At 31.8% G+C, this 56799-nt stretch carries 69 protein-coding genes and 1 tRNA gene (2 of these 70 running past the window's edge); 9 read left to right on the forward strand and 61 right to left on the reverse strand.

Features of this window, described 5'->3' with window-relative positions; all coding sequences use genetic code 11:
- Positions 1 to 236, forward strand: partial view of a nitroreductase family protein gene (locus AC2I98_RS09260; protein ID WP_486411416.1) — the 3' portion only. The gene continues 337 nt to the left of window position 1, outside the view; only the last 236 of its 573 coding nucleotides appear in the window; its start codon lies off the left edge, out of view; the stop codon is at positions 234 to 236.
- A 121-nt stretch (positions 237 to 357) separates the two neighbouring features.
- Positions 358 to 1182: an alpha/beta hydrolase gene (locus AC2I98_RS09265; protein ID WP_486411417.1), complete on the forward strand. Its 825-nt coding sequence runs from the start codon at positions 358 to 360 to the stop codon at positions 1180 to 1182.
- A 45-nt stretch (positions 1183 to 1227) separates the two neighbouring features.
- Here AC2I98_RS09265 and AC2I98_RS09270 read toward each other — a convergent pair whose 3' ends face one another.
- Positions 1228 to 1755, reverse strand: coding sequence for an SRPBCC family protein (locus tag AC2I98_RS09270; protein WP_486411418.1), 528 nt, complete (start codon positions 1753 to 1755; stop codon positions 1228 to 1230).
- 72 nt (positions 1756 to 1827) lie between these two features.
- Here AC2I98_RS09270 and AC2I98_RS09275 point away from each other — a divergent pair, with 72 nt between their 5' ends.
- Positions 1828 to 2892, forward strand: a complete 1065-nt coding sequence (locus tag AC2I98_RS09275) for a Kelch repeat-containing protein (RefSeq protein WP_486411419.1) — start codon at positions 1828 to 1830, stop codon at positions 2890 to 2892.
- Positions 2893 to 2903: 11 nt separating this feature from the next.
- On the opposite strand, the gene AC2I98_RS09280 is transcribed toward AC2I98_RS09275, so the two are convergent.
- Positions 2904 to 3365, reverse strand: coding sequence for a DinB family protein (locus AC2I98_RS09280; protein ID WP_486411420.1), 462 nt, complete (start codon positions 3363 to 3365; stop codon positions 2904 to 2906).
- A 134-nt stretch (positions 3366 to 3499) separates the two neighbouring features.
- Here AC2I98_RS09280 and AC2I98_RS09285 point away from each other — a divergent pair, with 134 nt between their 5' ends.
- The 3 genes from AC2I98_RS09285 (at position 3500) to AC2I98_RS09295 (ending at position 5784) form a co-directional block, all read left to right on the forward strand.
- Complete coding sequence (locus AC2I98_RS09285) at positions 3500 to 4600, forward strand: Mrp/NBP35 family ATP-binding protein (RefSeq protein ID WP_486411421.1); 1101 nt, start codon at positions 3500 to 3502, stop codon at positions 4598 to 4600.
- Between the two features lie 12 nt (positions 4601 to 4612).
- Complete coding sequence (locus AC2I98_RS09290; RefSeq protein ID WP_486411422.1) at positions 4613 to 4903, forward strand: NifU family protein; 291 nt, start codon at positions 4613 to 4615, stop codon at positions 4901 to 4903.
- Between the two features lie 110 nt (positions 4904 to 5013).
- Positions 5014 to 5784: a DUF3108 domain-containing protein gene (locus AC2I98_RS09295; protein ID WP_486411423.1), complete on the forward strand. Its 771-nt coding sequence runs from the start codon at positions 5014 to 5016 to the stop codon at positions 5782 to 5784.
- Between the two features lie 42 nt (positions 5785 to 5826).
- On the opposite strand, the gene aat is transcribed toward AC2I98_RS09295, so the two are convergent.
- Positions 5827 to 6459: a leucyl/phenylalanyl-tRNA--protein transferase gene (gene aat, locus AC2I98_RS09300; protein WP_486411424.1), complete on the reverse strand. Its 633-nt coding sequence runs from the start codon at positions 6457 to 6459 to the stop codon at positions 5827 to 5829.
- Positions 6460 to 6543: 84 nt separating this feature from the next.
- A complete protein-coding gene (locus tag AC2I98_RS09305; protein WP_019976879.1) occupies positions 6544 to 6915 on the reverse strand; it encodes a DUF3127 domain-containing protein in 372 nt (123 codons plus the stop codon).
- A 117-nt stretch (positions 6916 to 7032) separates the two neighbouring features.
- Between AC2I98_RS09305 and AC2I98_RS09310 the strand changes: the two genes are divergently transcribed.
- Positions 7033 to 7114, forward strand: a tRNA-Leu gene (locus tag AC2I98_RS09310).
- Here the strand turns inward: AC2I98_RS09310 and AC2I98_RS09315 are convergent.
- The 15 genes from AC2I98_RS09315 to AC2I98_RS09385 form a co-directional block, all read right to left on the reverse strand.
- Positions 7066 to 8619 (reverse strand): recombinase family protein, encoded by a 1554-nt coding sequence (locus AC2I98_RS09315; RefSeq protein ID WP_486414070.1) that lies wholly within the window; start codon positions 8617 to 8619, stop codon positions 7066 to 7068. The two genes, AC2I98_RS09310 and AC2I98_RS09315, sit on opposite strands and share 49 nt — an antisense overlap.
- Positions 8620 to 8754: 135 nt before the next feature.
- On the reverse strand, positions 8755 to 9021 hold the full coding sequence (locus AC2I98_RS09320; protein WP_312351277.1) for a hypothetical protein: 267 nt from the start codon (positions 9019 to 9021) through the stop codon (positions 8755 to 8757).
- Positions 9018 to 9377, reverse strand: coding sequence for a hypothetical protein (locus tag AC2I98_RS09325; protein WP_486411425.1), 360 nt, complete (start codon positions 9375 to 9377; stop codon positions 9018 to 9020). Before AC2I98_RS09325 ends, AC2I98_RS09320 begins: the two co-directional genes overlap by 4 nt.
- Positions 9378 to 9488: 111 nt before the next feature.
- A complete protein-coding gene (locus tag AC2I98_RS09330; RefSeq protein WP_486411426.1) occupies positions 9489 to 9779 on the reverse strand; it encodes a hypothetical protein in 291 nt (96 codons plus the stop codon).
- A complete protein-coding gene (locus AC2I98_RS09335) occupies positions 9779 to 12691 on the reverse strand; it encodes a primase-helicase family protein (RefSeq protein ID WP_486411427.1) in 2913 nt (970 codons plus the stop codon). Before AC2I98_RS09335 ends, AC2I98_RS09330 begins: the two co-directional genes overlap by 1 nt.
- Positions 12688 to 13200, reverse strand: a complete 513-nt coding sequence (locus tag AC2I98_RS09340; RefSeq protein ID WP_486411428.1) for a hypothetical protein — start codon at positions 13198 to 13200, stop codon at positions 12688 to 12690. Before AC2I98_RS09340 ends, AC2I98_RS09335 begins: the two co-directional genes overlap by 4 nt.
- On the reverse strand, positions 13190 to 13540 hold the full coding sequence (locus tag AC2I98_RS09345; protein WP_486411429.1) for a hypothetical protein: 351 nt from the start codon (positions 13538 to 13540) through the stop codon (positions 13190 to 13192). The genes AC2I98_RS09340 and AC2I98_RS09345 overlap by 11 nt, the downstream gene beginning before the upstream one ends.
- 10 nt (positions 13541 to 13550) lie before the next feature.
- A complete protein-coding gene (locus AC2I98_RS09350; RefSeq protein WP_486411430.1) occupies positions 13551 to 13811 on the reverse strand; it encodes a hypothetical protein in 261 nt (86 codons plus the stop codon).
- A 79-nt stretch (positions 13812 to 13890) separates the two neighbouring features.
- Positions 13891 to 14178 carry a hypothetical protein gene (locus AC2I98_RS09355; RefSeq protein WP_486411431.1) on the reverse strand — a complete coding sequence of 96 codons (288 nt, stop codon included), beginning with the start codon at positions 14176 to 14178 and terminating at the stop codon, positions 13891 to 13893.
- A gap of 4 nt (positions 14179 to 14182) precedes the next feature.
- Positions 14183 to 14377, reverse strand: a complete 195-nt coding sequence (locus AC2I98_RS09360) for a hypothetical protein (RefSeq protein WP_486411432.1) — start codon at positions 14375 to 14377, stop codon at positions 14183 to 14185.
- A 35-nt stretch (positions 14378 to 14412) separates the two neighbouring features.
- Complete coding sequence (locus tag AC2I98_RS09365) at positions 14413 to 14730, reverse strand: hypothetical protein (protein WP_486411433.1); 318 nt, start codon at positions 14728 to 14730, stop codon at positions 14413 to 14415.
- A complete protein-coding gene (locus AC2I98_RS09370) occupies positions 14730 to 15284 on the reverse strand; it encodes a helix-turn-helix domain-containing protein (protein ID WP_486411434.1) in 555 nt (184 codons plus the stop codon). The genes AC2I98_RS09365 and AC2I98_RS09370 overlap by 1 nt, the downstream gene beginning before the upstream one ends.
- 16 nt (positions 15285 to 15300) lie before the next feature.
- Positions 15301 to 15696: a hypothetical protein gene (locus AC2I98_RS09375; protein WP_486411435.1), complete on the reverse strand. Its 396-nt coding sequence runs from the start codon at positions 15694 to 15696 to the stop codon at positions 15301 to 15303.
- A gap of 2 nt (positions 15697 to 15698) precedes the next feature.
- On the reverse strand, positions 15699 to 15956 hold the full coding sequence (locus AC2I98_RS09380) for a hypothetical protein (RefSeq protein WP_312355622.1): 258 nt from the start codon (positions 15954 to 15956) through the stop codon (positions 15699 to 15701).
- Between the two features lie 25 nt (positions 15957 to 15981).
- Entirely contained in the window at positions 15982 to 16200 is a 219-nt protein-coding gene (locus tag AC2I98_RS09385) for a hypothetical protein (RefSeq protein WP_486411436.1), read from the reverse strand.
- Between the two features lie 92 nt (positions 16201 to 16292).
- Between AC2I98_RS09385 and AC2I98_RS09390 the strand changes: the two genes are divergently transcribed.
- The gene (locus tag AC2I98_RS09390) at positions 16293 to 16730 is read left to right on the forward strand and encodes a hypothetical protein (RefSeq protein ID WP_486411437.1); all 438 of its coding nucleotides are present in this window, start codon (positions 16293 to 16295) and stop codon (positions 16728 to 16730) included.
- Positions 16731 to 16738: 8 nt separating this feature from the next.
- On the opposite strand, the gene AC2I98_RS09395 is transcribed toward AC2I98_RS09390, so the two are convergent.
- From AC2I98_RS09395 to AC2I98_RS09560, 34 genes are all read right to left on the reverse strand, one after another.
- Positions 16739 to 18574 carry a hypothetical protein gene (locus AC2I98_RS09395; protein WP_486411438.1) on the reverse strand — a complete coding sequence of 612 codons (1836 nt, stop codon included), beginning with the start codon at positions 18572 to 18574 and terminating at the stop codon, positions 16739 to 16741.
- Positions 18564 to 20573, reverse strand: coding sequence for a COG1470 family protein (locus AC2I98_RS09400; protein WP_486411439.1), 2010 nt, complete (start codon positions 20571 to 20573; stop codon positions 18564 to 18566). Before AC2I98_RS09400 ends, AC2I98_RS09395 begins: the two co-directional genes overlap by 11 nt.
- 12 nt (positions 20574 to 20585) lie before the next feature.
- The gene (locus tag AC2I98_RS09405) at positions 20586 to 20999 is read right to left on the reverse strand and encodes a hypothetical protein (protein WP_486411440.1); all 414 of its coding nucleotides are present in this window, start codon (positions 20997 to 20999) and stop codon (positions 20586 to 20588) included.
- Positions 20965 to 25140: a phage tail tape measure protein gene (locus AC2I98_RS09410; RefSeq protein WP_486411441.1), complete on the reverse strand. Its 4176-nt coding sequence runs from the start codon at positions 25138 to 25140 to the stop codon at positions 20965 to 20967. Before AC2I98_RS09410 ends, AC2I98_RS09405 begins: the two co-directional genes overlap by 35 nt.
- Positions 25141 to 25434: 294 nt before the next feature.
- A complete protein-coding gene (locus tag AC2I98_RS09415; RefSeq protein ID WP_486411442.1) occupies positions 25435 to 25890 on the reverse strand; it encodes a hypothetical protein in 456 nt (151 codons plus the stop codon).
- A gap of 31 nt (positions 25891 to 25921) precedes the next feature.
- A complete protein-coding gene (locus AC2I98_RS09420; RefSeq protein ID WP_486411443.1) occupies positions 25922 to 26242 on the reverse strand; it encodes a hypothetical protein in 321 nt (106 codons plus the stop codon).
- 3 nt (positions 26243 to 26245) lie between these two features.
- The gene (locus tag AC2I98_RS09425) at positions 26246 to 26464 is read right to left on the reverse strand and encodes a hypothetical protein (protein WP_486411444.1); all 219 of its coding nucleotides are present in this window, start codon (positions 26462 to 26464) and stop codon (positions 26246 to 26248) included.
- 253 nt (positions 26465 to 26717) lie between these two features.
- Positions 26718 to 27440 carry a hypothetical protein gene (locus AC2I98_RS09430; RefSeq protein WP_486411445.1) on the reverse strand — a complete coding sequence of 241 codons (723 nt, stop codon included), beginning with the start codon at positions 27438 to 27440 and terminating at the stop codon, positions 26718 to 26720.
- Positions 27441 to 27571: 131 nt separating this feature from the next.
- Entirely contained in the window at positions 27572 to 28051 is a 480-nt protein-coding gene (locus AC2I98_RS09435) for a hypothetical protein (RefSeq protein WP_486411446.1), read from the reverse strand.
- A 10-nt stretch (positions 28052 to 28061) separates the two neighbouring features.
- The gene (locus AC2I98_RS09440; RefSeq protein ID WP_486411447.1) at positions 28062 to 28847 is read right to left on the reverse strand and encodes a hypothetical protein; all 786 of its coding nucleotides are present in this window, start codon (positions 28845 to 28847) and stop codon (positions 28062 to 28064) included.
- On the reverse strand, positions 28834 to 29388 hold the full coding sequence (locus tag AC2I98_RS09445; protein ID WP_486411448.1) for a hypothetical protein: 555 nt from the start codon (positions 29386 to 29388) through the stop codon (positions 28834 to 28836). The genes AC2I98_RS09440 and AC2I98_RS09445 overlap by 14 nt, the downstream gene beginning before the upstream one ends.
- An 84-nt stretch (positions 29389 to 29472) precedes the next feature.
- Positions 29473 to 30051: a hypothetical protein gene (locus AC2I98_RS09450; protein WP_486411449.1), complete on the reverse strand. Its 579-nt coding sequence runs from the start codon at positions 30049 to 30051 to the stop codon at positions 29473 to 29475.
- Complete coding sequence (locus AC2I98_RS09455) at positions 30044 to 30520, reverse strand: phage holin family protein (protein ID WP_486411450.1); 477 nt, start codon at positions 30518 to 30520, stop codon at positions 30044 to 30046. Before AC2I98_RS09455 ends, AC2I98_RS09450 begins: the two co-directional genes overlap by 8 nt.
- 90 nt (positions 30521 to 30610) lie before the next feature.
- A complete protein-coding gene (locus tag AC2I98_RS09460) occupies positions 30611 to 33313 on the reverse strand; it encodes a hypothetical protein (RefSeq protein WP_486411451.1) in 2703 nt (900 codons plus the stop codon).
- Between the two features lie 3 nt (positions 33314 to 33316).
- Entirely contained in the window at positions 33317 to 33907 is a 591-nt protein-coding gene (locus tag AC2I98_RS09465) for a hypothetical protein (RefSeq protein WP_486411452.1), read from the reverse strand.
- Between the two features lie 53 nt (positions 33908 to 33960).
- Positions 33961 to 34407, reverse strand: a complete 447-nt coding sequence (locus tag AC2I98_RS09470) for a hypothetical protein (protein ID WP_486411453.1) — start codon at positions 34405 to 34407, stop codon at positions 33961 to 33963.
- 30 nt (positions 34408 to 34437) lie between these two features.
- A complete protein-coding gene (locus AC2I98_RS09475; protein ID WP_486411454.1) occupies positions 34438 to 35313 on the reverse strand; it encodes a DUF6712 family protein in 876 nt (291 codons plus the stop codon).
- A 50-nt stretch (positions 35314 to 35363) separates the two neighbouring features.
- Positions 35364 to 36698 (reverse strand): hypothetical protein, encoded by a 1335-nt coding sequence (locus tag AC2I98_RS09480; protein WP_486411455.1) that lies wholly within the window; start codon positions 36696 to 36698, stop codon positions 35364 to 35366.
- A complete protein-coding gene (locus AC2I98_RS09485) occupies positions 36698 to 37018 on the reverse strand; it encodes a hypothetical protein (RefSeq protein ID WP_486411456.1) in 321 nt (106 codons plus the stop codon). The genes AC2I98_RS09480 and AC2I98_RS09485 overlap by 1 nt, the downstream gene beginning before the upstream one ends.
- A 301-nt stretch (positions 37019 to 37319) precedes the next feature.
- Complete coding sequence (locus AC2I98_RS09490) at positions 37320 to 38843, reverse strand: hypothetical protein (RefSeq protein WP_486411457.1); 1524 nt, start codon at positions 38841 to 38843, stop codon at positions 37320 to 37322.
- Positions 38836 to 39420, reverse strand: a complete 585-nt coding sequence (locus AC2I98_RS09495; RefSeq protein ID WP_486411458.1) for a hypothetical protein — start codon at positions 39418 to 39420, stop codon at positions 38836 to 38838. The genes AC2I98_RS09490 and AC2I98_RS09495 overlap by 8 nt, the downstream gene beginning before the upstream one ends.
- Positions 39421 to 39476: 56 nt before the next feature.
- Complete coding sequence (locus AC2I98_RS09500) at positions 39477 to 39680, reverse strand: hypothetical protein (RefSeq protein WP_486411459.1); 204 nt, start codon at positions 39678 to 39680, stop codon at positions 39477 to 39479.
- A gap of 72 nt (positions 39681 to 39752) precedes the next feature.
- Complete coding sequence (locus tag AC2I98_RS09505) at positions 39753 to 41099, reverse strand: DNA modification methylase (protein WP_486411460.1); 1347 nt, start codon at positions 41097 to 41099, stop codon at positions 39753 to 39755.
- 157 nt (positions 41100 to 41256) lie between these two features.
- Positions 41257 to 42300 carry a DNA cytosine methyltransferase gene (locus AC2I98_RS09510; protein ID WP_486411461.1) on the reverse strand — a complete coding sequence of 348 codons (1044 nt, stop codon included), beginning with the start codon at positions 42298 to 42300 and terminating at the stop codon, positions 41257 to 41259.
- Between the two features lie 216 nt (positions 42301 to 42516).
- A complete protein-coding gene (locus AC2I98_RS09515) occupies positions 42517 to 43212 on the reverse strand; it encodes a hypothetical protein (protein ID WP_486411462.1) in 696 nt (231 codons plus the stop codon).
- 67 nt (positions 43213 to 43279) lie between these two features.
- Positions 43280 to 43564, reverse strand: coding sequence for a hypothetical protein (locus tag AC2I98_RS09520; protein ID WP_486411463.1), 285 nt, complete (start codon positions 43562 to 43564; stop codon positions 43280 to 43282).
- 10 nt (positions 43565 to 43574) lie between these two features.
- Positions 43575 to 44147 carry a hypothetical protein gene (locus AC2I98_RS09525; protein WP_486411464.1) on the reverse strand — a complete coding sequence of 191 codons (573 nt, stop codon included), beginning with the start codon at positions 44145 to 44147 and terminating at the stop codon, positions 43575 to 43577.
- Between the two features lie 4 nt (positions 44148 to 44151).
- Entirely contained in the window at positions 44152 to 44634 is a 483-nt protein-coding gene (locus tag AC2I98_RS09530; RefSeq protein WP_486411465.1) for a hypothetical protein, read from the reverse strand.
- Positions 44635 to 44638: 4 nt separating this feature from the next.
- Positions 44639 to 45652, reverse strand: a complete 1014-nt coding sequence (locus tag AC2I98_RS09535; RefSeq protein WP_486411466.1) for a hypothetical protein — start codon at positions 45650 to 45652, stop codon at positions 44639 to 44641.
- 8 nt (positions 45653 to 45660) lie between these two features.
- Positions 45661 to 46080 (reverse strand): hypothetical protein, encoded by a 420-nt coding sequence (locus tag AC2I98_RS09540; RefSeq protein WP_486411467.1) that lies wholly within the window; start codon positions 46078 to 46080, stop codon positions 45661 to 45663.
- 8 nt (positions 46081 to 46088) lie between these two features.
- A complete protein-coding gene (locus tag AC2I98_RS09545) occupies positions 46089 to 46904 on the reverse strand; it encodes a S49 family peptidase (RefSeq protein WP_486411468.1) in 816 nt (271 codons plus the stop codon).
- Between the two features lie 58 nt (positions 46905 to 46962).
- On the reverse strand, positions 46963 to 47205 hold the full coding sequence (locus AC2I98_RS09550; RefSeq protein WP_486411469.1) for a hypothetical protein: 243 nt from the start codon (positions 47203 to 47205) through the stop codon (positions 46963 to 46965).
- A 2-nt stretch (positions 47206 to 47207) separates the two neighbouring features.
- Positions 47208 to 47663: a hypothetical protein gene (locus tag AC2I98_RS09555; RefSeq protein WP_486411470.1), complete on the reverse strand. Its 456-nt coding sequence runs from the start codon at positions 47661 to 47663 to the stop codon at positions 47208 to 47210.
- A gap of 27 nt (positions 47664 to 47690) precedes the next feature.
- Complete coding sequence (locus AC2I98_RS09560) at positions 47691 to 48176, reverse strand: hypothetical protein (protein ID WP_486411471.1); 486 nt, start codon at positions 48174 to 48176, stop codon at positions 47691 to 47693.
- A gap of 913 nt (positions 48177 to 49089) precedes the next feature.
- Between AC2I98_RS09560 and AC2I98_RS09565 the strand changes: the two genes are divergently transcribed.
- On the forward strand, positions 49090 to 49326 hold the full coding sequence (locus AC2I98_RS09565) for a CsbD family protein (protein ID WP_486411472.1): 237 nt from the start codon (positions 49090 to 49092) through the stop codon (positions 49324 to 49326).
- Positions 49327 to 49368: 42 nt separating this feature from the next.
- Here AC2I98_RS09565 and AC2I98_RS09570 read toward each other — a convergent pair whose 3' ends face one another.
- The 8 genes from AC2I98_RS09570 to AC2I98_RS09605 form a co-directional block, all read right to left on the reverse strand.
- Positions 49369 to 50493, reverse strand: a complete 1125-nt coding sequence (locus AC2I98_RS09570) for an N-acetyltransferase (RefSeq protein ID WP_486411473.1) — start codon at positions 50491 to 50493, stop codon at positions 49369 to 49371.
- Between the two features lie 45 nt (positions 50494 to 50538).
- On the reverse strand, positions 50539 to 51060 hold the full coding sequence (locus tag AC2I98_RS09575; protein ID WP_486411474.1) for a DUF4833 domain-containing protein: 522 nt from the start codon (positions 51058 to 51060) through the stop codon (positions 50539 to 50541).
- Between the two features lie 32 nt (positions 51061 to 51092).
- A complete protein-coding gene (locus AC2I98_RS09580) occupies positions 51093 to 51731 on the reverse strand; it encodes a DedA family protein (RefSeq protein ID WP_486411475.1) in 639 nt (212 codons plus the stop codon).
- A 48-nt stretch (positions 51732 to 51779) separates the two neighbouring features.
- Entirely contained in the window at positions 51780 to 52451 is a 672-nt protein-coding gene (locus AC2I98_RS09585; RefSeq protein WP_486411476.1) for a DedA family protein, read from the reverse strand.
- Positions 52452 to 52460: 9 nt separating this feature from the next.
- Positions 52461 to 52826, reverse strand: a complete 366-nt coding sequence (locus tag AC2I98_RS09590; protein WP_486411477.1) for a YraN family protein — start codon at positions 52824 to 52826, stop codon at positions 52461 to 52463.
- A gap of 9 nt (positions 52827 to 52835) precedes the next feature.
- The gene (gene upp / locus AC2I98_RS09595) at positions 52836 to 53471 is read right to left on the reverse strand and encodes a uracil phosphoribosyltransferase (protein WP_286483554.1); all 636 of its coding nucleotides are present in this window, start codon (positions 53469 to 53471) and stop codon (positions 52836 to 52838) included.
- A 4-nt stretch (positions 53472 to 53475) separates the two neighbouring features.
- Positions 53476 to 54414, reverse strand: a complete 939-nt coding sequence (locus AC2I98_RS09600) for a S66 peptidase family protein (protein ID WP_486411478.1) — start codon at positions 54412 to 54414, stop codon at positions 53476 to 53478.
- An 86-nt stretch (positions 54415 to 54500) separates the two neighbouring features.
- On the reverse strand, positions 54501 to 56799 hold the 3' portion of the coding sequence (locus tag AC2I98_RS09605) for a TonB-dependent receptor (protein ID WP_486411479.1). The gene runs 110 nt beyond the window's last position; 2299 of the gene's 2409 nt are visible here — the last part of the coding sequence; its start codon lies off the right edge, out of view; the stop codon is at positions 54501 to 54503.

Raw genomic sequence — 56799 nt, forward strand, 5'->3', positions numbered from 1 at the left:
AAGAATTAGCTGCTACTTCTATGGCTGTTCAAAATATGTGGTTAATGGCAAGTACACTTAATATTGGTGCTTATTGGTCTTCTCCTGCAAATGTAATTGCGAATGTAGATGAATTTACGACAATGGAAGAAGGTGAGAAATGTGTTGGTGTTTTTTACATGGGAAAATTTGATGGAGAAACTCCAGAAGCTGTACGTCAACCAATAGAAGATAAAATAAAGTTTTTAGATTATTAAGAATTTTCTGAATTAAAAAATAAAAAGACTGCTAAAATTTAGCAGTCTTTTTACTGAATAACAATTAATTAATCATAGTTTTTGTATATTTGATTTCACACGTTTTAAAAAATAATCAACTATGAAATCTATTTATAAAATATTTTTTCTGAGTCTTTCATTTCTTTTCGTTTTGAGTTGTAAAACTACTCAACAAAAAGAATACACCGATCCAATTCCAAAACATGATACATTTACGATTCAATCTAAAGAATTAAAAGAAACTCGTACCATTAATGTTTGGACACCTGAGAATTATTCAACTTCCAAAGATTCGCTAATCGTGATCTATATGCCAGATGGTGGAACAAAAGAAGATTTTCCACATATTGCAAATACATTGAATGAATTAATGAACTCAAAAAAAATTCCACCAATGATTCTTGTTGGAATTGAAAATATACAACGTCGCAAAGATTTATCTCCACCAACAGAAAATGAAGAAGATAAAAAAGTAGCACCAATTGTTGGAGGTTCTTCAGAATTTAGACGTTTTATCAATGATGAATTATTTCCTGAAGTTAATAAACGCTATCGCACAACAGATAAAAGAGGAATTATTGGAGAATCATTAGCTGGTTTATTTATTATGGAAACTTTCTTGAAACAACCTAACATGTTTGATTATTACATTGTCATTGATCCTTCTTTATGGTGGAACGATCACAAAATGCTATTGAACGCGAAAAATGATTTAAAAAACTTTCCTACAACAGAAAAAAGATTATGGTTTGCTGGTTCAGGCGCAAGTGATATTTTGCCTTATACAGATGATTTGAAGAATATTTTAACACAAGTAAATCTTCCAAATTTAAAATGGAATTATTCTCCTGAACCAAAAGAAGAGCATTCTACTATTTATAGAGCAACTAAAGAAAAAGCATTAATTTGGACTTTTAACAATTAAAGAAAAATCTCCGAAACGAATTCGTTTCGGAGATTTTTTTATGAGTTACTTTTCACTTAATTCTTTCAACTTTGCTAAACCTGCGCCATACGATTTTTCCATTTGCGAATCCATCATTAGTTTCATCAAATTCATTGGATAATCTAATTCACAATCCATACTCCAAGTGACTTTGGTTGCGTTTCCTTCTTTTGTTAACACAATATCAGAAGTTGCGTCACTTTCGAATGGTTTTTTGAACATCATTTTTGTCGCCACTTTTTTATTCGGGTCTAAAGCTGTTATAACATGACAACCTTCACCAACATCTTCGTTTCCTTCCCAACAATATTCGTCACCAACTTGTCCTTGATTTCCTGAATATGTTAATTTCAGATTTGGATCTAATTTCATCCAAGGATTCCATTCATTAAATTTCTTTGATGAACTAGCTTGTTCGTAAACCTTTTCTATTGGCGCATTAATTACAATAGAAGTTTCGAAATGGTATTGTTTACCCAAAGCAAACATTAAAATTGTAAGCAAGACAAGTAAGCCTACAATAAACAAAAGGATTTTTTTAAGAATTTTCATATCATGTGTTTTGAATAATTATTTGAATACTAATATATTATTTTTTATATTCATTAAAAACATGTCTTTAATATGAACTGCATAAAAACATTATATTTAAGTCTCTTCTTCTTTCTCTTTTTAGGTAGTATAAATTGTCTTGCTCAAGAAAAAATTGAACTTGATGAAGTAAAGATTAATGCAAATAAAAAATTAAATACCTCAATTAAATACGAAAGATTAAAAAACATGCCCGAATCTGGAGTTTACTCTTTTGGAATTACCATAGAAAACGACAAACTATATGTAATGAGTGGAGATGTATCTAATATTGGGATGAGAACAGAATACAAAGGATTTAGTAATAAAATTTACATCTATGATTTAGAAAGAGATTTTTGGAAAACATCAAAAACAAAATCTTCAACCATTGCAAATAATTCTATCATTAGTCACAACGATTTGCTTTATAGTTTTGGAGGAAGAAGATTTGGTAATAATAGAACCAGAGAACTTTTAAATAACAAAATAGATGTTTATGATATAAAAAATGATACGATGATAATTGATGATGTTATGGCTCATCAAGCTGTTAATTTCACCACAGTAAAAGTTGATGACAAAATATTGTTCTTTGGTGGCTCTACAAGAAAATATCATAATGAATCAAAATTTTTCACAAACAAAGTAAGTATGTACAACCTTTCTACTGGATATTGGTATGAAATGGATCCTATGCCAGAAGCAAAAGAAGCGCCAGGAATTTTGGTTGACAATAAAGTTTATTTGATTGGAGGAAATAAAAATCATTCATTAAAATCTATTGATTCCTTCAATCTAAATGATGGAAAATGGACAAAAGAATTTGAACTTCCAATTGCAATGAGTAGACCTTCTTTAGCGCAAAAAGAACATATTATCTACATTTACGAAAATGGCGTATTTTACACATACAATACGTATGATAAAGTTCTTAAAGAATATTCTATCAATAATATTTTCGCACTTAATGGAAAAATTTTTATATACAAAGATTTTATTTACATCCTTGGAGGAATTGCAGATTCTAGCTCTCTTTCGAATCAAATGTACAGATTCAGTTTAAGTGAATTTAACAACACCAAAGTAAGAAGAGAACTAAAATTAAAGAGTAAATAAATCAAACTATTTTAAAAAGGAATATTCTTTTTCATTGCCATCATATATCCCAAATGCATTGCTTCGTGAATGTTATTATACAGAATAGCATCTTCAATAGACTCTAATGTCATTCCGAAACTTGTTTTATACGAACGATAATATGATAATTTCTCCGAACGATAATCTTTAAATAATTGCATAGGAGTACTTTCAAGCATTTCCTTCAATTCTTGCACATCTTCTTCCGTTACTTCCGTATTTCCGATTGTTCCTTTTTTATACTTCTGTATAAACTGAATATCGACCAACATCCTATTATCGGTTAAATAATAATGGATCAATTGCTGTGTTGCTAAAACATGAGCCGCATTCCAAAACAAATTATTTTTATAACCTACAGGTATGTAAAGTAGTTGCTTTAGAGAGTGTTGTTCAAGCTCATCAATAATCTGTTTTCTTATATTCGTCAGATAAATAATATGCTCTTCCATAGTTAGATTTAAAAGTTAAATATACATCAAATTACGTCTATTTATCAAATTATAAAGCAAAACAATTAAAATCACGTTTTTAGATTATTTAAAGTCTTTGATTCTTCGTAATTTTGTATCATTAAATTTAAAAGATGGCTTACACAAGAGATCAAATATATCAAGTATTAGAAGAATTGGGTATTCGCAATTGGATGCGTAACGCTCAAGTGATGGGAAATGATATTATTTTGGATATTGTTTCTCCTTCGCCTGCAATGCACGAACGCAAGCGTTTGGAAATTGCGTTGAAAAATGCATTTAAAGAAAATTTACCTGAAGCAAATCTTAAACTTAACATTTCTGTTGAAGTTGAAGAAAAAAATCCGACCGAAATCAAAGGTTCAGAATTACCAGGTGTTAAAAATATTATCGCAGTTGCATCAGGAAAAGGTGGTGTTGGAAAATCTACTGTTTCATCAAACTTAGCAATTAGTTTAGCAAACATGGGATTCAAAGTTGGTTTATTAGATGCTGATATCTACGGACCTTCTATGCCAATAATGTTCGATTGTCAAGATGCGCGCCCTTATTCTGTAGAAGTTAACGGAAAAACAAAAATAAAACCTGTAGAAGCATACGGAATCAAATTGTTATCAATTGGTTTCTTTGCAGATACAGATCAAGCAATTGTTTGGAGAGGACCTATGGCTGCTAAAGCGCTTAACCAAATGATTCGTGATGCACATTGGGGAGATTTAGATTTCTTATTAATCGATTTACCTCCAGGAACAGGTGACATTCATTTATCAATCGTTCAACAAGTTCCAATCACAGGAGCAGTTGTGGTTTCTACACCTCAAAACATTGCATTAGCTGATGCACGTAAAGGAGTTGGAATGTTCCAAATGGAAGCTATCAACGTTCCGGTATTAGGAATTGTAGAAAATATGGCGTATTTTACACCAGAAGAATTACCAAATAATAAATATTATATTTTTGGACAAAACGGTGCAAAAGATTTAGCAGAGCAAATTGGTGTTCCATTCTTGGGTGAAATTCCGATTGTACAATCAATTCGCGAAGCTGCCGATGTAGGACGTCCAGCAGCAATGCAAGAAGACACTGTCGTTTCAGAAGTTTATAAAACAATTGCACGTAACGCTGTACAAAGTTTAGTAGAACGTAACAGTACATTGCCTCCAACAGAAGCAGTTCGTATTACTACAATGGCAGGTTGTTCAGCAAAAAATTAAAAAAGAAAGATCATGACTCCAGAAGAAAAATATTCAGAAGTTGAAAAGGCCTTAACTGAAATTAGACCATTCTTAAATTCAGATGGAGGCGATATCGAATTAGTATCTGTAGAAGATAATATTGTAAAAGTTCGCCTAACAGGTGCATGTATTGCTTGTTCTGTTAATCAAATGACACTAAAGTCAGGTGTTGAAATGACAATCAAAAAATATGTTCCAGAAATCGTTTCAGTTATCAATGTTTCAGATTTTGAAACTCCTGCTGAAGCTGATCACATCTCTTCAATCAAAGAAGAAAATTAGAATAAGTCATTATTCAACATAAATAAAAACGCCTTTATATCAATTTATAAGGGCGTTTTATTATTTTTGGCAAACAATTTGAAACTTAACCTCAAAACGAAAAAATCAAAATGAAAAAATATATTTTATTTTTTACTTTTATTGTCCTTTCATTCGCATTGCCATTAAACGCACAAAACAATTATAAAGTTGGAGAAAGCCTTAAGTTTAGAGTACATTACTCTGGTTTAAATGCTGGTTTTGCAACTATTGATGTAAAAGAAGCAACTTTGAACGGAAAAAGTCATTATCACATTGTAGGAAAAGGGAATTCTACAGGTGCTGTGCGTGCTTTTTTTAAGGTAGATGATAACTATGAATCGTATATTGACAAAACAGATTTGAAACCTACTAAATTTGTTCGAAACATTGTAGAAGGTGGTTATAAACGTCATCAAATTTATTATTTTGATCATGCCAATAGAAAAGCGAAAGTTGAAAATAAACGAGATGGAACTATGTCAACAGAAACAATTCCGTACGATGCACAAGATTTACTGTCTGCTTTTTACAGCTTGCGCAATGCTGATCATTCTAAATTAAAAACTGGAGATTATTTGAACGAAAATATATTTCTTGGAGACGAAACATTAAAATTTAGATTGAAAGTTTTAGGACGAGAAGTATTAAAAACAAAATTCGGAAAAATTACAGCCATCAAAATTCGTCCGTATGTACAATCAGGTCGTATTTTCAAAGAGTCTGAATCTGTTACTATGTGGATTTCTGATGATGATAATTTAGTTCCACTTAAAATTAAAGCTGGATTATTAGTTGGGTCTTTAAATGCAGATCTAAATGAATATAAAAATTTAAAATACCCAATCAATTTTACAAAGTAAATTGAAAAAAACGAAGTTCGAAATCCGAATTTCGTTTTTTTTTTATTTCTCTAAATATTCCAAAAAAGCATCACTCGGAATTTCCATTGCACCCAAACTCGCTAAATGTTCGGTATAAACTTGACAATCGATCAACTTATATTTCTTATGATATTTTGCAACAAATTGTATAAAACCTGCTTTAGACGCATTACTCACTTTTGCAAACATGCTTTCTCCGCAAAAAACATCGTCCATTTCAATTCCATAAAAACCACCAACTAATTCTTCATTCTGCCAAACTTCTATACTTTTTGCGATTCCCATTTCATGCAAATTGCAATATGCTTCGATCATGTCATTTGTAATCCACGTTCCGTCCTGATCTTTTCTATAGGCTTGTGAACAATTTGTAATCACTTCTCGAAAGGCTTTATTCTCGGTATAGGTAAACGTTTGATCTCGAAAAACTTTTTTCATTGATTTAGAAACGTGTATATTTTCTGGAAACAACACAAACCGATCGTGCGGAAACCACCAAATAATTGGATCATCTTCGTTAAACCAAGGAAAAATTCCTTTCTGATAAGCCAAAATTAGACGTTCTGGCGAAAGATCTCCTCCAATTGCTATCATTCCCTCGCTGTTCACGTCATCGTAATCAGGAAAGATTAAATCAGAACTTAACCAATACATATCGTTTTGTCTATTATTTATTTAAAATTAAAAAAACGTGCCCAATAAAGAACACGTTTAGTATTAATTGATGTTTTGTTTTCCTTAGAATGGTAAATCATCATCATCTCCATTAGAAAAAGTATCTACTGGAGGCGCTGGTGCAAAATTATCGTATCCTTGAGGTGCTTGTGCAGCTGCATTCGCCATGTTCTCAATTCTCCAAGCTTGGATTGTATTGAAATATCTTGCTACTCCTTCTGGATTAATCCACTCGCGACCACGAATGTTGATCGAAACTTTCACTTCATCACCAGGTTTGTAAGCATTCAACACATCTGTCTTATCTTGTGTAAGCTCAATTAAAATATCTTGTGGATATTGTTCTTGCGTTGTAACAACGAATTCTCTTTTCTTGAAACTTGCAGTAATATTTTGAGTTTCAAATACTTTTTTAATTCTTCCTGTAATTTCCATTTTTGTAAAAGCTTTGTACAAATTTAGAATGTAAAAAAAGATTAAAAAAATTTTATTTCTAAATTTTGTTAGAAAGAAAACTTGTGTATATTTGCAATCCAAATCGGTGAGATTTAAGCGGGCGTGGTGGAATTGGTAGACACGCTAGACTTAGGATCTAGTGCCGCAAGGTGTGGGAGTTCGAGTCTCCCCGCCCGTACTTAATGAGGAATTTAACGATTCCTCATTTTTTTTGTCATAAAACAAAAGGTTCTTTCCTTTTAAAATCAAGGCTTTCGAGGTAAACAAAGAATTCAAATAAGGGGTTCGGTAAACCTTACCATCGTACATGAGTTCTCTACCGAACACTATTTCTATAAAGTTCATTTTTTCTTGAGAAGACGCTAAATGAAAGATGTTCTTAACACTATTCAATTGAGTAATAGACGAATTATAATATGTATCAAAATTAGAGTTCGTTTGTTCTATACTTTTTATTTTTGAATCAACACTTAATAAATCCTTTTTCAAAGAATCATGCCATCTCGAATAAGTATCATCGTCAATTTTATCATCTAAAAACTTTTCTTCTAATTTTTCTTTCTTTGAAGTTAATGATGCTTTCTTTTTTCGTAGGATCACAATATCTCCAGCTTCAGATTTTAACTTAGATTTTAATAATTCTTCGACTTTCACTTTTAAATAATCAATTTGGTAGTCCTCGAAACTTAACGTGTCTAAAACTTGATCAAAAAGATTATTCGCCTTATCAACGTTATAAGACTTTCTGTGACCTGTACATTCGTAATACCAATAATATTTATATTTCCCTTTAGATTTACCGCAAGTCATCGGTTTTCCGCACTCAGGACACGTAATAGAACCTTTCAAATAAGCTATATCATTAAATCTATTCACAACTTTGCCAGTTCTAGCAATCAATGCCTGTACTCTATTAAAAGTTTCTTCGGGAATAATTGATTCATGAATACCTGGTAAATAAACAATAGAATTATCCTCCAGTTTAAACTTAATTTCGCCTATGTAAACATGATTGGATAAAATTCTAAAAACAGCATCACGAGCTGTTTGTGTAAAACCTTTAACTTTCGCAAGACGTGTAGTTTCTGCAAATGAATAATTTTCTAAATACATATCATAAATGTATCTAACCATCTTCGCTTGCTCTTCATCGATTAATAAAATTGGCTTTTTTGCATCATCCCTAGCATTTATATAACCATAAGGCGCAACACCCAGGAAACGTCCTTGTTTTTTAGCAGCATCAATACCAAATTTCGTACGTTTACTAATTACTAATCGCTCAACGTGTGCCTGTAAAAGCATTTGAGTACGCATCTGAAAGAAAAATGGACTATCAATTGGAATCCCAATAGGTTCATGAAGTGATATAATTTTTATTTTATATTCTTCCTCTAGCTTCTGAATAACAGACAAAGCTTCTTGTAGATTTCGACTGAAACGATCGTATTTCATCACCACGAAATAATCAATATTTTTATGATTAATTTTCAAGAAATCTTCTAACTTTCTCCAGGCTTTTCTATCAAAATCTTTTGCAGATTGTCCTTCATCAATAAACGTATCAACCAACTCATAATTATTACGATTACAATACTCTGTAATCTGTTCTACTTGTCCAGAAATAGAAAAATGTGATTGATCCTCCCGGCTAATTCTTGCATAACCTACTACCTTTTTCATTTTGATGAGATGTTATTAATGACAATTTTTGCTATCAAATCTAAAAATAATTTTTCACGATCTGATAATTCTCTGACTTGAGTATCAGAATTATTAGATTTTGATGTTGATATTTTTACGATTTTTGACATTGATTTATTTATTCTTTTTTTCTAAATACATTTTAGCATATTGAAATCCTATACATTCGCACCCTTTATTCTCACCTATATTAATATGGCAATTAAATTGCATATCATAAGCTAAGCATTGAAAAGCAGCATCAACATTATGAGGTTCTTTATTTGCTTCAGAATCAAATTTAAAAGCACATGTTTTACACATTTTTCCAATATTTTTTATCTTAGCACCTTCTACAGCATAATTTGATATAGTTTTTCTTTTAAATTCATCCGAACTCATTTCTTTGAAATTCTAATAAATTCAGTTATTTTACTTTTATTATCATCTATCGAAATTTTTTTCATAATTCTATCTTCATACGAATATGCGTTTCGATTGCACCAAATTTTTAAATATCTTTTAAATGTTGTAGAAGGCAAATTGGTTAATAGTGGATGATATTCCTTGCAATCATTTAGTAAATCTTCTTTTTTTACGAAAAATGGAAAAGTCCAAGCTAAAAAATATTGAGCTACCCAACGTTTAAATTCAGGAGGAATAGACTCGATATTTTCTTTTACATCATACTTTATCGCATTATCTGCTAATCCTAATTCTTTGAATTCCTCTGGAGTAATTTCTATTGTAATTTTCATGATTATTTTTTTAAAACTCTACCCTTATAAGTAATAGGGTGTAAAGTGTAATTTTGTAACTATTTAATTTTCAAATATTATTTATCCGTATTTGATAGACGGACTTTGTAATTATTGAAGTTTTAAAGCTTCCTGAACAACTTTATAATGATTTTCTGTTGTATAGTTGTTGACTATTTGATATTGCGCCCTGGACTTGAACTGAACAGAGTAAGAACCGATCGAAGTAAATGTTGGAGGAATATAAGTTTTCATAATCTCCAGCATTGTTGGTAAATCAACTGGATCGGTATCGAAGCCATAACCTAACAATTTTCCACTTTTCATCTCATAGAACAGGTTAACTACTTTATGAGATTTCAGCATTGTCATTTTAACGATATGAAATTTGAAATTTATCATTAGATGTATTCGTTTTCTTTACCTTCTTCCAACTCTTCATCTTCAATAAAAGTCAAACGAATATGTTCGGTCGTTTTCATTTTAGGTTTTGAACCTTCATAAACAACGTTACCGTATTTATCAACCAAAGGAATGTTGACCATAAGACGATCCTCTAATTCATAATTATTAACCTTACACCAGGCATTTAATTTTTTCTTCAGACCTGCAGAAGTTAATTCTGATAAATACTTCGATTTTGATTCCTGAACATTCTTCAAAACTTCATCTTTCACTATTGTTAATCCTGAAATTGTTGGTATATAACGATCGGCCCAATCTTGAAAATGTCTTCCCATTTCTGATATATACGAACGAAGTAAAATATTTCCTCCAGGAGCTTCAATTTTCTCCTCAGTTCTTAAATAAAATGATGTCGCTTGAAAAACAAAATTTAAAAAGTCAAACCATTGTTCCGAATTCCAATCCGTGTAAAGCGTATAACCAAAATCATCTTTCGGTTCGCGTGCTTTTCTATCGTCATTCTTCGCGTGGTAATAATCTGAAAATCCCATAATCAATTGACGACGAGCTGAAGAACCTGAACGATCTCTTAACGAATAATTGGAAGTAAATACAATTTTTGGCGAATTCTGATACGATATTTTGACTTTACTTTCAAACTTAACGTTGACTGTCATTTTGCCTGTAGTTGCAGAATAAAATCGTTTGAAATCAAAATTTCTCTGAACGTCGTCGACGATCATCAAACCTGTGTGAGCGTCAACTCCTTCAAATAGGAATTTATCATCAAAATCTCCTTTTCCATCAACATCATGAACACCCATAAAGTATCTCATCGCTTCAAAAAACAATGATTTACCAGCTCCTCCTTCAGCAACATCATCTTCTAAAACAGCATTATCCAAAGCGAATGGCGACCACGCCTTTGTCGGGTCTTTGAATCTGTGAGCCAAATAACCAAAAGTGAAAATCTTATTTACCAAGTGCTGAACTTGTTCACTATTCTCCTCTTCAGATAAGTAGTCAGACTTAATTTTAAACTTAGATCGTTCGTAGAAATCCTCCTCTTTAAAACCTTTTTCAATGAAAGCAGCACGTTCTTTTTCCCAAAAAACACGGGAAGTTTGAATCAAATAATTCAGATAATCGCAGTCATTCTTCAAAATTTCTATATCATACAAATCTTCTCCAAGCTTTGATATTTTGAAATACGGACTATCAATTTCTAATTTGGATTTGATGTCATAAGCTGAGATATCAGAATCTGCCTCATCTTTTATTAAAGAATCAATCAGCTGAGATTTCAAAACATAATTATCAAATTTGAAGCTTTCTTTCGCACCTTTTGCATCGACTTTAAAACAACGATTTCCAATAAAAAAGAATTGACCTTCTGGTGTATAATTTCTAAAATCTAATGTACGATTGTGCATATTGGCTAAATGACTATCAGTAATCTTCTGAGAAGTAATCATCATATTTAGCAGCGCATGCGGAATTTCTTTAACACCAAGAGAATCTTGTTTTGCTAATAAGAAATTACGAAAATAATCTTTGATCGATTGCGTTGTTTTTAACTCTTCTACTACGTAACCTTGTACGCGAGCAAAATAATAACCGTCTTTCTTAGATGGATCATCAATCCTACAAAATCCATTTAATCGTAAAAAATAAAAGGCATACATGTGATGGAAATTGTATGATACACGCCCTTCTTTACTCACAGAAGTTTCCCAAAATTGAGCTGGCATTGCAAGATTGAGCATTTTCTGAACTTCAAATGTTACTTCTTTTTCGGATTTACTACCTTGTGAACGGATGAAATCTTTAAAATCTTTGTCTGATTTTCTTGTGAAAAACTTATCTAACCAAAGCGTTCTAATTGATAAAAACTCTAAAGCTAACTTTTTACCAACATCTTTTCCAGTAGCATCTGCATCAGGAACCAAAACAACTTGATGAGCATATTTGTGTAATTTTTTGATTAAAAAACGATTAGGATAATCTCTTTCTGAATTAAACCAAATTGGATATTCACCTAAACTCAAAAAATTTAACGCATCACTTCCTCCAGTAGCAATTACAACACGTTCTAATTTAAAATCAACATCAGAATCCTTCACTTCTTCTATATCAATACCTTTCTTTTCGGCATACTTTTCTCGTGCTTTTTCTAACTCTTTTTTATAAAGTTTTTTGACACGATCTAAACCGAAAACAAACGATTTTGATTTTTCTCCTAAATAACGGAAACGATTATCCTTTCCATCTTCGCTCCATCTTTTGGATGCTTTTGGCATATAAATTTTTAACCATTGCTCTTTGTTATCATTTTCATTGATAAATGCTAAGATTGGAAATTTATCCGTTGATCGAAATGTGAAAACTTTTTTCTTTTCTTCACTATAATAACTGTATTCTTCGAGAGAATTAAGTCCAACAGACAAACAATGTGATTCTGTCACATGTGTTCCCAAAATATCCAATTCATAAGCTGTAAAAGACTTTGTGATAAAATGAAAACCTTGACTATTAAGTTCATGTTTAAAATCTTTCTTTTCACATTGACGGAATTCATATTTATAAAATTCGAGTGTTTCTTCTTCGAAAATTTGAACACCTCTTTTATTCTGAAGCTCGCGTCCTATTTCAACGATAGCTTCAGAATAAGACATATTTTTATCTAAGGCATATAATCCGAAACAATCTTCACTTTTTATCGAGCCACCAAAATCAGTCATTCGGTAACGGTCTCCGTATACTTTTATAGAAGCTGAAGCTGTACGCTCTTCAGGGCGAGATTTAAACAGTTTTTTTGGAATTGCATCTGGATAAATGCTCTGTATAATTTCTAAACCTTGATCTGTTAGTTCAAGTATTTTTTCTGCAACTTTTTTTAAATCACTCATGATAATGCTTCGTTATTATTCCATTTTTTAATAAAACAGATGATTTCGTAATAAGAAATAGTATTGGTATTGATGACGTGGAAACATCTCTTAAGAGATTGATTGTTTAATTTAGCTTCAGGTAATTCTGAACGATATTCCAAAATCAATCTCGGAGCAATAAATATAGAGTCAGAAAAAGGTTTTAATTGAACTGGATTTCCAGATGTAAATTTATAAAAACACTCTGGAGACAAACCCGCTCGTATATCTTTAAAATATAAAAAATCAATATCTAATTTATCTTTTGGATGTTGCTTATAAAAACCTTTCGGAAATTTTTTCCAACCTGCCAATGTAGCGTTATGATAATTTTTTCCTTTTAAAAGTTCTTTTATCAATTTCGATTTTCCTGAATTTGGATCTCCGTGAATAATTAAATGTTTTTTCAATAAATTATCCTGGGATTTCGTTATCAATGCATCAGATGGTCTTTCTACCAATACATATATACTTTCGTTACAATTCATGTGTTTGTGTGTTGTTTATCAATTTTACAATTCGGTTATGAACCGAGATCATTTCTAATCCGATCATTCTTTTTCGATACCAGGTTGAAGCTCCAAATCGTTCTTTTAATTTTCTATTCAAGATTTTTTCGCTAACAAATGCTCGATCACTAAAAACTTCTTTTAAAAATTTCTTGTATTCTTTTTCATTATTTCTAATTGAACGAACAGGTAATTTCTCATCTTTTTTTGCAGAAACACCTAACAAAGAATTCGAATTGAGTTTAGTCTTATAATTAGCTAAATTGTCCTGAGATTTAGCTATTATTCTTGTTTTAGAATTGAGTCTTACGGTTGACATAAATTTATTTTTAGTGGTTAAATTCGTCCAGGGCCAAAAGAAAAATACCTATAGCCAAGATTTCTGAGTTATCAGTAGAGTTAAGATTAACTGCATTTTCATTTAAAGTTTTCCATTCCTGGAGCGTTCCACTTGGATGGTTAGTTTTCCATACAGAGAAATGCTCTTCGTGGCGTTTTACTCCTTCTTTTATTTTTTCTTTGAGAAACTCTTTTGAGTCCACGCCTTCGAAAGATTCGCGGACCCGAGTTTTTATTTGTTCTGTTGTCATTACCAATGTTTTTTAAGGATTGATTTATCTGAAGTAATCAATAGAACTCTAAGGATTAGTGTTTTCATTACGACAAATTTTAAATTGGTAAATCATCATCTTTTGGAATATCTACACTATCTGGAGAGATTGGTTTACCTGATGATATTCTAAGATTACCCACATACACCTGATCATCTTTTGTAGCATCTTTAAAATTTAATTGTACCGATGCATCGTTGTTATATTGATCGGGTTCGTCGTTGATCCAAACATTAACATTAAAATAAATTTTCCCATTTTTCCCACGAGAAAAAGCTTTGTGTCCTTTTTTCGCTTGATCGTTTAAATCTGATAAGCAAATACTTCCGTATAATAATTGTGACATAGTTTTATTCTTTTATTGTGTTTCTTAATCGTTCGTTTTCTAATAATTCGGTAATAAATGATTGTTTTATTTGTTCAAACATTATATCTCGGAGAGATGATGTGTCATAAAACAGATGAACTTTAATAGGCAATTCATTTTCTGGTCTACATTCAACTGTTAAACCGTCTTTACCTTCCTTAATTAGAATCGCTTGCATTTCACAGTAAGTGAAAATTTTTACAAATTGACATTTCATTTTTCTTTGATTAACATGATACTTTTTCCATTTTTTCGGAAAATGATAAAACCTCCTGCTTCTGCGAATGGTTTTATTACTACACACAACATTGTATCAAGGCTTCGTTGCTTGTAATACAACATATCTTCGGACAAATCGGTTTGATAAGCATAATCGAGTAATTCTTTCAATTCAACTGAATCATTTATATTTTGATACAGCTTTTCAAAAACTCGAGTCGGTATTCTTGGTAGGTAAATTCCTTTATCTACCAATTTTACTTTGTACGCTTCATTCGTGACATCATCACGGTCAAATACTAAATTTTCCATTATAATTTCGCCCAATTTTCACCACGTTTTATTCGATAAATTTGACCTTGAGATAAATTAAATTCTTTCGCGATATCTCTTACTTTCATCTTACCAGATTGCAAATAGCTTTTAATCTTTTTTGCATCTTTTATTGAAATTTTTGAACCTGGAGGATTCGTACTTCTATCTACGCCTTTCATTTTCGAGAAAGATTGCATATAATGCGCTTTCCATTCTTCTGGCGTTACAACTTTGACGTTATCTGCGTTATTATTTGCTTTGTCAAAATCTATATTGATAAGTCTTTGATTTTCAACATTTTTATCATAGTCATGAAAAGCCATCGCAACCATATCGCGTACATAAATAGCTGTACGTTCTTTTTTAGTGTTTTTCGTCACCCAAATAACAGGATATCCATTATTAAGAGGAGTAACTTTTATTGCGGTTTTCTCAATGCCATTTTGCATCATTTTCATTACTTCGACTTTACCATCTCTGCGAATAAAATATCTGCGTTTATCCGAATCTTCTAAACCGAATTGGCTTAATTTAATTTCTACTTTTTCCATTGCTAAGAATTTTTAATTACAAGTAACCAAATGCTGAAGCTGCTAATTCTCCGATATCAGTTAAATCACCATCATTCTCAACTTCGCCATCCTCATTTTCATAAAACTTTGAAATTTTGTCATCCAAAACATCCCATTTATGTGCTTTTTCAAATGCTTTTTCAATTCCTAAAACAGAAGAAATTGCATTAGATATCTTTATAAGATCTTCTCTATTTACATCCGAATAGGCTTCAGAAGAAAAATGATCAAGTCCAGTTTCTAACTGAATTTGTGAACAATCATTTTGAATTCTAAATTCAAATTCTCCTTGAGAATCTGACGATTTACAAACTGTTTGGTATTGTTCTTTAATTATTTCCATCTGTTGAATTTTTGCTGAACCTAGTTTTTCTTGATTTCTATTTGCCATGATTAAGAGAATTTTTTATCAAACATATTTTTAAATGATTCAATTTGATTTAAACCAGAAACGAACTCTTCTAACCCTCCTTTCTCTTTTGATTTTTCATCAATTGTATTTTTCATAGATACAATTGAACAACATCTGTAAAATTCTTCTTTATTCTCAGGACTTGGATCTAGCTTATAAGCTGATAACTTCTCTTCTAAAGCTTCGATAAACACTTCTTCAGGCATAAAGCTTAACATGCCAATAAAAATTTCTTTCATATAATAATTATTTAAGATTTTTAAATTATTGTTTAGTTTTTGTAACGTCGAAGATTTCATCTTCCGTAAATCCTTCTTGTTTATAAAAAGCGACTTGCTCAGGCAATTTTAACAAAGGACTATTTCTTTTAACCAGTCTAAACAAAGAGTCTTGACGGATTTTCATATGCAAACTCATTCTTAATGAAAAATCATTATCATTAAGAATTCTATCTAAAATTTCATTAGCCAATTCGTATTTCATATTTTTACGGATATATTAAACGGATTAATTATACTGACAAAGCTAAGTAATTGTTTTGTCATAACAAAGTAATTATTTAGAAAAATTTAATCATGAAACCCGAATTAATTAAAAAACGAATTGCAGAATCATTGAATAACGCCTTAAATAGTGGAGTTTATAAGAATAAAAAAGAATTAAGCGACGCTATAAAAACAAACCCAACTTCACTAAATAAATACTTAGCAGGAGAAACTTTTCCACAAGTTGATGGTATTTTTTATATATGTAAAGAATTAAAAATTGCTCCAAATTGGATCATTTTTGGTGACGGAGAAGAAAAAAAGCTCTCTGAAGAAGAACCAAAAGACGAAATGAGTAGTCAATTTATAGAAATGCAAAAAACCTTGATAAAATATAAAGACGACGAAATAAACAGGCTAAAAGAGGAAATTGAAGCGTTAAAAAAATCAAGCGCAACAAGTCCTTATTATGAACGTATTGTTGCAGAACCAATTAAACAACTAACCAAAGAAGATAATAAAAAATAACCGAGGAATTAATCTAATCCCTCGGTTACGAACTCTATACTATATACATTAGAAGTTATCTGATTTTTTGTTACGGTCTTGAACCATTGTCTTTTTCCGTAACAAAATATTTCTGTACGAATATCAATATTTTTAATTTGATTTTTCGAGACGATTTTGGTCCATTGGAAACCTATATTGGTTACACGATTGGTAAACCAAGGCTGTAAAAAACGCGCTATTTCATCACCATGCAAACCTTTTGGATTTGTAGAATGGTTGTATCCTGCTACATTCAATCCATCATAATACACTAACTGAAGAACATTTGCATCATCGGTAATTTTTGCAGTTGTAGTTCCGCGGAAAGTCGCCAACGGAACTGCAAAACCATTGATTGTAATTTCTGATGTATTTTTGTTTTGAAGTCCATTCAATCGATATCCATCTTCATCGAAGAATATAGAATCAAATGTTGCAAGCTCCGTATCAGGAAACTTAATAATAAAAGATTGTTTGTCTGTGAATTTTCGGAGCGGTTTTTCTATTTCAAAATTTCTAAAATCAACAGGATCTTCTCCAGAAGTAATTTTGATAAAATTCATAAATACACGCGGACCATCAAAAATCAAATCATAGTTTCGCCAATTCTTTATCGCTGTTACCAATTCGCCAAACGTCATATCTGGAACTGCACGTTTTAAATCCACACGATTCTTATTGAAAACAAACGGAATTGCATCTCCACTTTCCGAATGAGCTCTAATCGGATTAATCTTTATTTGAGCAACACCTATATTATTTCCTTCAGCATCGAATTCGTTGTTTTTTGCTTTTCCATCAAACTTGAAACCGATTGTCACACCTTCTAAAGCTTCAGCAATACTGACATCAAAAACAATTGTGTTGCCTAATGCCTCCGAAAACTCGAGAACATAACTATCAGGATCATTTGTTTGATAAATTGTTTGTTCGAAATCATTTCGATAAATGGAAAGTTTGTCACCAGTTTCCATTAAAAATCGTCCCAAAATTCTATATCGCCCTGGAGCTGTTATTTTTAGTTTTTTGAAATAGGTCGTTTGATATCCAACCGTAAAGGCTGTATAATCTAAATCGTAAACATTTTCCTTGTATTCCTTCTGATCACCTGTTGTGAAATATTCGCCACCAGAATAAATTGTTCTTTGTCTCAATGTTTCATCATTTAAAACGTCTCCTGAAAGAATAAAACCTGCGTCTTTAAAGCCAATCTCAAGCACATACAACAAATAAGGCAATGGATGAATAATGTTACGATTAGCGACATCTGTATCATTTACAACTTCGTTTCGAGGAAAAATCCAACTCCCGGACTTTTGATAACGATTATTAATAATGCCATCAAAATATTTCCATTCTTCCGAATCTAAATCAAACTGATCCGTGATTAACTTTGGAAAATTATAAATCGTTTCGGGATATTTTTTTTTACAAATTTCTTCAGCGTGCAAATAAATATCTGCAACATCAATTTGCATCAATGGAAGCTCCGAAAGTGATGTATCAAAATTTGGTAAATCTTCAAAACCGCTATCAATCTGACATTTTAGAGAATTACCTTTAATTTCTAAAATCTCTAATTTGCCTTTCATTAATTTACCTTCGAAAACGTGAGTGCCTTCGTGGTAACGTTTCAAACCTTTTGCTAAATGAGAAGAATAATGTCCTAATTTGGATTGAAAATTACGATCCATATTTACATCAAAAGGTAGCGAGTATTTCGTCCAAAAAGAATCCTTAAACCTCGGATTCTCTTCGGTTACGGAAATTTTGCATTCGCTTAAATCAATCTCAAATTCCGATGTTATAAATTTATCTTTCATCTTTCAAAATTTTAAATTCCAACATCATCGATTTGAAACCTTTTTGTGAAGTACCTAAACTGTTCTTTTTCGCTGTAGGAATTGCTCTCACCGTCTTTTCTGGTAATTGAATAATTACAAAATTACTATTGAAAATCGCATCAATCAATTCTACTTCTTCATGTAAAATCCAACCTGTATTGATTGTTAAATTATCTGTTTGTTTCGTTTCAAATTTTTCTTCAGAACCACTCTCAACATTTTCAGAAATAGTATGCTCAAATTCAGTTGGCAACTCGTAATCTGCGGCACAAGAAAACCAATCAAAAACCAAATTATGCGTTTCAAAGAAAATGTTAACTACCTTATCTGAAGCTGGAACAGGAATCAATTTGACTTTTCCTAAATCAGCTACTTCATTGGAAGCATTGAGCACCGATTTATTGAACAAAAACGTACGAACATTATATCCAATTCTTGCTGTTTGACCTATTTTACTTAATAATTTTGAAACGTCAACATTCAATCCAATCATATCTGCAGATATCGCTAATCTTGATTTATTATTTACACTTCGAAGTGGAAAATCTGTAAAAAATGGAAAACACTTTGGCTTATAACCTGGAGCAAAACGAACGTTATCCAATACAAAAGAGTTTACCACATTATCAGCTTCATCAATTTCAGAGAATGTCATTTTAACAACTGCAAATTGATAAGCATCAAAACTATCTTCGAAATATTTTAAACTTCTTTCTTTTGCAAAAAAATCGTTGATTTCTTCTCCTGGATAAAACGTAACTTTATTTTGAAAATATGGTAATTGGTAAACTTGAGATTCGTTGTACATATTATCGTATCCCATGAAAAACATATCCAATTTCATAAAAACTTTGACCGCTAATCGATTTACACGCGTCATAGCAACTTTGTTCTTATCCAATGCAAAATAATAACCTGAGCGGCTAAAATCATTTACAATATGCTCCACGACATCAACTTTAACGAATATATTTTTCTGAACATTACCCGATTTCAGCACAATATTTCCTGAAAACAAACCAACACCCAAAGTTTCTGCATTCTTTGACTCAAAGGTTACTTTTCCATTCGCAAAAACACATGAATTCAAGAAACTTGGAAAGGATTCCATTGTAATTGCCAAACCATTCGGATTGTCAACAGTCACAACTCCTGAAGCTTTTTTATTTTCGGAAAGTAAAAGTGTTAAATCAAAATTATCTTGAGATAAATAAAATTGGGTTGTATCATTGATTACAGCTAATTTTATTGTTACACGTTTTTGTTTTCCGTCCGCCTTTATAATCATCTGTTCACTGTAATTCCCTGCAACAATTGAAGTTTCCGATAACGAAAGAAATAACGAAGTTGTGCTTTGATTGTCTGTTTTTGTAACAGTTAAATTGAAAGGTTGAGATTCCCAACCAACTTGGCTTTTGCTATAAACAATAATTTCTTTATCCCCCGAAAGCACATTATTTGCTAAATTAAATGTCAGATTAAAAACTTCTTTATTCGTTGTAATTGTGGATCCAGAATTATCTGTCTTCAGCATTTCGAGAGCACCTTCTACATTTTCATTTTCGAGTTCAGTTTCAACGCCATTTTTCACGCCAAACGCTTGACATTTGATTGTTATTTGCGTTACTCCAAGCTCCAACAAATCGAGGTTTTGAAAGGAATAGGTCAAATCTGTATTCTCTCCAGGTTGTATGTTCAACTGATTTCCATTTAATTTCGTAGAAGAAACAACCGCCCAATCAACTGGAGAGGAATTCATAAATGAAATATAAAATCTAAAACCTGAATAACTAGGATAAATATATTGAAGCTCTGGAACTTGAATATTTTGGATAAAACTTTTCGGATTATTTGAAACTGAAAGTTTTGGATTTTGAGGATATAACTTCCAGTCAACAATTGGAACTTGTTCACAGATTTCAAAACGATCATTACTTACTGAAGTATAGTGACACTCTTGTTTTGTTCTTATTGGCATTTATAGACTATTTTAAATAAAACAATAATTGATTAAACCTTTGTATTTACCATAGGTTCTAATTGATTTTTCATTGATATTGTGCTGCCATAATTCGACAGCTATATTTGGAAAGAATAAGATGATCCGATTATCATCAATTCGAAAATCTATGTTTAATTTTTGAACATTTGTTTTCAGGAATCGATAGAAAAAAGCATCCGTCACTAACAAATCAACATCTTTTGGTTTATAATTTTCAGGCAGAAATCCGTGCATAACTTTTGCAACGGATCCGCAAACCGAAAGTTTAGATCCAACCGCTCCGAAATTATCTTCTAACAATTGATAAACCGAATCAACATCTTTGTTTATCCGTGAATTTTCAAAAACTTGGAGCTTTTGAAATAAATTATTTTCCTGAAGCTCGTTGTTCAATTTTTTCATAAGATTTTATCATTCTTAATATTTTCTTTCCATTTTCTGCATCTTCGATGATATACGCCATAACACCGTCATCACTTAATTTTTGAAGTAATTCTTTAACATCTGTCAATACAGATATGTATTCGTAATAGGTTGTAGAATTATCTGAATTTTGAGAAGCAACAACTGGAGAACCTCCAGAACCTTCAAAAAAACCTCCTTCTGCAAAACTTGGAACTTGTTTACTTTTACGAATACTCTCTAACCAGTCATACGTACTTGCAAGCCTTGGATGTCTAGTCATCCATCGAGGCGAAACATGCTCAAATTCATGAAGTCTTACATTTCCTGCATAAGGACGTTCACCAGTTGCATCTGGAGAAAGAGAACTTGATCCCGTAAAACCTTCAAAAAAACCTCCTTCTGCAAAACTTGGTTTTTCAGGCAATGGTTGCGCTGCAATTGTAGCAATTTGCAAAGCTCCCAATGCTCCTACTACAATCGACATTGCAATACCTAAAGGACCTCCCAACGCTAACGAATTAGCCACACCTTGCGCTGTAGCTCCAATTGCAGAAAATATTCGTGCAACTTTTTCAGCTTTTGCTTGTTTATACTCAATTTCAGCTTGTTTATTCGCTAACTGAGTATCTAACAACTCAACTCCTTTATGATATTCTTCTTGCGAAATAAATCCTTGATTCAGTTGTTTTAAAAGCTCTTTTTGTTTTTCAGTTTGTTCTTTTTTGAATCGTTTTAAATCTCGTTCACCCAAACTACGTTGCAATTCTCCAAATGAAGCGGCTAAATTTCCCATTGCGGCAAACACTTTCCCAACAGCCGCAACTTTACCTTCAGTAGTATCTAGGTTTTTAAATGTTTCCTCCCAATCCTTAACAGAAAATCCAAGAATATCGACTTTCTCTTTTTTAGATGAAGACTCGTCAACAACTGCTTTATTATCGGTTTGAGTTCCGCCATCAATTGCAGTTTTAACTTGAGTAATTTTATCCTTTAGAAGTTCTAAATCCTCCAAAAGTTTCTTTCTAGCTTCACCATCTGAAATCTGAGAAATAGCCTGAACAAGCATTTCCTTTTGCTTTTCAAATGAAGCCAACTGAGCTGCCAACATTTTACGATCAGCCTCTTCTCGAAGAAATCTTTTTGCATCTTCTAAGGATTTTACATTTTTAAGCTCGTTATCCGTTAATTTTAAATACTGAAGATTTTGCAGTTTTTCTTTTGCTTCTGCTAAAGAATTAATCTCATTTATTTCGTCTTCATCAGCACGACGAGAAGCATTAATTCGAGCGTTTTCCTGATTAATCCAAAGTTCAAAATCTTTTGCATCCCAAATCTCTTTTATCTTACCAAGGTTGAACTGATGGGTTTTCTCCATTTGTTCAATAATCTGATCATTAATAGATTTTAGATTTTGACGCTTTTTATTAGCCACCTCTAATCCAGAGATCGCTTTTTCAAATTCTTGTTTTGCTTCAGGAGATTTTGTTTCAGATTTTGATTTCTCTAAATCTTTAATCTGCTCATTAGATTTATCTATTTCTTCTTGAATATTTTTATTCTGAATTTTTAAATCTTCCTTTTTACGCTCAAAATCGCGCGTTTCATCGTCAATCGCTTTTTGACGAGATTCATTTAATATTTTTTGTTTTTCGTCTTCATACGCTCGTTGAAACTCAAGCATTTTATCATCAGAATCTTTCTTTAATTGCTCTGCTTTTTTAACTTCCTCTTTAGAACTTTTTAAATCCGCTTCGTTTTGACGTTTTAATTTTTCAGCCGCTTTTTCTTCATCAGATTTACCACTACGATTTTTCTTAACATCTGGAACTACAACATTTGTAGGTGTCTTTTTATCATCAGTATATTTTTGAGCTTTTTTGTCGGATTCATTTATCGTATCAATAAAAAACTTATCAGCAGCTTCACGTTCTTTTTTCGTTTTTTCAATTTCGTCTTGAACTTCTTTCAACTCAATCTTAGCGCCTTTTACTTTTAAATCACTGGAAATAACTATAGTTGTCATTTTACCATCACCTCCATCAACTCTTCTAACTTCCTCTTTGTTCGGATCAGCTTCTGCTTTTTTTAATGCTTTTTTCTTAGCCTCTAATTTTTCTTGAAATTTTCTATCCTCTTCTAATCGTTCACCTTCTCTTTTTTCAATAACACTACGAGCAGCAGAAGCCCTAGCAGAAGCTATAATTGCATCACGAAGATTTTTGTAACTATCTTCAGCCTTTCCATTCATTATAATTTCATCAGAAATATTTTGGAAATAAGATGGATATTCTTCTTTTAATTTTCTTACAGCCTCGGTACGCTCTTCTGTAGATTTTTTTACATCAGTTGCTGTGCTATAAAGAATTTTCAAATTAGATATTTCAGAAGCTACATTGCGCTCTGCATCTTTCATAGCATCATTTAACTCCTTCTGATTTTTAACCGCTATATTAACTTCCTTAGAAAACGCTTTGTACGCAACAACAGCAGTAGCTACTAATGTAAATAACACGCCCCAAGGTGAAGCTTTAGCTACAGTATTAAATGCAATTGTTGCCGCCGTTATTCTTTGAGTATTTAGAGTAACAATTCCAAGAACTACATTATACGCTAATAAACCAATACGTTTAATCAGTAATCCTGCGGCTTGAGCCTTATCTGCAATAACATTTAACCATGTAACTTTTGTCAAATTACCTGTTGAAATAGTAGCTATCAATACACTTGTATTATAACCAAGAATAGCAGTCCCAACAACTTTCAGGATATTTCCTAGAAAGGATAATCTATCTTTAAAACCACTAATTTCTTCACCTGCATCCTTAGTTACACCAGTTATCCATCCTAAAATATTAACCAACCATTCAAAATGATTGATAATATTCGTTGACGTAAACATATCGTTAAATTCATTCTTTATTTTCTCAAGAATAGCCGGTGCATTATTATTTTTTTGATTAAACTCATCTTGTAGAGATGTCATTTTATCCATTTCTTCACCAGCTGTTTTCATTGCTTTTCGGAAATCATCCGTTCTATTAGCAGCAGCTCCAACAGCTTTTTGAACTTCTAATGAATTTAATTTTAATGATTCTAATATTTTTGAAGTTTCAACTGCATCAAGACCTTTCATACCTTGAGCAAATCGTAAGAAAAACTCTTCAGGTTTTGTATTGATTAACTCCTTTGCTTCCTTAACCGACATATTCATCGAATAAGCAAAAGCTTCAATATTTTGTCCAGCTGTCGACATAAAATTTGCAAACCCTGAAGAAGCGATTTGAGAATCAATTCCAGATTCTTCGAAAGCAGCTCCTAATCCTAAAACTTTATCGATTGCAGGACGCAAAGCTTCTGGTAAAGTTCCAACTCGCAAAGCAAATTGAGCAATATTTCCTTCAGATGCAGTTCCTTGAGCAGCCAACGTATTTAGTGCAGATCCTACACGATTTATAGCTTCAGCATATGTCATTGATTTAGTATCCTCAAAAAGCCCTTTAATCTTACCAAGTTGATCAACAACACCTTCTAAACCTCCCTCGAAACTGTCTCCTAATGCCACATAAGCTTTATCAACTTCCTGTACAAAATCTTTCATTTGTTCGGTTGGAACCCCAAGACGTCCACCAACTTCTGCAATTTTAAGACGTGAAAGCTTTGATGTTCTTGTGTCCATTTCATCAAAAGCATCCCAAAGCTCTTTTACTTCCGCTAAGGACATCCCCGATGTTTTCTGAACATCAGTCATTGCATCGGCTACTTTTAATAACTGATCAACAGTCATTCGACCTTTATCAATAACAATATCAAAAAATCTCGATGCTAAATCAGCTGTAAAAACCTGACGGAAAGTGTCTCCTAAACTCAATAAATTTCGACGTAGGAAACTTATTTTTGGAGCTGCTGAATCAATAGATCGAGTAACTGCGTTTATCTCATTTCGAACTTCTTCAAAACGAGCACGTGCTAATCTAACTTCTGCGGCTTTATCAATAAATTCTTGTGTCCCTGGAGTAAGTTTCTTTAATTCGGACTCAAGTTTTCTTGTAATCTTAGATACATTTGAAAATGTATTTTCAACTTGACTTCCATTAATATATAGTACACCTGTAGTTGTTATTCTAGTACCTGATGCCATACTGCATTAAAATTTGACGCAATATGCTTTTTGCCTACAACAAGCTAAAGGACATAAAAAAAGCTACCTAAAAAGGTAGCTTTAAAAATTTATTTCTTTCTGAAAAATATGAGAAAAACAAAATAACATAGTATTAAAAAAGAGATGAAATAACTAAACTCAAAACCAATAGAGAAAGTTTCACCGATAAATGAAGTAATAAATATAAAAATATACGAAATCAATGGAAAAGCATATACTACGATTCCTATAACAATTAAAGAGTATATTAAATTTTTCATAAACACAAGATAACTAATTTTCTAAAATTTTCTTTACTTCAAAAAGTAATTCTTCAGAACGAATTTTAGTAACATTTTCCATCACAAAATCGACTACACCAGAATTTTCTATTGCTGAATTAATGAAAGGCTGTGCTTTCACTTTCATAACATGAGATTTAAAACCATACGTTATATTATTTGGTTTAGTTCTTACCCTTGTCCCTCCAGCTCTTATTCCATCAACACCAAAATGTTGTACAAATCCATGACGAGCCATTTTGATTGCCAAACTTCTCATGTAAAAAACTTGATTATTATTTCTTTTTAATCCGTATTTTTTAACACTAGCTTTCGCTGTTGCATCTTTTAAAGACACTTCATTATTATCTCGATTAATATGATTTTGAAAACCCGAAGTTTTTTGACGCAAAGAAGCTTCTAACATTTGCTCGGCTTTATCCGCTATCTCTTTTTCTGTTTTGTACATAAAATTAGAATTATGCTAAAAATTTTAGCAATTATAAAATCTCGTATAAGTTCCAGATCAATATACGCCCAACTTCGACATCATCGTATTCTGCTTTTATTCCTTTCTTTTTATCGGCTTGTACGATACAAACTCTTTCCATTAAAATCTTTTGTTTTTGCTGAAATCCTAATTCAGTCAAAATGTCAAATACATCGTGTTCATCAATTGGATGTTCAGGAATCACACCACGAAACCAATTCCACATCTGTTTTGTTGTCGCTTCGTAAACAGGTAATACTTCTCCGAAAATACTTGTTGGCTCATAATATTTTGCCAAAACTGTTTTCATTGTTTCTTTATAATCGTGCATAAGTTAATTCGTTACGCAAAAATTAGAATACTTTAAATTATATAAAAAGACCATTTTATTGTAAGCTCTTTTAAAATCTGATCCATAAGCAAATGAAGTTCTCCCAGTGGATGGAGAGTTGAAAGATACATAACATGCACCGTCTTGTGTACGTGATGTTGTTAGAGCTCCTTTGTTTTCTTTTAAGAAGTTTGTTCCGTTTGATTTTGTTAAGTTTCGCATATTTATTTGTTTTTAAATTCCCATAAAAACACGAATGAAAAAGAAAACCTTGACTTTCGTGTAAAGTTGCGAAACTTAACAAACCCCAAGGGAAATGTACACTACTTGCCAAGGCAATATGATAAAATAATATTTATAAAAGTTGGAAATTTTAAGACTTCCCTTGTCTGTTTATTAAGTTTCGCATAGCAAATATATGTAAAATAACTTTTATTAAACAAAAAATACGGAAGAATTTTCCGTATTTTTAATTTTATTTTTTCAGTTTATCAAATAGTTCTAAAGCTAATCGAATAGATTTTTTAGTTTTATCAGACATAACAAAATCATTTACACTATCTCCCGAAAGCCTAACATCTACTTTATCAGTATTTATTATCTCTCTCAAAGCCTCTAACATTTCAACATCACAAACAACATCAGACGTTTCATTAACATATCCATTACCGACATATCTTTTTGTTTCACCAGCCTTATATTCAAGTTTTTTCCCATTATAAAGAATTATAACTTTATCAAAAAATATCCAACCAGCTCCATGATGCTCCATCACTAAATGATACTTCATTGAACTTTCTTTAACTGATAAATAGGCATATTTTGAAGTACCCGAAACTTTTGGAGTATAAAAAGTTATACTTCTAAATTTATCATCTTCAATTCTATATTCTTTCAAATCTTCTTTTGATAAATCAGATTGTTTTTTTGCTAAAACAATATTATTGTCTTTTGCAATTTTATCGATTGCCGCATAATTATTTAAAACAGCTACTACAGAATCAGCAGATTTCTTAATTTTTTCATTTTTAGAAATCGCACCCAAAACCATTATATCAACAATAGCTTTTGCTTTTTCATTGGGTTTTGTTTTTGCGGTTGTAATTAAATCTTTAAGCTTTTGATACTCATTAATACTGTCCTGCGCACTAACAACAACAGTAAATAACAATACTGTAAAAAATAAAAATTTCTTCATAGTTTATAATTTCTATAAAAGTAAATAAAACCACAATAGTAAGAATACGGTTTTACGTAAAAAGCAGAGAAGGACATTAATGCCCTTCTCTAAAAGTTTGTTTCCGTAAAAAACAATAACACAAAAAACCGTTAACAAACTTTGTCTATATCTTTCCAATCCATTGGATCAACTCTTAATAATTGTTTATTTCGTAGATTAAAAAACACTTCAACACCAAAATCTGAAGCTGAAAGCTCAACTGGAGAAATCTCTATCGAATCTTTTATCAAAGAATTATACAGGAAATGTTCCTCGTTGTGATTATCATACTTTACACGCGACATCACTTTAATAGCTATTTGTTCTGCAATATCAATTGTATTATATTGTGCTTCAAAATCATCATTATTCACTTTCGTGAACATAATCGCAAAACCAATTTGGCGCACTGCAATTGTATTTTCTTCAGGCCCATCGAAACCTAATTTATATTTGAAAAGCGTTAAATTCGGAGAAGCTAACTCGTTCGTATAAGCCGCAGTTCTATTTGCCCATTCGCGCTGAAAGAATCCTACAAAATCATTCAAAAAATTTGATTGTTCAACCAAATTTTCGAAATAATCTTTCATTTTTTTATAACTATTTGCCTCCATTTGCTGCTGCATTTTTTGCTTTGTGATATAAAATACTTTCTGACAGTACACCCAAGAACTCATAAATACGAACTTGATCGGCATCTTGTTTTTTCCCTAAAGGCTGAAGTTCATCCATTGCCATACCTACAATAATTTTATCGAAAGGCACAAACACCTGTTCTGTATTCTTGAAAATTGGTTTCAATTTTTCCTCTTCAGATTCTTCAGAAGCTTTTGGAAAAACAATTGGAAATTTATCTTCGATGTACATTCTCGTGAATAAAAAAGCAAGCGCAATCGCCTCCATTTGTTTGTGTGGTATTTTATCAGTAATTCGAGAAACATCTATCAAATCTAATTCGTCAAACTTTTCATTTTTACGATAAAGTGTCGCAATCAAACGTTTTAAATTCAATTCCGATTTGTCGTTGTACCAAAAATGAAAAAAGGTGTCAATAGTCGAAAATTGGCGGATCGTAATATTTTCTATTCGGTCGGATGGTTTTATTAATCCAGGTATTTCAGGAAACTTATAAAAATCCATAGACGTTTGTAAAAATGTGACATGTTTCTCCAGCTCAGAAATTGGAACTTCAGCAATAATTTGCTTGAATCGTTTCACATCATTGTAAGAATTTGAATTCTGATAACAACGTAAAATCATCTGAACATAAGATTCTGTGAAATCTTGCGGATCAGCGTGATTGAACAAATGCGCAATTTCTTGCGCCTGCCAATCGTTCAATTCATTCCACGAAGTAGGCACTTTTATGGCTTTAATTTTTCCCATTGAAAACGCGTTGAATGAAAGATTGAAGTTTTGAATCTTTGAATTTGACTTTATAGACAAGCATTAAAATAATGAATAAAGTTGATCCTATACCAAACCAAAAACTGAATCCAAAATCTTTTAAAGTTTTATCTTTCTTTTTTACTTTGGTAACATATGTTGTGTGCGTCTTGTAGGTGGTATACGTTTTGTAAGTAATTTCAGATTTATATTTCGTATTAATTTTGTTGGAGATGACTTCTTTTATTTTATCTGAAGAAGTAGATTTCTCTTGATTGAGATTTCCTCCAGATAAAAAAAACTCTTCCGTTATTCCGTTTTTAGTGTGCTTAAAAATTAACGGAATAATATTTCCCGAAGCATCGAATAACGGTTGATAATTCAACTTAAACAGCTCCGAAAATTTATCATTCGAAAAGTCGTAAGTCGAATTTTCTTCCTGGTTAAATTCCATTTTATTTTTCTCAAAACCTTCTGAATTCACAATAGAATCGATTTCCGTTTTTTGTTTTTCAGTAAATTCTGATTTTGTTTTCTGCAAGATTCTGCAATTCGAAAACAGCAGACAAACCGAGAGAATTGCAAGAAAAAAAGCTATGCGTTGTAAAATATTATTTCTCATTGATTAAAATTCATTGATTAAACAATACGACATCACTTGTTGTAAGCGTGTCAAATTCATTAATTCTTTATATTTCGGAATATTATTCACGACTTGACAACCTACACTCCAAGCTCCGATATTTGTTTTCTTAGTTCTCGAATCCAAATTATAATCAGATGGATGGAAATTGATCCCGCGATTAAATTCTTCAGAAATAGAACCAGCATCACCAGACTTTTTATTTTTATTACGATCACGAATTAAATCAACTCCAGAAGCTTGACGATACGCAATTACTTTTCCGTTGTGTAGTCCACGCTCCCAAAGATTGTAATACCACTTATCAGCTACCACAACAGCAACACCTCGTTCGTTATATTGCTCAGGATTTAATAATCCATTCGCTCCAGGATTTGTAGTTCCACTCATTACCATAATAAACTGTTCTCCTCTAAATATGTAAAATTTATCGTCGAATTCATTGAAACGATCTTCCTTGGATCTAACTCCCAAAATCCAATAGTTTTCAGGAATTTTAATAAAATTTCGTAATTGACGAACTCGCATTAAAAGCTGCGCATCGGTATAATTTTTAACCATTATTTTGATTTTTATCGTTCAACATTTTATTTATAGCATTCAATGCAAGCTTCCTTATCCAATTGATAAACATGGAAATGATATCGACATTTTCAACTCTTTTTTTATTTTTGATTGAAAGAAAATTTGCCAAAATTGAAAGGCATTCATTTGCTAAAAGAAGTCGAATAGCAAAATCTGCTAAAAGGATGAAATTAAAATTCAAAGCCATAGCCAAAACAGCTACAGTAAAAGGAATAATGAGAATAAGCATCTTTACAAGAAAGCCTAATAAAAATGTTTTTTTCTTGAATTTTACGCCTAAAACAAGAGAAGCTGTAATTCCAAATCCCATATCAATAAACATTGCAACACATAAAAAAATCGCAAAGTCATAGTTGATATTTATTAGAACTAAAAAGCCATAGAATAAACATTTAATTATATTGGATGTAGCTTGGTCTGATCCGAAACATTCGTATAATTTCATCTATTTAAAATTTATACATCAAAAATGCTGAAGAAGTAGAGGAGAAGAAAGGACATAAAAAAAACCACCTCGTTTGAGGTGGTTTTTAGATTATTTTATTTTTAAAACAATAAATGTTGTTTGACCTTCTACATAATTAGCATTTACAATTAGATTGTTATTATAAATGTCAGTTACTAGATTACAATTAGAACTTTCAACAACTTCTATTTTCTTTCCGTTCAGAGAATTTTTAATTTCAACTATATCATACATACTTGCAGAATAGTCCAAAATAACATATTCATTTTTGTTATATTCAAAGTTAAACATCGATAATCGTCCATCTTTTCGTGTTTTTGATAAATCCGTATAAGCGCGATATAAAACTGCATTATATGCTGTGTTTTCATTTAGAGTAGTTCCAACCTTAGAACCTTCAACGCCGTGCGGGTAAACTTTTCCCGTATTATTCCGAATTTCGAATGTAGACGTAGCAAAATCTTGTAATTTCTTTCCGACACCGTAATCCTTGAGAAAACCTATCACAAAGCCAGTGTTATTGAAGTATTGGATCACTCTATTGACAGGGTTGTTTTGATCTGCCCAATTTGAAGATTTCGTGTACAACGCTGGTACTGATGTACTCCATTCAACTCCTAAAGGCTTACGAAAATCATATCCATTAATAGGTAATGAGTTCGGAATATAATATGAAACAATGTCAGAAGTTGCACCTATTTTTTGGGATTGAGAAAACATAAAATCTGCAAATACTAAATTTTGATTTGTGTTAAAATTTGCATTTACAATACAATTCCCATTAGCGTCAAAACGATAATGATTGTAAACTGTGAACATTTTCCCACCTGCGTAATTTGGTGTCAATGTTCCTTGATTCAAAACCAAATTTTGGACGAAATCATAAAAATTAATGAATGAATACGATTCTATTACATCTAAATATTCAGCGTAATATGTCCCGTCTGAAGAAATTTCATCCTTACCATTTAACAGAACTTTTACAGATTTATTAAAAGCTCCTGGATATTGATCTGAAACTACTGAAGAAATAGTCAAAGTTTTATCACCACGAGTAATTGTTCCCGCAGTAATAGCTGTAATTGTATAGTTTTCTCGTGTGCCCGTTGGAACAGAAAAAAATGATAAAGATGTAGTAGAATTTATCTTAATCAAAATATACTTTAATCCATTTGAGTGTGTCCACTCCGTACCAACATAACTATTATCTAAGCCATGTTCTACTGATATTGTTGCAATATTATAACCTTGTCCGTGATTTGCACCTAAAGTAGTTCCCATAACGTGCACAGGAGCCACATCATCGGTATTGTTTACATTAACGCTTTTAAAAGAAGTATTTGTGAAATTAGCAATTAAATTCCTGTTGTAGTCTAAATTAAATGTAATCGAGCCATTTGGATTATTAATTTTTAAAACAGATGAAGTTTTCGTAAACACAAGACTACCACTACTTTTAATCAAGTTTTTAATATCCTTAATATTAGCTAATGAACTATCTAACTTTTTTTCAGTAGTTAAATTGTTTACAGCTTGATAATCTGTAGCAGCGTAATAATATTCAAATGATGTTACTTCAAATAAAAATAAACCTTGATTAACTGCAATATTTGTGTTAAGAATAGAATATCTCACATATTCAGCATTAGCTGGAGAAGTAAAAGTATTCACATTGTCAAGACCCGAAACAAAAGATTTGTTAGCGTCGTAAAATGCCACTTTACGCATACTTTGAGTACCTCCCGTATTTATTGCTTTATACTTTGTAGACGGTGAAATTTTAATAAAATAAAAAGTGTTATAACTCGCCGATGATCCCGTCGTAGTTAATTCTCCAGTAGTATCTGATACTAATGTACCAGGAACAATAAGAGTAGGATTAACTAGATTTGTTGAATACGATTTAACTACAGATATTTGTTGAGTAACATCCTTTGCGTGATCATAATCTACGAGTTTAGTATTGATCGTACTAACGGAATTTTCAACCTCTGTTAATCCTTCTACATTAGATTTTTTTATTTTCAAATAAGGAACATAAGAAGTAGCTATATCAGAAAGCTCAACCATAACGTTAGTCCATTGAGTGTTATCATTAGTCAAATTAATCACTATATAAGCACAATTAGCAGGAATCGTAATAGTACCTATGTTAGCAGAATTATAGCCGATACATTGTTTATTTGCATCGTAAAAACCTACACCTAATCTATTTTTATTTCCCGAAATAGTTATTTTTTGACCTGCAGTAACCGCAATGAAATTAGAACACCACCAACCTGAATTTGCTGTAGTTGTAACTAGGTTTTGAGTTTGTGATGGCTGGTAAGTATCTTTCAACACATCATTTGTGTTGAATAAATTTTTAGTCCTTAAATTTTCTGTTGTATATTTTGTATTTATATTTTCAAGTAAGCTTATTCTATTATTGACAGGTGTCAAGTCCTGAATTGGAATCTTAACCTCACTTTCTAATTTCCAAGCAGTACCGATTTTTCTGAAATCTGTTAAATAACCAGTTTTAGCGGTCAATCCATTTGCATAAATCCCTTCAGTTTTTGCACGCCAAACACCATCTACCAAAGCATTTATTGTAGGTAAATCTTGAGTGATTTCGATTGATCCGTTTATACCAGTCCCTATGTCTTCAAATGATTTTTGTGTGTCATCCAAAACACTATTAAAAACCTCTTGTAAAGCAGTTGCAGAAGTACCTTCTCTTTTGCCAGGAACAATTTTTTCCTTAATATTTTTTTTTGCGTTCTCAAACATAAATTATGTAAATTCAAAATTAAACTCGTCCGTAAATTCTCGTGTGAATACGCCTTGATCAATCCAACTATGTTGATTTCCGAAATAGAAGATTGGAGAATTGCTTGTAATTTTTACAACAGCTCCAGAATTATCTTCATATTTTTTTTGAGTAGAAACATCAGCATTATCAATAAATGCACGATTGCGTAAATTACCAATCACCCAGTTATTCCCAACAGCATCTACCACTATAAAAATCATCGGAGTGTTTTTATGTGCTTCAATAAATCCTAAAACTTTTGCTCGGAAACCAAGAATCAGAAATTCTAATTCTGTTTTTGATTTTTTGCGTTGGAGTGGTCCTGATAAAGTTTGTTTCAATTCGTTTTCACCAATCAAAACATCAATGCTATTCCAACCACCACCACGGAATTTGATTCCGTTTTGCGCAATACTTACAAATTCTTCGTAGGCTTTGGATTGATTTGGTAAATCTATTTTTTCAAAATATGAAGCTGGAGCATAATAGACTTTTGTCTTTATCCCAGATGCAAAATTGTCTTGTGGACAATGCTTTAAATCCTCTACGTTAACACCTTCAAAACTGTTCATCACAAGACAAAAAAAAGACTACATAACGTAGTCTAAAAGGACGGATTTAATACTTACCAATCACCACTTGAAGTCGAACTATCATCGTAAGAACTACTCGAATCGTAGCTCGTAGAATCTGATGGAGAGTTATAACTATCATCTATCCAACTTTGATGAATTTCACGTTCTTCAGAAATTCCTTTATCGTGTGAATCATCAATTCTTCTATCTTCTTCTGTGTATTCAGGTTTTTGGAAATACTCTTTTTTAAAATCTTCTTGAGGTAAGCTTTTCAATCTTTCTAAATATTGTTCTGAAGGAGAAAGAATATTTTGTTTAGAATCATCAACCCAAATAGCCTCACCGAATGGTCTACTCAATACAAGTATAGAATCTGACATATCAACATTATCATATTTAGGATTATTATATTTAAAAACAATGCCTTTTTTATGTTCTGAAGAAACTTTCGTTTCTCTATTTTTCTTTTTACCAAAAATTCTTTTTAACCAATTCATTTGTAATTTTTTGTTTAATATAAAACTTTCTTACAGAAACAATCCTGATTGTTTTGCTCTTATTTTATAGGCAGATTTTCCTTTAGTATAACATGGAAATTGATTCGGATTATTTTTGATAAAATTCGTAACCATTTTCAAACTATTTTCTGCTAAATACAAAAAGTTTTGCCCAGCAATTAATTTTGATTGTGCATCCAACACCTGCGATTTTTGCCAAGGTAATTCCTCATACTGAATAACAACTGCGTTTTGCATAAAAACGAAACGAGGCAATAAACTCGCATAATGCAACGCATAGAACACTATTGCTGAATGAAAAGCTTCTTTCAAATCTTTGTCTTCTAAAATCTGATCAAAACATTCTTTGTCTATTAATTCTGATACTTTCAGATTAATTGCTTGCTTAATGTACGGCTGAAGCAAAGAGAACACTTCGACAGAATGATTAATCGAATAAATTTGATTAAATACTGATGGAGTAGAAATATAGTCGTTTATCGTTTCGAAAAATGGAAGTTTATTTTTCAATTCTTCATTTTTTGAAATCAACTCAATCGCATTTGAGAAAAAATTATCTCCAGCTTTCAACAAAGCCAATCCCAAATCTCGAACATCCCACCAAGGAGCAGTTTTCAATTTATCTTGAGAAAATTGTTCGATGCCTGTGCTACTAATATGAACTTTAATTTTTGGTATATTGAAAACAAAACAGAAATGAACCGCCGCTTTTGTCAATAATCTGAAAATTTCAGGTTGAGAAGTTTCTATCTCCAAATAAATTTCTTTAGGAATAAATTCGAAAATTTTTCTAAAACCTAATTCTTGATCAACCAATCCCCAATCAAATGTTTTTGGTAGAATTAAATAATTTTTTAATTCATTTTCGTAGATAAAATACTCCATTTTTATAACTTTTTTTTTGTCCCTTTTTCACGCAATTATTTTACGTTTATTTAGTTAATTATTTTCTCTTGTCCGTTTGGATTTTTATCCAAAGTTGTTAAGTTCATCATTGGATATTTTCCAAAAACTGTCGGGTCCCAATTATTCCAATATTTGATGTTTTCAAAAATTGCCAACGTACGCATTTGCTTAATCGGAAACTTAGCACAAAGGATTGTCCATGCCTCACGTTTGTCAGAACCTGAACCGCTCAACGATTTACCGCCAAATGCTCCACCATTAATTAAACACGGATCAACTCCCATCGGTGTCAAAATCTCATAATTAGCAGCAGAACCATCTAACAAGAAATCACCGTTTGATTGTGGCTGTGGAACTTCCTCAATTTGAATTCCTTTTATTTCTTTACCAGTATCACGATCACGGAAAAATGGAGAGATTAACGATTTACCAGAACCTTTATTTGATTTTAATTCTGAATCAATAAAATCAATTAATTCATCTCGTTTTGCTTGACGCTCTTCAGTAGTAAAATTATTCCAATCCTCACCATATACATGCGCAAAGTAATCATCAGCTATATGAATAATATATTTAATGTTCAATTGTTGTTCGAACATTAATTTTTTGAATTCAGGAAGCGCTAACACAACATCAATCCAACCATTTTTAAATGATGAATGCCAACCTTTAGAAACATAGGTTTTTTCAACTAAAAGTGTCTCGATGATTGGAATAGTGAATTCAAAAATTTTCTTTTCCTTACAATAATCTTTGATTTCGTTGATTGGAATGCTTGATGAAAAACAAGGAATAACAGATGTATTGTCTTTCTTATGATTTTCCCAATCTGTATTTACACCTATATTATTTATAATTCCATTTTTATCAGGAACTTCAAAACGAACGTCTGCTGTTTTTGTACGACGAACCGATATAATCTTATCACCATTTGGAGACAACAGATAAGTTGGAAATGCCATTCCCCACGTCTCAAAATCGACAATGATATCAGAATTGACTTCGTTATATTTTGTACGAATCAAAAAATCATTGATATCAGGAAAAGAAGATGGAAGCCGCTCACGGAAATTAATTCCGTCTTTAGTTTCAATCCCTTGAAAAAGTTGAAAACCCGAGCCGAAATGAGCAGAAACTAAAACATCTACACCACCAATAGCAGCACCAGCTTTTTTAAATTTTTTCGCAAAATTTTGAGGATACAAATTGTCATCGCCCCAAGGCAACCATTTATTATCAATTAAAGTATCAACATTGTTTTGCTTAAAATTGGTGTGTTTTGGCTCATCTTTACTTTTATTAAATAAAATAGCCGCACCATTTTTACGACCACCTACTGCATATATTCCTTCAGAAACTTTCATTATAATATGACATCTAATCCGTTAAACTTGATAATGAAAAGAATGTGTATTTTCTTAATTCCTTCATTCGTCTTAATATTTCGCGTTCTATTTTTCCAATGATTTGGATTTTTAAAATCAATATCTTGAGATAATCGAACAACGCCTGCAGTTTTTGACGGTTGCATTAAAGTTGCATTTTCGTAGGTTACGAATCGACCTCCTGATTTATTTTGCGTGTTGAAAGTTCGAATTGAAATCGTAAAAGGAATCGGATTTTTTCGCTCGTCCAATTTTCGCATTTCGTTGAGAACTTGACTCAATAAAATTGATTTTTGCATAGTGCGAATATTGTTCGAACACCTTTCAAATGAAAGGACTAAACTTTTACTTATCAATTTACACCCCTCATTCTCAATATTTTTTTGCTTTATAATTGAGTATCAAAAAAATAAAGAATCAAAACCCTTATGTATTCTCAAAATGTAAGGTTGACCCACACAGCCGCCTTATTCATTTCTACAATTGCAGTTTTCAAAAAAAACGATATATGTAACAGCAAACCCGCTATATAAGCGGGTTTTATTGAAATTTCATTAAAAATTCGAAGAAAATTTGGGAAATCCGATCAAAATCGGACCATTATCCATGTAGATTCGTAACCAAGTACGATGATTGATACCTTGAGTCTATCAAATGCCAGAACTGCCAATATAAATTGTAATCTAACGTATCCGAGAAATGTGTTGCATGTTCCTGAAGTATTTTTTTACTTCGTTCGCTCGACTTATCTTTTTCGAAAGCATCATCACCTTTCAATGGAGCATTTTCCATTGAGATTATAAGATTAGGACAATTGTCTGCATTAATACGGACAACAGGTAATCTCAAATCATTCTCTGCGAAAATATAATTGATTAATTTATATTTTGCTAAATGCCCTGGATTATTAGTATTAGGAGTTTTATCCGTTACTTTCCAACCTGCAGCTCGAAGTTTATTAATAACATCTTCAACTAACGTCGTCTTACTATTCGCTTCCTTCTTGGCTCCCGACTTGTCACGATAGATGTGTATCTCTTTACAAGAAGCTTTATGTGGTTCATAGTAATCAATAAAATCTTGCACTACATCATCTAAGATGTCCGGGTGTTTACGATAGAATTCTTTAATGAAGTTGACAGTATTCAACGACTTCAAATGTTGAGATACTGTCATACAGTTAATCTTTCCACCAAAGTCAAGATTCATTTGCAAAGGAACTCCACGTACTAAATCATTATCATATTGACATGTCGGTTTGAAATCATTCAGCGGTGGAACTAAGAAGTCTTTATCTTTTTTATAATAATGCTTAGTTGCTTTTAATTGACCATAAAATCCATCTTGCACACCTTTCGGTCTAATGTTAAGAATTTCTGCATTGAATAATGTTTGACTCAACGCTTCCTTCTGCATATCTTGAATCCAACCTTCTTTTAGATTATGAGCATTAACAAAAGCATTAGCTTTAATAAACGCGTACTTGTGCGGTTCTTTTTCTGCTAACTTCTCACGTTTCGTAAACCAATCACCCGTCGCAGTCATTGCAACAGAAGAAACATAAATCTGTGCATGAGCCATTGAAGCTTTAGAAAATATTGTCTTTTTAGCACGATTGGTTGTGATAACATTGTTGTATAATCTCTCGTAAGTCAATAAAGCCGCTTCGTCGCCAATAATCCAATAAGCATTCAATCCACGACCTGAGTTTGGGTTATCCAACGAAACCATAACCGCAATTGTTCCATTACGGAAATGAATAACATTATTCCAACTATCTGGAGCTTGGAAAGGCATCTCAAAACCTAAGTCTTTACCACAACGCCCAACAACATAATCAATACCTTCAAATAATCCCCACATTTCCATACCTTCCTTGGTAGATGGTAATGTTCGCGATTTAATTTGTACGAAAGTTTCTCCAACAACAATACCTGTTGATCGAGGCATTTGTTTAACAGCTTCTTTGATAAACCAACCAATTACGGTTGACTTACCAGTTCCACGAGCTGCCTCTATAGTAATATTCGGAATTTTAAGTTTTTGATTTGCCAGCACCGCAGATGCTTGCATAAGGTTTAATTCTACTACCTTAGATGCATAAGGCATTAAAATATTACTCATCTTGATATTCGTCCTCGTCTTCAGGTTCTACAACTTTGAAATCGACATCTTCAGCTCCAATATTATTAAAGTCTAATACACCATCACCTGACAATGTTTTGGATAATAATTTTGTAACATTACGAGGAAGCTTAATGATATAATTAGAAGCTTCTAATTTCTTAGGATCAACTTTTTGAACTGTATCATGAAAATCGTATAAAGACTTAGCTTGAGTTAATGCTCTTGTTGCTGCATCAATATCTCCTTTTTTTAAAGCCATTTGATATAGGTTATCAAACTTTTCTCTAAAAACCATTCGTTCGGCAGCAAGATTTACCTGGTCTAAATCACCAAATAAATGCATTGCTAATGGATAATATCTGTATGCTGTAGAAAAAGAGATCGGATAATCTCTCTCAATAATTTGAATAATCTGATGCTTAGTGTATTTATTATTGATTCGTAAACTCCAAATATGCACTAATATATCTTTCAGCTTTAAATCTTTATCTGAAAGCTTAACGGAATTTTCATCTATATACCACGCTTTTATACGTTGATACGAATTATCTTTTGTAAAATTCACAATATCCATACAACGAATTTAGAAGCCTAAATCCGCTGTTTAAAGGACATAAAAAAAGCCTCTAATTAAGAGGCTTGTAATTCTAATTGTCTTCTAATTTCTTTCCAATTCGCTGTATACTTATTGATTGTAACTGGAGCTTTTCCTTCAGATTTATCTCTATCCCAAATTTTTAATATTTCTTTATTCGAATAACCTTTAAAAGATAAAGCTTCATAATCATTAATATTGAAATGAGAGTGATTTAAAATAGCCTTAGATAATTTCATAATACATTGATTTACTTTTGTTTACACACCTAAGTACGGTAATCTTTTCGACCGTTGCAAATTGTTTGCAAACTATTTCAAATCAAATTCTTGTATTTCTTCAGCTGATAATTTTCGACCATTTCGGACCACTTCGTAAGCCAAATTATTTTCTTTCATATACGAAACCCAACGACGTATAATGACGTCAACAAAACGTGGATCTAATTCAAATCCTCTACAATTTCGCCAGTTCATTTCCGAAGCAATCAAAGTTGATCCCGAACCGAGAAATCCATCAAAAATAATTTGATTTTGCTTTGATGAATTTTTAATCAAATAACCAATCAAATCAATTGGTTTCATTGTTGGATGATCCGCATTTCGTAAAGGTTTATCAAAACTCAAAACTGAAGATTGTTTGCGATCACTATACCACGGATGCGCTGCCTCTTTATTCCAAGCATAAATCATACATTGATGATCATCTTCAGGAATTTCTTCTTCACAACAAATCACCGGTTCATGTTGCATATGATAGTCAAGTCTTCCAAGAACAAACTGATTCTTTACCCAAATTAATGTCGATGAAATTTTAAACCCTGCAGATAACATTGCATTTCTAAAATTCACAGCTTCAGAATCAGAATAAAAAACATAAGCAGGTCCACCTGGAGAAGAAAACGAATAAGCATTCGAAAAGAAATCAAACAAGAATTGATAGAAATTATCATTCGACATTTTATCATTTTTGATTTTCAATTTGTCTTTTGTTCCTCCTTGATAATCGACATTGTATGGCGGATCAGTCACCATCAGATTATATTTTTCCACTCCAAATACTTTATGATAACTATCTGCAGAAGTCGAATCGCCACAATAAACAATGTGCTTTATTCCTTTGTCTTTCGAAATTAACTCATAATAATCTCCTTCAATGCAGTTTGGTTGCACAGGTAAATCTGCATCAAATTCACCTTCATTCTCGGGTGGCAAAACTGCATTTTGTTGCAAAAATTCATCAAAAGCATCTACATCCATTCCAATTCCTTCTAAATCGATATCCTGGAAAAACTCTTCGATTTTGCTCCAATCAAACTCTCCATTGTTAATGTTTGATCGTAACATATATTCTTTGAATTCCTCTTCAGATAATTTTCTATTCGGAATTCTTACATCAACTACATCATTTCCACGCTCTAATATATATAGAGCAGCAATACGTTGATGTCCTGCTATCAATACATTATCAAAATCAATGACTGGAATTTCAACCAGATTAAATTTTTCTAAACTCAACTTTAATTTTGCCAATTCTTCCTCTGAAATTTGACGAGGATTAAAATCGCACGGAATCAATTCCGATACTTTTCGTTGTACCGTGTACCATTCTAACGGAGCTAAAACGTTTTCTTTCTCCGAAAATTTGTCATTGTTCATATTATACATAAATTTGCTCATCTCACTTTTCAACTAATAAAGACTCCAACATAGAAGACTTAATCAGTCCTCCGCGTGGGAGTCTTTATGCTCTAAAGTTTGAAAGGTGAGATGTTTAAATTTTTGCGGAGGACGTTTTTAACCGCTGAAAACCAACCTAATTTTTATAAAACCATTGGCTTTTCATTTTCTCTACTATTGAATAAATCATAAAAGGAGGAACACTCATTCCTGTTATGTATCTTGTATCATATCCACAGAAATCATAATCTTCAGGAAAAGATTGCATCCTTCTAAATTCAGTCGTATTCGGACTTCTTTTTTCTTCATAATACACCGTAGCCCCTTGACTAACTATTGTTCCAGGAACTTCATGATCATAAAGTAAAAGTGTTGAGAAAAAAGCATTATAAGTCTCAAGATTTCGATATCTTGCATCTGCGAACTTCAAATTCTGATCACCATATTCAACAAAAGGAAGCCGAACCTGAATAGATGGCCAAAGTTCTTTTGATGGTCCAGTTTTACAACCTTTATCCGCAATTTCTCCAAATGGAATTGGCTTACAATTAAAATCAAGTTGGAGAGGTTGAAGTTTCAAATCTTTCCGACGAGCAATAAAAAATATTCGTTCGCGAGCTTGAGGAACTCCCATCGTAGCAGAATTTAAAGTAAAAATCTGAACATCATAACCATAAGACTCCAACCGCTCATAAATTTCAATAGCATATGCTTTTGCTTTACCTGCAATTATTCCAGGAACATTTTCTAAAATTGCAGTTTTTGGCTTTAGTTTTAGAATAGTCTCACAATAGATAAAAACTAAATCATCTAACGTCTGAACTTTTTGACCTTCCTTATATTTCCGAGATTTTCCCCAATCTTTTTCACGATTACCAGACATCGAAAAAGTTGTACAAGGTGGAGAACCGTCCAAAATATCCAAATCATACAGTTCATTTGGTAAATCTTTTCTTTTATTAAATTCTCTAATATCTTCATTATACAAATGTTTTGGCTTATGATTTTTTCTATAAATCTCACACATCCGTTTATCTATTTCCACACCTCCGAGATGATGACAACCAGCCAATTTATAACCCATTGTAGAACCACCGCCACAAACAAAAGTTCCAAATACTTTTAAATTATTTTTTGGCGGATAATCTTCTTTTCTCCAGTCTATTTTTAAACTTCTCATAATCTTTTCTTAATTCCTCAATCATTATCTCACGGTTCACAAATGGACGTTGAGACTTCCTTTTCGTTATTTTACGTATCATTCTTTCAAAAAAAATTAAGGCATAAAAAAAGCCCCGCATTTGCGGAGCCTATTACTCATAAAGTCTTAGAAATGGTGAGATGGAAAATTAGAACTCAAATAAAGCTTGAGATAATATAATCTGAAAGGACAGAATTATTTCTTCAATAATTCCAATATCTTATTCTCATCCAAAATAAATTCCTCCAGCTGTTCTTTTTTCATTTGTATAGAAGCATATTTTTTATTGTAATTCTGATCAGAAATAGGAGGTAGTTCTTTTATTTTTTTCTCAATAGTTTGACGACGACGACAAATCAATGAAGCCAAATTTCTACGTTCCTGGTCCAGTTCTAATGGAGTGAATTTTGAATAATCTTTTTTTGATTCTGTTGGTAAAATTCGTTTGTTTTCTAACCAATAATCAAGTGATTTTTTATTGATATCAATTTTTGATATTGATTTAATCATCTTTAATTGTAATTGATAAGCATCATCAACATCCAATGGAACAACATCATTTAACTGAATTTTATAACTACAAACTTTTATCCAAGCATTGTAACATTCTTGATAAGCAGAATGTAATTCGGTTGGATATTGCGAGATAAATCCAAGAAATGCAGGCTTTGTTGGTTGAGAAGCTTCAATCATCTTTTGCGAATTCTCAAAACTATTCTGTATAGCTTCCAACACAACTTCTTTCAGATTTTTCTCCTTTGGTTTTTGTTGAGAAATTAAATAACTAATTTTTGCACGGTTTTGAATCGTTGGTAAACGATGGCGATTTGCAATTTTAGAATCTCCTCCGTTCTCGAGATAAATTTTTATATTTTCTTCGTGTGATCTCATCTTGTATGATGTAAAAAAACCTCGCTATTTGCGAGGTTTAAACCTAAACTACTATATGAATGAAATTCTATTTCGCTTTGCGAATGGTTGAATTTAAACTTTTTAAAACTTCTTTCAAAACTTTTAATTCCGAACTATAATTATGTGGTTCTCGAATCTTTATCAACTCATTAATTTCGTTAATTGATTTAGATTCTAACAACACAACACCTTCTTTTGTTAGTTCAAATTCTCCAGCTCCTTTACTCCATAAATCATAAGCTTCATCTGGTATTGATTTTAATTTCAATTTAAAATTTTGCCCAATAATTACAGAACCAACAGGAACTCTTAATTTAAATTTATTCTCCATAATATAAAGTTTAACCACCAACTGGAGGAACAACAGCATCAGGTGTTACTGTAATTGTTCCTGCATAATAGTATGGTTTTGTGTTTGCTGAAAATGTTCCAGATACTCCTGAATTATCTTCATACTTTTTACCAGTAGTTCCGTCTGCCTTAGAAAACATTGCATCAGGAATAGCCCATAATTTACCAGTACTATCTGGTACAACTAATAATAGAGGTGTGTTTTTATGCGTATCGACAAAACCAATATTATCAACTACGAAATCAGGAATCAAACAATCAAAGTCTGTTTTCATCTTCTTGTTTCCATCAGCTCCAACTAATGATGGTTTTAATTCCCCTTCATCCTTCAAGATAACGATTTTCTTAAAACCTTTCTCAGCTGTGACTGGAGTAATACCTGCAGCCAAAATAGTTATGCGTTCTGCATAAGTAGACTCGTTTTTTACCGTTGGATAAGTAATATTAACTTGCGCCATCGGAATATAATAACAAACTAACTTAACACCTCCAACCGTGTCATTATTTGGACAATAGTTCAAATTTTGAGTTGGTACATTTTCGAATGAACAATCTTCTGCCATCGTATTATTTTTTAATGATTAAACTTGAATTTCCTCCGATAAGCTGAAGCTTCAACTCATCATTTTTTGCAATTTCTTTTTGAGAAACTCCCTTTCCATTCAATAAAATAGATTGAGGTGCGCTTTCTGAGAATTGATATTTTTCACCTTCAAACTCAAATGAAGCTGGAGCTGCTTTTTTCTCTGATTTTACTTCAGATTTTTGTTCTAAAGCTTTTTCACGAGCTTCTAAATCAGTTTTTTCTTTCTCGATTTCAAGTGATAACTCTGCTAAATTCTTTTTCGCAATATTAAATTCAGCTTTCTCTTTTTCGAAGTTTGATTTTTCAGTTTCAAAAGCTTCTTTTTCCTCCTCGAATTTATTTTGCTCTAAAACAAAATTTTCTTGAGCTTCAGAAACTTCTTGAGCCATAGCTTTCAAGCCTGCCTCTTTTTCGATAAGCTGCTCCTCAGTTAGAGGAACAGCTTTTTGTGTATCTTTTGCCATAAGATTATACCGTTAGCGTTAATTCGTTAGGGTAATACAATGCGTTTTGTTCAGCATTGTTCAATCCGCGTTTTTTCAACGCATCCGATGTCTCAACAAATACATATTGATTAACTGCGAAATCATATCCTAAATGGAATTGGATAAAGATTTTCATCACATAATCTTGCACCTGAACATCATCGATTTGCGCTGGATTATCTTTACGATCGTAAAGGCGGAATAAGTTTCCATCAACCCAAGCAATCATTTTCGTTAATCCAGGAACACCAATTAAATCACGTCCATATTTCGTTTTTTTACGATAAGCCGCGTTATAGTCTACTACTTCGTTTGCAGGCGTTTCACGCTCTTCTACGTAATCAAAGAATAATTCCAACGGAACTAAAATTTGAGAAACAGCTACACCTTGAGGTAATGCACGCTCGAATGCATTTACTTTTGCTCCTGGAGCATTTGCCAACGATGCGTCAATAGGAATTAAAAATCCAGGATTAACTGTATCAGTTGAAATTCCATTCACTACTTCATCAATTCCGTTCATGATTTTACGTAAATCAGGACTTGACGAACCAACCTGAGTTGCATCATATTTCGAAATAATAGTTGCAGCTGCTAGTTCTGAAGTAATTTTGGAACCAATCATTTCAACTAAATATTTTGAAATTGGCATTTCAGCTGGAGTTTTATCCTCTTCGTATAATTCTTCTTCCCAAGTTCCATAAACATCGTATGGATTAACTCCGAAGTTTACTTTCAAATGGTAGTTTTTTGCTACTTTGTTATTGAACTGTGCTGTTCCATAATCTGTCCATTTATCTGAAAACGCTTGTAACAAATTCGTCATCAAAATAGATGGAAACGACCATTGACCTTTAACTTTTGCTAAAGGTTTTGCAAACTGATTCAACAAAATTTCTTTTGATAAAACAGCAGGATTTAATGCAGTTGGTTTTGCATTACCATAGCGAATCACTTCATTTTTGATCGCATCAACGTTTATACTTCCTTTTGCCATTGTGCTAATTATTTATTGATTTGGTTGTGTTCAGCATTTGGATCAAAAAAACCTTCTTTCAATCCGTCGCCTTCATCTTGTTTATCTTTTCCGTCCGTTTTGTGGATTGAATGAGAATTCGTTGCCTCTCCATACTCTGTACATTTTGCACTCAAAGCTTCTACAGCTTCAGCAACAGTTTGTCCTTCTACAGTCTTTAATCCGTGTAATTCGAAAGCAGCAGTTAATGCTTCCTGGACCGCAGTTTCATTTGCTTGAAGAGTTGCTAATGTCTTAGCATCTTCAGCAGAAGTTTGTTTTTCTAAGGCATCCTCAATTAATTGAAGTTCCTCTTCTTTTAGGCGAACATGTTTTTCTCCTTTACCAAAAATGTTGGTAGAATGAAAAACAAATGCTTGAATACCTAAAACAGCTAATACTCTTTTCATATGATTATTTAAAATTTATTTAAAGCAGATTCCAGAGTTCCTATTTCATCGATTAATCCAACCGCTAAAGCTTCTTTCGGTCCATAAGTTTTACCTTTGAAAACCAGTTTATCATCTTGAATAGATTCACTAAGATTTTCTTTCATTCGTGCAATAAAATCTTCTGTTAACACACGAAGTCGTTCCTCGTAAGCTTCTTTGTTTCCCGCTTGTAATTCACGGAACTCTTTGTTTTTTTCTGTAGATTGCGGCGCATATAATTCATAAATAGTTGCACCCCATTTTTCGAACATTGCCGAAAAATCTTGATATGACATCATCGTCCCGATAGAACCAATCATATCTGCATATGGAGAAGCCATACGCATATTTGCTCCTGAAGCGATATCCATGGCAGCAGAGCACATATAACCATTCGTAAAAGCAATTGTTGGTTTAGAAAGACTTTTGATTGTTGCAGTAAGTTCAGCAGTTCCAGACACCATTCCACCTCCAGAATCGATGTTCAAAACAATTCCCGAAACTTGCGGATGTTGATCCAAATTTTTCAGAATTGAAATCATGTCTTGCGTACCTAAATAGTAGTAAGAACTATACTTCATGATAGGACCGCTAATATTGAATACAACAGGAAAAACATCAGCTCCTAAATCTTGTGCTTTGGAAGCTTGTAGTTCTATATTTTTTTGTGCTTTTTCAACAATTTTCTCAGCAGACAGAAAGTCTTTTTGCTGATATCCTAAAATGATAGTAGGAATTATCGACAATAGAAAAGCCTTGTCAATGGCTAAAGGTGTGTTTATAAAATTATTTTGTCCGTGCATTCTAACAGAATTTCACGGACAAAAATGTTATTTGAAGTAGGTTTTAGAAAGGACAGAATTACCAAGAAATCACATAGAGATATCCATCTTTTTGATTGTATTTATCTTCTACTTTATAACCTTTATCTTTAAAGAATTGTAAAACATTTTCTTTCACAAAACAATAAATTGTAATTGCAGACTCACCAATATTAATAGCATGATCAATACCTTTATATATTTCAGATTTTTGAAAATTAAAATCTTTATCAATAAATTCTTCTGTCCTTTTACGTGCATATTCGGAATCAAATTCTAACATATTTATAAGCTTTTATATTTTGGTTGAATAATAGACTTTCCAGAAATTGCAATGGTATATTCATCGCTTCCTGAATTATCATTTTTAGTGTTGTCAATAAATTCGACTTTCAGCAGTTCTCGATCATTCCCAAATAACAACTGTGCTGTATTGGTAACAAAAACAACCGCAAATTCTTCTTTATTCAAGTTATCAAAACAAAAATCAACAGTTTCTGTAGATAGATCCAACAATGGGAAATTAGCATCCAACTCGAACAGGTAATTATTATTTTGCGTCTTTGTAGGGATTTTATGCGAAAAGCTTTCTGGAACAACATCAAAAGAAATTAAAGCATTCATTAATTCAGGAATTATACCTTCCAAATTATTAATGTAGCTTATTGAAGTAGCTTTATAAATAATCACCTTCCTAATTTCACGGAAAAATGATTCAGATTTATTGTCAAAATGTTTCATGTTTTAAACTTTTTTTTTGTCCCTTTTTCACGCAAGGTTTTTCAAGTTTTTTGTTAATTTATCTTTCACGCGATAAAAATGTTTTTGCAAAGATTCATACGTTAATTCCTCTTCAGTAATATTATATTGATCTAGAAAATTCAAAAACGTTGTTTGATAATCTATTTCATACAATTCTTTATTTACTAAAGCTGTAACGTATAATTCTTCTCTTATAGATTTATCAATTGCCCGAACTATTTTGTGCAACTTATTATCATTAATTTCAAATCCTTTACGAGTTGCTTTATTAACTGAAAGATTTATATTGAAAATCTCAGATAATTCCTTGTAACGATAATATTTACTCAACTCTTTTTTTCTATATCGATAAACGGCATAATTCTTAGTCATGAGAGTGTTGCAAATAGCCATGCCAAACAAAGTATTTTCTTTCAAAACGAAATCATCTCCATATTTGGCTACAAGAATTTTTTTCAAATATTTAGGAACTGGAAGCTGAAGTTTGATCATAGTGAAGTATTAGTGATTTCGCAAGTATAGTAAAATTTAACCACCAAATAAAGTATATAACTTCCTTCAGAGTAGGTTTTATTTTGTAATTCTGTAAACCTTAGTCTACATAAGACTTAGGAACGAAAATCAATTTTGTAAACCGATTTTTAGCGGTTTTGTAATTTTTGTAATCCCTAATTTATTACAGAAATTTTTGTAATATAAATTTTATTACAAAAAGGAAAATAAAAGTGTAATATACATAAACAGAGGTTTCGCCTACTTTATTACAGAATTACAAAATCAAATTTACTTTTTAATCTTTTGGGGTTTCGGGGAAACTTGAAAACGCTTGCGCGGAGAACTTATGAGCAAAATAGTTGTGTAAAAAAAAACCTCACAAATAAATGTGAGGTTAAACGTTGAACACACAACGATGGAAGCATAGGAATTTTTATTTTAAATGTGGGTAAGGGTGTTAATTATGGGTATGCAGATTTTTTTAATTTTATCATTAAGCAGTTTTTGAAATTCGGTCAATCCACAGAAATAATTTTTCTAAGTGTTCGGTTGATGACTCGTTGTGGGTACTAAAAAGGTTTAAACAAATTGTTTAAACCTTTTTTTATGGTTTATTGTTTTTACAACCATTTGTGATAAATTTCTTAAATTTAGCTCATTATTTGGTTATAAGTTGGTTTGGTATGTATTCTAAAAGAAAAAGAAATTTAAAATCTGGTGGGAGAACTATTCCCATTTTTGAATTTATAGTAGTTGTTATCATCATTATTGTATTAATTTACTTCGCTGTTTTCTAAACTAGAAAACGCTAATTTTAATTTAACATTTATTTACAACTCTTTCGTAATCTATGGTTTAATATTTGTTCTAATAAATTATAATCTATTAACAACTTATAAAAACAAAAATTATGGACAAATTACAATTAGAAGGAAAATGGAATCAAATTAAAGGATCAGTAAAACAAAAATTTGGTGATTGGTTTGATGATGATGATACATTCTTGAATGGAAAATTTGACGACATCGTTGGAAAAATTCAAGAAAAAACAGGAAAAACTATCGAAGAAATTGAAGGAACAATTAGAGATTGGGTTGATACGGATAATGATGCAGAAGACAATACGAAAAATCAGCCACAAGCTTAATTGATATATAAAAGGGTTAGAATTTGCGTTCTAACCCTTTTTTTAATTTTCTATATTTTTATAAAATGTTTTTCGTCTTTTATGAACAACTGGATCAAAGTTTTTCCATAATTGTTGCACTTTTGTATTCTCCTCTAACAAAGGATTTGTTTCTAACGTTTTGATTCCTCTTGTTACAAATCGATCATAAAGTTCTTTAAAAATTAGCGCGTTTACACCTTTATTTTGATAATGCGGATCTATTCCTATTAAATAAAATTCGACGTGATCATTCTTTTTTTGAGCTTGCATTAAATGCCACCAACCAAACGGAAATAATTTACCATTTGTTTTCTGAAAAGCTTTCGAGAACGAAGGCATTGTAATGGCAAAAGCGATCATTTTATTGTTTTTATCTTTTACACATGAAATAAAATCGGGATGAATAAATTTGAGATATTTCTGTTTATAATGTTCTACTTGATATTTTTCAATCGGAACAAAACTTTGCAATTCAGCATACGTTACATTCAACAAATCAAACATTTCATCTACATAAGGTAACATTTCATCAATCGAATTGAATTTGTACGTATCTATTTCATATCTTTTTTTGAGCATTTCGCATAATTTATCCATTTTTTCTACTGGAGCTAAATTTTCAATTTCAATCGAATATTCTAACCATTCGGCTTTCGGTAGATAACCTAGTTCTTGTAAATATCTTGGATAATATTCGTAATTATAAAGACCAATTAAAGTTGCCGTTTTATCAAATCCTTCTGTTAATAAACCAGCTTTATCCATATTCGAAAATCCCATTGGACCTTCTATATAGCTCAATTCTTTTTCTTTAGCTATGTTTTCAACAGTTGTTAATAAAGCTTTAAGAATGTTGATATCATCTTTAAAAACCAGCCATCCAAAACGAATTTTAGATTTACATAGTTCATTTACTTCCGTCCAATTGATAATTGATACCACTCGCCCTACTACTTCATCACCTTTATAGGCTAAAAAAAACTTAGCTTCTACTGTTTTAAAAATCGTATTATTGGGGTCGAAACTGGCTAATTCATCTTTTTTTAAGGTTGGTACCCAATATGGATTTCCTTTATATACTTCAAAGGGCAAATCGACAAATTTTTTCATATCTTTTGGCGACTTCACCTCTTTTATTGTTATCATATAGTATTTAAATTGTCTTCTAAATTCTAATTTATGAAGAATTTTTTAGAGAACAATTTTCTCGTGTATAGATTTTCCATTTTTATCTTTTCCATAAAATAAGATATGTTCAAGTTTAACCGAAAGCCCCGCTGTACCTTTTTTCTGTTTTAAAAAAACTCGATTTAAGGTTATCAACTTGTCATTGATAGTTGTTTGAACAATTGGATTTTTATCAGCATCAAGCTTTAAGATCAATTTTTGTTTTGGAAAAGAAACTAAAGTTAATTGATAAACATTCTTATCAATTTTCTGAATATCTAATCCGTAAGCCAATTTTTTTTGAATTGAAGTCAGAGGTTTCTTTTCTCCATTTTCTGCATATAAAATGCGATAGATATCAACTGGATTTAGCTCATCTAAGATTCCTTTCGAAGAAAAAATAGCATCGTAAACAAATGTGTTTTTATTCTCGTTATGTTGTATATAAAATAATCTATTCGCAGATTTTGGTGGTATTGGGTAACCATCTTGACCGAAAATAACAAGAGAGAAAAAGAAAGCAAAAAGAAATAAAATATTTTTCATCAACTATGTATTAGATTGATTAATATACAAATTTATTTCTTACGTTTTTCTTTTATAAACTCGATAATGATTGGAAGTACAGAAAATGCAATAATAGCCATTACAACAATTTCGAAATTATTTTTGATAAATGGAATTGTGCCCAAAAAATAACCTGCTAACGTAATTCCGAAAACCCAAATTGTTCCTCCAATCAAATTATACTTGATAAAGGTTCCGTAATGCATTTTAGATATTCCTGCAACAAAAGGAGCCAACGTTCGTACAATTGGTACAAAACGCGCAATTACAATTGTTTTTGAGCCATATTTCGTAAAGAAATCTTCTGTTTTTTGTATAGCTGAATCTTTTATAATTCGTTTTCCAAAAACTTTAGCTGTCACCAACTTTGTTCCCAATGTTTTTCCGATTGTATAATTAACCGTATCACCAGCAATAGCCGCTATCCATAGTAAACCCAGCACAATATAAATGTTCAACTGATTTGGAAAAGCCGCAGCTAACATCCCCGCAGCAAATAACAAAGAATCGCCTGGTAAAAAAGGCATCACAACCAAGCCAGTTTCGATGAAAATCAATAAAAACAAAATCAAGTAAAACCAACTTTGATAATCGTTTAGAATTGTTTCTAAGTATTTATCTATATGTAGTATGTAATCTAAAATTTCCATATTTAAATGTATAAAAAAACTCGACCGAAGTCGAGTTATATTTAAATTTTATTTTTGTTCTGTAATCGTTTTTTTGAAAAATTTTTCTTTGATAATTTCTACAAAAATTGGAAGTACTGAAGCGATTGTTATTCCTAAAATTACTTTAGAAAAGTTTCGTTGAACCCATTCAATATTTCCTAAGAAATATCCAATAAGAGTTAATCCAACAACCCATAAAATTGCTCCAATTACATTATAAGTTAAGAAAATAGAATATCCCATTCTTCCAATTCCTGCAACAAAAGGCGCTAAAGTTCTTACGATTGGAACAAAACGAGCAATTACAATTGTTTTAGAACCGTACTTTTCGTAAAACTCATGAGTTTTATTAATATGTTCTTCTTGAATAAAATTCTTACCAAAAATCTTTACTTTAGTAGCTTTATAGCCGATTTTCTTTCCAATTGTGTAATTTAACGTATCGCCGAGTATAGCTGCAACCAAAAGAATTGCAATCATAATCCATACATTCATATCATTTGATTCTTGCGCTGCCAACATTCCTGCAGCGAACAATAACGAATCACCAGGTAAAAATGGCATTACAACCACACCTGTTTCTACAAAAATGATTAAAAATAAAATTGCATAAAGCCATAAACCATATTCATTCGCAAACTCTGCTAAATGCTGGTCGATATGCATAATAAAGTCAAAAAGACTCATAATTACCTCCATATAAGTTGATTATATTTCTGAAGCGTCGAATGCATTTTGGATATGATTAACGCTCCAAGATTGTTGTATTTTTAAAAGTGCTAAAATATCAAATCTAACTTCACAAATAAAATTATTTTTCTGAATAAAATCATCTGCAGCAAGAATTAACAATTTCTTTTTCTTTGCATTAACTGCAGTTTCAGGTTCAGAAATGTAATTTGACGTTCTCGCTTTTACTTCTACAATAATAATTTGATTTTCAGATTGTGCAATAATATCGATTTCAGCTTTTCTAAAAAAGTAGTTTTTTGCTAAAATTTTATACCCTTTTTCGGTTAAATACTTCACTGCAAAATCTTCTGCTTCTTTTCCAAAATCGTAACTATTACTCATCAAAGTTTTTTACATTGTTCCGTACAAACGATCTCCAGCATCCCCCAAACCAGGAACGATGTAACCATTTTCATTCAACTTTTCATCTAATGCAGCTAGGAAAATAGGCACTTCTGGATAAACATTCTGAACAGCCTCTACACCTTCTGGACAACCAACTAAACAAGCTAAACGGACAGACTTTGCACCTTTATCTTTTAAAATTTCGATTGCTTTGATTGCAGAACCTCCTGTTGCTAACATTGGATCAACCAAAATAACATCGCGAGAACTTAAATCTGACGGAAGTTTACATAAATACTCAACCGGTTGTAATGTATCATGATCACGATAAAGACCAATATGACCTACTTTTGCAGTAGGAATTAATTGATGAATTCCTTTTACCATTCCCAGTCCAGCACGCAAAATAGGAACAATTGCCATATCGTTTCCTTTTAATTTGTAACCGATTGTTTTGGTAATTGGCGTCTCCACTTCAACTTCTTCAAGTTCTATATTACGTGTAATTTCGTAACACATTAAACCAGAAATTTCGTCAACTAATTCACCAAACTCTTTTGTTGTCGTGTTCTTGTCACGCATTTGCGTAATTTTAGCTTTTACTAATGGGTGACTTATCACTGTTAAACTATCTTGTTTCATATATTTAATCTATAAAATACAAATTTACATTATTTGAGGTAACATTTAGATGAACTTTTGCACCCATTTTTAATGCTACATTATGACCTGTATGTCCCGCTGGAAAGCCATAAACTACAGGAATATTAAGATTTTTTGTAAAACTATGAATCACTTCATACGTTTTAGGATCAAAAGGAAGATTATAGTTTTCGGCATTTTCTTCTTCAGTATCCATATGTGTAAAACTTCCAAGAATAATTCCTTTTACTTGACTCAAAATTCCGTTTCGTTTCAGATTCATTAACATACGATCAACAGCATACCAATTCTCGAACCAATCTTCCAAAAATAAAATTTTTTCTGAAGGATTTGAAATTGCAGATTCGCTTCCTAAAAGAGAATAAACAATAGACAAATTTCCTCCAATTAATTCTCCTTTTGTTTCGCCTAAATTATTAGATGAATGTGATTGAATTTCATAATTAATTTCATGTCCAAACAATGCTTCGTAAACACTTTGATAAGATGTTGGATGATAAGTTGTATCAGCTAATTTCTTCGCAGTAACACCATGTAATGTCTGAAATCCTAAACGATTAAAATGATTATGAAAAACAGTAATATCTGAATAACCAATAATCCATTTTGGATGTTTTTTAAAGTTCGTTAAATCTAAATCATCAATAATTTTTACTGAACCATATCCACCACGAGCACACCAAATTGCTTTGATCTCAACATCATCTAAAGCCCACTGAAAATCTTGGGTTCTTAATTCATCTGTTCCAGCATATTTATAACCGAAATCATATTCAGCATAGATATTTTTCCCAAGAACTGGAACTAACTTCCAAGATTTTATCAACTCTATTGCCTCGTCTAATTCGCCTTTCAACATTCGTTTTGCTGGCGCGACGATTGCTATTTTATCACCTTCTTTTAGAAAATCGGGTTGAATCATTTTTCTATAAAATTTTAGTAAAGGTAAACACAAAAAAAAGACGAACTACATGAGTTCGTCTTTTTGTTATATAAAGAAAATATTTCTTAGAAAGTGAATTTAACCGAAGCATTCCAAGTTCTTCCGTAACCGAAATAAACTTGATTATTTACGTTAACTCCTTTGTAATTATCTACACCATCAGCTTGCTGAATATTTGTAGAAGATTCAGAAATATAAATATGGTTAAATACATTGTTTACGTTGAAACGTAATGTTAATTTATTTTTTGGTGTTAATTTGTAATTCCAAGTTACACCAGCATCCATAATATTGTAAGAAGGTAATTCTAAGTTACCATCTTTTTCTGTTACTTTAGATGAATATAAATCTCCGTTGTAACGGTAATCTGCATCTACAGAAAATCCTTTTAAGAATTCGTATTTAGCACCTAAACCAAATTGAGTATGTGCTGCGTCACCAACTTTTAAACCATCCCAATTTTCTTTTTTAGCAGCTCCAATTACATTTTGATTTTCATCATAATCTGTTGTAGTTGCTTGACCTTTGTATTTCCAATCACCTAAAGACGCAAAACCTGTTAAAGTTAATTCACGAACTGGTTTATAGTTTACTTCTAATTCTACACCTTTGTGCTCTTGTTTCACACCTTGGTTTACTGTATAAACGTAAGCATTTACAATTCCTGGGTAATTTGCATCACCGTTTTCGTCGATAAATTTACTAGATGAAGTAATTCTATTTTCCCAAGTTGTGTAATATGCATTGAAATTAGCCCAGAAGTTTCTTGCTTTGAATTTGTATCCTAATTCTAAACCTAAGATTTTTTCGTTCTCAGCAAATGGGTTAATATCATTTTTGTAGTTCATGAATAAGTTATCATTAAACGGCTGACGAGAATAGTATCCTGCATTCGCAAATACTTGGTGATTCTCTGCAATTGTATAACCTAAACCTCCTTTCAAATTGTAACCCCAGTTAGTCACTTTTTCTGATTTATCTTTACCAGCTTCGTAGTTGAAATAATCCCAACGTTGATTTCCTTGATTAGAAACAGATCCTTGGAAAAATGCAGTTAAATTATCTTTTGCATACTCAATTTGCGCAAATAATCCACCATAGTTAATTCTTTCACTGTAGTCCCATCCTAATTTTTGAGAATAGTTATCTGCGAAATCATTTAATGCTTTCCATGGATTTCTTGAGTATGTTTGATTAACTTGGTAAGCTGCATGTTGTTTATTATATTTCTCTGTATAATAATCAGCCCCTAATGTATTATTTAATTGACGGAAGTGTTCTCCTTTGTATGTTCTTAAATCAAAACCTACATTTAAGCTTAAGCTTTCTGTCAATTTACGGTTTAAGTTAGAAACCATTCCGTACCATTGATGATTATTAACCGATGATTGGATACGTCCTGTAGCTTCACCCCCTAAAGCTGATTGTTTGTCAAAAACTTCTTGTAAATTTCTTTGACCATCTGCTCCAATTTTAGTTCCAGAAGAAGAAGATCCTCCACCTCTTCCCCAAGAAGCATAAACAACAGTAGATAAAGATGTTTTATCATTAATATCCCAATCCCAGTTTAAGTTTGCTACTGGTTTATGGTAATAGTTTCTTCTCTCGTTATAGTTTTCTCCGTTTAAAAAACCCCAGTTACTGTTATATTTTTTACCATATTTCAAGAAATCAGAAATTTTATTTCTTGAGTTTTGATCGTGCCATTGTGGTGCACCTGTAAACAAAACATTTAATGTATGATTTTCAGCTGGTTTGTAACCAAAAGAAATGAAATAGTTTTGTCCTTGACCTGCTGACATTTGGTTGTAACCATCTCCTTGCCAGTGAGTCATCATTACAGAAACTCCGAATTTATCATTTATTAAACCTGTGTTATAAGCTAATGTAGATTTGAAATAGTTGTCATTTCCTAAACCTGCACTAAAAAAACCTCCTTGTCTTTTCTCTGTTGCTTTTGTTACGAAGTTATACGTACCACCAACAGAAGAAATAGCTAATTTAGACGATCCTAATCCACGTTGAATTTGTACTGCGTTTGCAATATCTGACATACCAGCCCAGTTAGACCAATAAATTTTACCATCTTCCATACCATTGATTGGTTGCCCATTCAATAAGAAAGCTGTATTTGATTGATCAAAACCACGTGTTACAATTCGAGAATCTCCAAAACCTCCTCCTTGTCCTGCAACATATACAGATGGAGTATTTACAAATGCTTGTGTAATATCATTAGCACCAACTTTTTGTTCAATTACTTCTTTTGTAATTGTAGTTGCAGCGATAGGTGTTTTACGATCGTCTTGTAAGTCGATTACCCCTTTACCAATGATTAATGTTTCACTTAAAGATACATTTTCG

It is taken from the genome of Empedobacter sp. EJD.6dd (genome assembly GCF_057369435.1).

Excerpts from the sequence above, each read along its gene's own strand:
- AC2I98_RS09265 (WP_486411417.1), top strand. The coding sequence starts at position 358 with ATGAAATCTATTTATAAAATATTTTTTCTGAGTCTTTCATTTCTTTTC.
- AC2I98_RS09270 (WP_486411418.1), bottom strand. The coding sequence starts at position 1,755 with ATGAAAATTCTTAAAAAAATCCTTTTGTTTATTGTAGGCTTACTTGTC.
- AC2I98_RS09275 (WP_486411419.1), top strand. The coding sequence starts at position 1,828 with ATGAACTGCATAAAAACATTATATTTAAGTCTCTTCTTCTTTCTCTTT.
- AC2I98_RS09280 (WP_486411420.1), bottom strand. The coding sequence starts at position 3,365 with ATGGAAGAGCATATTATTTATCTGACGAATATAAGAAAACAGATTATT.
- AC2I98_RS09285 (WP_486411421.1), top strand. The coding sequence starts at position 3,500 with ATGGCTTACACAAGAGATCAAATATATCAAGTATTAGAAGAATTGGGT.
- AC2I98_RS09290 (WP_486411422.1), top strand. The coding sequence starts at position 4,613 with ATGACTCCAGAAGAAAAATATTCAGAAGTTGAAAAGGCCTTAACTGAA.
- AC2I98_RS09295 (WP_486411423.1), top strand. The coding sequence starts at position 5,014 with ATGAAAAAATATATTTTATTTTTTACTTTTATTGTCCTTTCATTCGCA.
- aat (WP_486411424.1), bottom strand. The coding sequence starts at position 6,459 with ATGTATTGGTTAAGTTCTGATTTAATCTTTCCTGATTACGATGACGTG.
- AC2I98_RS09305 (WP_019976879.1), bottom strand. The coding sequence starts at position 6,915 with ATGGAAATTACAGGAAGAATTAAAAAAGTATTTGAAACTCAAAATATT.
- AC2I98_RS09315 (WP_486414070.1), bottom strand. The coding sequence starts at position 8,619 with ATGAAAAAGGTAGTAGGTTATGCAAGAATTAGCCGGGAGGATCAATCA.
- AC2I98_RS09320 (WP_312351277.1), bottom strand. The coding sequence starts at position 9,021 with ATGAGTTCGGATGAATTTAAAAGAAAAACTATATCAAATTATGCTGTA.
- AC2I98_RS09325 (WP_486411425.1), bottom strand. The coding sequence starts at position 9,377 with ATGAAAATTACAATAGAAATTACTCCAGAGGAATTCAAAGAATTAGGA.
- AC2I98_RS09330 (WP_486411426.1), bottom strand. The coding sequence starts at position 9,779 with ATGATAAATTTCAAATTTCATATCGTTAAAATGACAATGCTGAAATCT.
- AC2I98_RS09335 (WP_486411427.1), bottom strand. The coding sequence starts at position 12,691 with ATGAGTGATTTAAAAAAAGTTGCAGAAAAAATACTTGAACTAACAGAT.
- AC2I98_RS09340 (WP_486411428.1), bottom strand. The coding sequence starts at position 13,200 with ATGAATTGTAACGAAAGTATATATGTATTGGTAGAAAGACCATCTGAT.
- AC2I98_RS09345 (WP_486411429.1), bottom strand. The coding sequence starts at position 13,540 with ATGTCAACCGTAAGACTCAATTCTAAAACAAGAATAATAGCTAAATCT.
- AC2I98_RS09350 (WP_486411430.1), bottom strand. The coding sequence starts at position 13,811 with ATGACAACAGAACAAATAAAAACTCGGGTCCGCGAATCTTTCGAAGGC.
- AC2I98_RS09355 (WP_486411431.1), bottom strand. The coding sequence starts at position 14,178 with ATGTCACAATTATTATACGGAAGTATTTGCTTATCAGATTTAAACGAT.
- AC2I98_RS09360 (WP_486411432.1), bottom strand. The coding sequence starts at position 14,377 with ATGCAAGCGATTCTAATTAAGGAAGGTAAAGACGGTTTAACAGTTGAA.
- AC2I98_RS09365 (WP_486411433.1), bottom strand. The coding sequence starts at position 14,730 with ATGGAAAATTTAGTATTTGACCGTGATGATGTCACGAATGAAGCGTAC.
- AC2I98_RS09370 (WP_486411434.1), bottom strand. The coding sequence starts at position 15,284 with ATGGAAAAAGTAGAAATTAAATTAAGCCAATTCGGTTTAGAAGATTCG.
- AC2I98_RS09375 (WP_486411435.1), bottom strand. The coding sequence starts at position 15,696 with ATGGCAAATAGAAATCAAGAAAAACTAGGTTCAGCAAAAATTCAACAG.
- AC2I98_RS09380 (WP_312355622.1), bottom strand. The coding sequence starts at position 15,956 with ATGAAAGAAATTTTTATTGGCATGTTAAGCTTTATGCCTGAAGAAGTG.
- AC2I98_RS09385 (WP_486411436.1), bottom strand. The coding sequence starts at position 16,200 with ATGAAATACGAATTGGCTAATGAAATTTTAGATAGAATTCTTAATGAT.
- AC2I98_RS09390 (WP_486411437.1), top strand. The coding sequence starts at position 16,293 with ATGAAACCCGAATTAATTAAAAAACGAATTGCAGAATCATTGAATAAC.
- AC2I98_RS09395 (WP_486411438.1), bottom strand. The coding sequence starts at position 18,574 with ATGAAAGATAAATTTATAACATCGGAATTTGAGATTGATTTAAGCGAA.
- AC2I98_RS09400 (WP_486411439.1), bottom strand. The coding sequence starts at position 20,573 with ATGCCAATAAGAACAAAACAAGAGTGTCACTATACTTCAGTAAGTAAT.
- AC2I98_RS09405 (WP_486411440.1), bottom strand. The coding sequence starts at position 20,999 with ATGAAAAAATTGAACAACGAGCTTCAGGAAAATAATTTATTTCAAAAG.
- AC2I98_RS09410 (WP_486411441.1), bottom strand. The coding sequence starts at position 25,140 with ATGGCATCAGGTACTAGAATAACAACTACAGGTGTACTATATATTAAT.
- AC2I98_RS09415 (WP_486411442.1), bottom strand. The coding sequence starts at position 25,890 with ATGTACAAAACAGAAAAAGAGATAGCGGATAAAGCCGAGCAAATGTTA.
- AC2I98_RS09420 (WP_486411443.1), bottom strand. The coding sequence starts at position 26,242 with ATGCACGATTATAAAGAAACAATGAAAACAGTTTTGGCAAAATATTAT.
- AC2I98_RS09425 (WP_486411444.1), bottom strand. The coding sequence starts at position 26,464 with ATGCGAAACTTAACAAAATCAAACGGAACAAACTTCTTAAAAGAAAAC.
- AC2I98_RS09430 (WP_486411445.1), bottom strand. The coding sequence starts at position 27,440 with ATGAAGAAATTTTTATTTTTTACAGTATTGTTATTTACTGTTGTTGTT.
- AC2I98_RS09435 (WP_486411446.1), bottom strand. The coding sequence starts at position 28,051 with ATGAAAGATTATTTCGAAAATTTGGTTGAACAATCAAATTTTTTGAAT.
- AC2I98_RS09440 (WP_486411447.1), bottom strand. The coding sequence starts at position 28,847 with ATGGGAAAAATTAAAGCCATAAAAGTGCCTACTTCGTGGAATGAATTG.
- AC2I98_RS09450 (WP_486411449.1), bottom strand. The coding sequence starts at position 30,051 with ATGGTTAAAAATTATACCGATGCGCAGCTTTTAATGCGAGTTCGTCAA.
- AC2I98_RS09455 (WP_486411450.1), bottom strand. The coding sequence starts at position 30,520 with ATGAAATTATACGAATGTTTCGGATCAGACCAAGCTACATCCAATATA.
- AC2I98_RS09460 (WP_486411451.1), bottom strand. The coding sequence starts at position 33,313 with ATGTTTGAGAACGCAAAAAAAAATATTAAGGAAAAAATTGTTCCTGGC.
- AC2I98_RS09465 (WP_486411452.1), bottom strand. The coding sequence starts at position 33,907 with ATGAACAGTTTTGAAGGTGTTAACGTAGAGGATTTAAAGCATTGTCCA.
- AC2I98_RS09470 (WP_486411453.1), bottom strand. The coding sequence starts at position 34,407 with ATGAATTGGTTAAAAAGAATTTTTGGTAAAAAGAAAAATAGAGAAACG.
- AC2I98_RS09475 (WP_486411454.1), bottom strand. The coding sequence starts at position 35,313 with ATGGAGTATTTTATCTACGAAAATGAATTAAAAAATTATTTAATTCTA.
- AC2I98_RS09480 (WP_486411455.1), bottom strand. The coding sequence starts at position 36,698 with ATGAAAGTTTCTGAAGGAATATATGCAGTAGGTGGTCGTAAAAATGGT.
- AC2I98_RS09485 (WP_486411456.1), bottom strand. The coding sequence starts at position 37,018 with ATGCAAAAATCAATTTTATTGAGTCAAGTTCTCAACGAAATGCGAAAA.
- AC2I98_RS09490 (WP_486411457.1), bottom strand. The coding sequence starts at position 38,843 with ATGAGTAATATTTTAATGCCTTATGCATCTAAGGTAGTAGAATTAAAC.
- AC2I98_RS09495 (WP_486411458.1), bottom strand. The coding sequence starts at position 39,420 with ATGGATATTGTGAATTTTACAAAAGATAATTCGTATCAACGTATAAAA.
- AC2I98_RS09500 (WP_486411459.1), bottom strand. The coding sequence starts at position 39,680 with ATGAAATTATCTAAGGCTATTTTAAATCACTCTCATTTCAATATTAAT.
- AC2I98_RS09505 (WP_486411460.1), bottom strand. The coding sequence starts at position 41,099 with ATGAACAATGACAAATTTTCGGAGAAAGAAAACGTTTTAGCTCCGTTA.
- AC2I98_RS09510 (WP_486411461.1), bottom strand. The coding sequence starts at position 42,300 with ATGAGAAGTTTAAAAATAGACTGGAGAAAAGAAGATTATCCGCCAAAA.
- AC2I98_RS09515 (WP_486411462.1), bottom strand. The coding sequence starts at position 43,212 with ATGAGATCACACGAAGAAAATATAAAAATTTATCTCGAGAACGGAGGA.
- AC2I98_RS09520 (WP_486411463.1), bottom strand. The coding sequence starts at position 43,564 with ATGGAGAATAAATTTAAATTAAGAGTTCCTGTTGGTTCTGTAATTATT.
- AC2I98_RS09525 (WP_486411464.1), bottom strand. The coding sequence starts at position 44,147 with ATGGCAGAAGATTGTTCATTCGAAAATGTACCAACTCAAAATTTGAAC.
- AC2I98_RS09530 (WP_486411465.1), bottom strand. The coding sequence starts at position 44,634 with ATGGCAAAAGATACACAAAAAGCTGTTCCTCTAACTGAGGAGCAGCTT.
- AC2I98_RS09535 (WP_486411466.1), bottom strand. The coding sequence starts at position 45,652 with ATGGCAAAAGGAAGTATAAACGTTGATGCGATCAAAAATGAAGTGATT.
- AC2I98_RS09540 (WP_486411467.1), bottom strand. The coding sequence starts at position 46,080 with ATGAAAAGAGTATTAGCTGTTTTAGGTATTCAAGCATTTGTTTTTCAT.
- AC2I98_RS09545 (WP_486411468.1), bottom strand. The coding sequence starts at position 46,904 with ATGCACGGACAAAATAATTTTATAAACACACCTTTAGCCATTGACAAG.
- AC2I98_RS09550 (WP_486411469.1), bottom strand. The coding sequence starts at position 47,205 with ATGTTAGAATTTGATTCCGAATATGCACGTAAAAGGACAGAAGAATTT.
- AC2I98_RS09555 (WP_486411470.1), bottom strand. The coding sequence starts at position 47,663 with ATGAAACATTTTGACAATAAATCTGAATCATTTTTCCGTGAAATTAGG.
- AC2I98_RS09560 (WP_486411471.1), bottom strand. The coding sequence starts at position 48,176 with ATGATCAAACTTCAGCTTCCAGTTCCTAAATATTTGAAAAAAATTCTT.
- AC2I98_RS09565 (WP_486411472.1), top strand. The coding sequence starts at position 49,090 with ATGGACAAATTACAATTAGAAGGAAAATGGAATCAAATTAAAGGATCA.
- AC2I98_RS09570 (WP_486411473.1), bottom strand. The coding sequence starts at position 50,493 with ATGATAACAATAAAAGAGGTGAAGTCGCCAAAAGATATGAAAAAATTT.
- AC2I98_RS09575 (WP_486411474.1), bottom strand. The coding sequence starts at position 51,060 with ATGAAAAATATTTTATTTCTTTTTGCTTTCTTTTTCTCTCTTGTTATT.
- AC2I98_RS09580 (WP_486411475.1), bottom strand. The coding sequence starts at position 51,731 with ATGGAAATTTTAGATTACATACTACATATAGATAAATACTTAGAAACA.
- AC2I98_RS09585 (WP_486411476.1), bottom strand. The coding sequence starts at position 52,451 with ATGGAGGTAATTATGAGTCTTTTTGACTTTATTATGCATATCGACCAG.
- AC2I98_RS09590 (WP_486411477.1), bottom strand. The coding sequence starts at position 52,826 with ATGAGTAATAGTTACGATTTTGGAAAAGAAGCAGAAGATTTTGCAGTG.
- upp (WP_286483554.1), bottom strand. The coding sequence starts at position 53,471 with ATGAAACAAGATAGTTTAACAGTGATAAGTCACCCATTAGTAAAAGCT.
- AC2I98_RS09600 (WP_486411478.1), bottom strand. The coding sequence starts at position 54,414 with ATGATTCAACCCGATTTTCTAAAAGAAGGTGATAAAATAGCAATCGTC.